Genomic DNA, 57,671 nt, shown 5'->3' with positions numbered 1-57,671 from the left:
GTAAAGCCAACTAGAGAAGATGAGATTAATGGCCAGCGAGTTACTCAACACCGTCGATCTGGACGCCGAACTGCAAAAAGCCTCACCCCAGAAGGTCATTGAATACGCCCTGGAACAGTTCGACAACATTGTCGTTTCCTTCAGCGGCGCCGAAGACGTGGTGCTGATTCATATGGCCCACCAGATCCGTCCGGACATCAAGGCGTTCGTACTCGACACCGGCCGCCTGCACGCCGAGACCTATCGCTTTATTGAACGGGTCCGCGAACACTATGGCATCGACATCGATGTACTCTCCCCCGACGCCGAGGCAATCCGGAAGCTGGTGCGGGAAAAGGGTCTGTTCAGTTTCTATCTCGACGGCCACCAGGAGTGCTGCGGCATCCGCAAGATTGGCCCGCTGCGCAAAAAGCTCAAGGAAGTGGACGCCTGGATTACCGGCCAGCGCAAAGACCAGAGCCCGGGCACGCGTCAGGGGATTCCGGTAATTCAGGATGACAAGCTCTTCGCCCGCCCGGGCGGTAACCTGGTGAAGTTCAACCCGCTTGCCAACTGGACTTCGCAGCAGGTGTGGGATTACATTCGGGCCATGGAGATCCCCTATAATGAGTTACATGATAAGGGATACGTCTCCATCGGCTGTGAGCCCTGCACCCGCCCCATCAGCCCCGGGCAGCATGAACGCGCGGGCCGCTGGTGGTGGGAAGAAGCCACCAAGAAGGAGTGCGGGCTGCACGCCGAGAATGTTAAGCCCTGAGTTCACTCTCTGAGTGCGGGCCCTGAATGGCGCTGAATCTGAATGGCGCTGAAAAGAGGTACGGTCGCTATGAAAATCACCCTGGTCAAAAAGATCCTGAAAGACGGTTCACCCTGCGCAAAATGTGGGGATGTGCTGAATAAGCTGGAAGAGTCCGGCCACATGGACCGCATTGATGAGGTTCTGGTCGCGGACGAGCGCGACCCGGACAGCCCGGGGATCGCCCTCGCCCGCCAGTACGATGTGCACCGGGCACCTTTCTTCGTGGTGGAGCGCGAGGGTCAGGAGCCGGAGATTTACACGGTGTATCTGAAGTTTGTGCGGGAGGTGCTGGAGCAGGAGACCGAGGAGTCCGATGAGTTGAAGGAGATGATGAAGGACAATCCGGATCTGGATTTTCTTTAGCCTCTACCTACGACGGCAGGTGGCGCTTCCGCTTACCTGCCCTACATGTTCGCTCGGTGTGCGGAGAACCGCTCAGGAGAGTTTTACACCCGTGCCGCCCAGGCCGCAGTAGCCGCCGGGGTTCTTTGCCAGGTATTGCTGGTGATAGGGCTCGGCGTAGTAGAAAGGGCCGGCCGGCTGTATTTCCGTGGTGATTTCGCCCTTCCCCGCCTCGTCCAGTGCCCGCTGATACTCTTCCCGACTGGCCTCGGCCAACGCCTTCTGCTTATCACTGAACGTATAAATACCGGAACGATACTGCGTGCCCCGATCGTTGCCCTGGGCCATGCCCTGGGTGGGATCGTGACTCTCCCAGAAATTCTTCAGGATTTTTTCAAACGGCACCTGAACCGGATCGAAGACCACCAGCACCACCTCATTGTGGCCGGTGTAACCGGAACAGACTTCCTCATAAGTCGGGTTGGGAGTGTAGCCGGCGGCGTAGCCCACGGCCGTGGTGAAGACACCGGGCTGCTGCCAGAAGCGCTGCTCGGCGCCCCAGAAGCACCCCATGCCCACCACCACCTGCTCGAGCCCCTCCGGGAACGGGGGTTTGATCGGCGTGCCCTTCACCTTGTGGACGAGATCCTGCCCTTCCAGGGGCATGGGCTCATCCCGACCCGGAAGCGCCTGCCCCCGGGTGGGCATTTCGAGCTTGCGCGTACCAAAAAACATGGGCTCTCCTGCAATTGCAGCCTTACGTTAAAACTGCTATTTAAGTCGGTATTCAGAACCAGCGCTGGTTCTGCGAGCGTTCCCACCAGCGCAGCAGCAGACGGTCGACGGCCCCTTCGGTGGCGAAGCCCAGCTTTTCCGGCAGGGATTTTTTCTGCTCGTAGTGGACCTCAAAAATGTCGGCCTTGTCACTCTGAGAGAGGAGATATTCGTCGCTGGTTTTCAGGTCATCCACCAGACTGACTTCGCGCGCCCGACGACCGAACCAGATCTCGCCGGTCGCGACCTTGTCCACATCGACCTGGGGCCGATGCTGGGCGACAAACTCCTTGAACAACAGGTGCGTGTCTTCCAGATCCTCGACAAACTTCTCCCGCCCTCTTTTGGTATTTTCACCAAACATGGTCACGGTACGCTTGTATTCACCGGCGGTAAACATCTCGTAGTCGATGCTGTTTTTCTTCAACAGCTTGTTGAAGTTGGGCAACTGGGCAATCACGCCGATGGAGCCCAGGATGGCAAAAGGCGCCGCCAGGATTTTATCGCCGACGCAGGCCATCATGTAACCGCCGCTGGCCGCCACCTTGTCCACGCAGACCGTGAGCGGGATGTGCCGATCGCGAATCCGGGCCAGCTGGCTGGAGGCCAGACCGTAGCTGTGCACAAAACCACCGCCGCTTTCAAGCTTGACGACCACCTCGTCTTTGGCACTGGCCAGACTGAGGACCGCGCTGATTTCTTCGCGCAGATTGTCGGTGGCCGAAGCCTTGACGTCGCCGTGAAAGTTGAGCACGAACAGGCGCTTTTTACGATCATCCTCTTCTGACTTGCCCTCTTTCTCGAGCTTCTTGTGCGCTTTTTTACGCTCCGCCTGCTCCCGCTTTTCGCGTTTTTTCTCGGCCTTGGCTTCCCGCTTCAGTTCGGCCGAATCCAGGGCCGCATGTTTCAGCGAGTCGGTCATCTGCTTGAAGCGGTCATTGAGCCTGGTCACTTCAATATGACCCTTCTCCTGCTTTTTGCGGGTTTTGTGACCGGCTGAGACAATCAGGCCGAGCACAAAGCCAATGGCGATGACAAAGGTCACCACTTTAGCCAGGAAGAGCCCGTAATCTGCTAGAAAATCCAAAATAGTACTCCGTTGTTTGGTTGAATATTATTCCCACACGGCCAACGCACGCCGCGCTGGCTCGTTCAGCGGCCGCGCGAGCAGGCCGGTACTGGACAGACGCACTTCAAACAGCGCATCCGCAGCCATGGGGACAAAGGTGGCGCTACCATAGCGCGCATCCACTACCGGAAACCAGCCCGGATTCTGCTTGATCCAGGCCCAGACATCCGGACCCCAGCCATCGTTGTCCAGACTGTAGACGGTGCGCTCCGATGAGCGCTCCTCAGCCAGCGAGTAGTAGCGCCCACTGATACGATCGAGGCGATAACCGGGGCTGACGCCCAGTCCACCCATCAGCCCCTGCCATTTGATCACACGGGCATCGAGTTGCCACTGATCACCGCGCAGCGTAAACGTCTCTTCCTCGCCGCTGCTGTGGACCAGGGTGGCTTCATAATGCTGTTCTCCCAACTGCTCAAAGCTCAGGGTCGCCACCGGCTCCTCTTTGACCATCTGCTTGTAACTGAATACATCGGCGGCAATAAGCGCGAGCACCAGCGCCGCCAGCAGCAGCACCACACCAAACAACCCGCGCAAAAACCCGCGAAGCCAGCGTCCCCGGGCCAGCAGCCGCAGAGCAATATAGACCAGCCCCAGGCAGAGCAGAATGATGAAGACGGATAAAAGGCTGTAGAACATGCAATTTCCTATTGTGAGGCCTTATTGTGCTGGGTTGCCACAAAATGCGCAATCAGCTGCCCGGCCAGCGTCTGAGGGGGTGGCACGGGCGGCAGCTGGTCGTAGCGCCACCAGTCGGCGGTGAGGATTTCGTCCCCGTCCACCTCGATGTCGCCGGATCGGTACTCGGCGTGAAAGCCCAGCATCAGCTGCCCGGGAAAAGGCCAGGGTTGACTGCCAAAGTAACGTGGCGCCTCGACCTTCAGACCGACCTCCTCCTGAATCTCCCGGTGAACCGTGTCTTCCACCGTCTCTCCGACTTCCACAAAACCGGCCAGTGCCGTGTGGAAGGCCTTGCGTGAGCGGGCATGACGGGCCAGCAGGCAGTGATCATCGCGGGTGATCAGGGTGATCATACAGGGCGAAAGCCGCGGATAGAATCGCAGTTCGCACCGGGCGCAGAAGCGCGCCGCCCCATTATCAAAGGGCTGAGTCTCCCGACCGCAGCCACCGCAAAAGCGGTGCTCACGTCGCCAGCGCTCGATCTGAAGCGCACGCCCGGCCAGGGTAAACAGGGTCTCATCCAGAACACCGAGCTGGCTGCGCAGGCTCAACCACTGGCCGCCGGCGACAGAGGGCTCCAGGGGCTGCGGGAGGCTGTACAGGGCGACTCCCTGCCACACGCCCAGATAGTCCGGCGTGCTGTCGACACGCCAGGCGGCGGCCTCTTCTGAGCTCAGCAGCCAGATTCGCTCCCGATGATCACACAACAGTGTCTCGTTGGTTACCAGCAGGTAGCGGGTCGTACGGCTGTCGCTCGCTCGGCTCATGGCTCAGTGGACCGGATAACCGAGCGCGTCCAGACTCTCTTCAGCCACCTGGAGCACGGTGTCGTCCGAGCGACGATTCTGCTTGAGGCTGTCGATATAGTATTCCAGGCTGATGACCGCATCGGCAAAGGTTTCCAGCATATGCCGAACCGCCGCCGGTTGTTCGCTCTTCAACAGCGACTGGTCGATAAACTGCACGCAACCTTCGAGCACCGCCGCCGCTCTGGGGCGATTGAGCAGCGTCATGCCGCCGCGCACGGTATTGAGCGTGGTGTTGACGTTCTTGATATGACCCACGTCATAGTTGGACTCGGCAAATGACGTGAGGGCACGCTTGACCATGGCGAGCCCCGACTCAGCCTCTTCCAGCACCAGCTCCTCGGCTTCGGCCAACTGGCTGTTGGCAATGATTTCCTGACGCGAGGTGGCATTGATCTGGGCCAGGCGCTCATCGGAGAGGTTGATTTTCCCCAGCCCCGACACCGAACTCTCGATGTACAGGAGGGTATCGGCGACTTCGAGCAGCTCCTCCGGATCCACCTCCTCGGTACTCTTTTCCCACCGCTGAATTCTCTGGATCTCTTCGCGCAGACTGTTGCTGGCAGAGACCAGCCCGACCACTGACAGGATATCGGCGACTTTCTTCAGCGTCTCCAGCAGCTCCGGACTCTCGCGCAGCAGCTCGGTGCCGCCCTGCGCGGCGCGTTCGAGAATATTTTTGGTGCTGCGCAGCTCATCCTTCAGCACTGTGCCCATCGAGTCGATCGTGGCGGCACTGGGGCCTTTGAGAAACTCCAGCTCCCGAGTCAGCTCGGCATCGGTATAGGGCAGCGGCTCCAGACCATAGGCCTCACTGACCGCGGCAATCCGATCGGTCTGCGCCCGCGACAGGGCGATGAGGTAAAGCAGCTCACGCAGCAGCTCCTCTTTCGGCGGTTGCTCCAGAGCCTCGGCACCGGACACCTGCAGCTGCCTGATTTCACGATCGAGCGCGCTGAACAGACGCTTGCGTGTACCCCCGATTTCCATGTTGTCCTTGCCCAGCGCTTCCAGAGTGGCCCCGGCCACCCACCAGAGCGCCGCCAGTGGGCGGGCGTTGCTGATGGACTCCAGGCGCTCCATCGCGCGGCCCATCATCCCCAGCGAGGCGCGCACCTGTTTGTTCTGCAGTACGTTCACCAGGCCCACCTGGTACATGTGCCGCAGACGCCGGACCAGCGCGGCGAGGTCTTCACCCAGCACCGCACTGCTCTGGTTCTTGCCGGCGTAAACGGGGCTGATCTCCAGCGTATAGAAGTGACTTTCGGGCAACGGTGGCGCCCGGCGCAGCTGGCGCAACTGATTGATGTGGGGAACCAGCAGCACCGCCATACTGCGCGAAGTCTGCAGGCAGTACTCGAGGTAGCGCGGCAGGATGAAAAAGGCCGAGGTGAGCAGATCCAGTTGCCGGTCGATATTCTGCTCTACCCCCAGAGGAATGTCGGTAATCTGCTCGACCAGCTCCTGCGCCAGTAGATCGACCCCGCGCAGCTGCAGCAAATTGAGGGTGCCGCTGATCTGCTTGATGCCATCGATGCAGTTCTGCAGCAGCTCGGCATTGTTGCGGTCGCCTGCGAACTCTTCCAGGCGCACGGCCGACTGTTCGATGGTGGCCACCAATTGATCCTGAACCAGCTTCAGGGAGTTGAGGTTGACGTTTTCCGTGCTGCTCACTGCCGCTACCTTTCGCTTTATTGATTGTGTCGTAAACGCCTCCCCGGGGCTGTGCCCGGGCACGGGGGTCAACGAGTCCTGGAGTAAGTTGATTCTGGCGCCACGGCGGGCGCCCAACCCTTCATAGCAATGTAACCCAACTGGCCCGAATTTTCACACCGATTTGAGCAATTCGCTGTAAGTCCTTATAACAATTGAGAAATAGCGCTCATTTGCTTCCGCTCCAGAGACACTGCCCCGCGCTTTTCTCAATCGCCGCCAGCTTCTCCCGGTGCGCCGCCAGCTCACTCTCACTGGCCGCGATCACCGGCAGGGGTGAGCGATCGGCGGGCAGAGGCCGGCGCTCCTGGCCACCGGTGCCCGAGCCCTCCCCTTTGGAGGACTCCCCGCCCAGAGACAGCGCTGTCTGACCACCGGTCATCAACAGGTAGACGTCGGCCAGGATCTCGGCATCGAGCAGAGCGCCGTGGAGCTCGCGCTGGGCATTGTCGACCCCGTAGCGCTTGCACAGGGCATCCAGGTTGTTCTTTTGACCCGGATGCTTGTTGCGCGCCAATACCAGGCTGTCGACGATACCACAGCGTTTCTTGATCGAGCCCAGCTTCGGGCTCAGCTGCCTGAACTCGTGATCAATAAAGCCGACATCGAAAGGCGCGTTGTGAATCACCAGTTCCGCCCCGTCAACAAAGGCGAGGAACTCGTCCACGATCTGCGCAAACACTGGCTTATCGGCCAACATCTCATTGGTGATGCCGTGTACCTCCATGGCGCCCGCATCCACCTCCCGCTCGGGATTGATGTACTGATGGTAGTGGCGTCCGGTGAGTTTGCGGTTCACCAGCTCGACGCAGCCGATCTCAATGACCTTGTGCCCCTGTGCGGGGTCCAGGCCGGTGGTTTCCGTATCCAGAACGATCTGTCGCACCTTGTCTAACTCCTCAATTCATCAATGCCGCGATTGGCCAGTTGGTCCGCCAATTCATTCTCCCGGTGCCCACTGTGGCCCTTGACCCAGTGCCATTTGACGCTGTGTCGCTGGGCGCTTTCATCCAGTGCCTGCCACAGGTCGACGTTTTTTACCGGTTTTTTGGCCGAGGTTTTCCAGCCGTTGCGTTTCCAGCCCGCGAGCCACTCACTGATCCCCTTGCGCACGTACTGGGAGTCGGTGGTCAGAATCACCTCACAAGGCTCTTTCAGTGCCTGCAGAGCCTCCAGGGCGGCCTGCAGCTCCATCCGGTTATTGGTGGTATTGGCCTCACCGCCGTACAGGCTTTTCTCCTTATCATTGAAGCGCAGCAGCGCGCCCCAGCCGCCGGGCCCGGGGTTGCCTCGACAGGCCCCGTCGGTAAAAACTTCAACTTTCTTCAAACTATCACCTGTAACTGATTGATTTTAATCATTACGATCTCGACGCAATGGATTGATTCCCAGCCCCGGGACCGGCTCGGGACGATCGTCCCAGGCGGGCTTCATGGGGATCGCCGCCGCCACCTCTTTGCAGGCCACAATGGTATAGAAGCCCCCGCCCGGACACTGCAGTTTTTTACCCCAGCGCTCGACCCAATGCAAACGCTCCAACACCCCCTGGTGACGGATGGGGGGTCGGTAAAACCCACGTTCGGCTGCAATCGGCTGTAAATCGACCAGCTGCAGCCAGTCGATCAGGCGCCCCCGGCGCAATGACTGATGACGCCAGAGCGGTCGACGGGTGAACAATCGGGCCACTTGCCGCATCACGCCAAAACCGCTCCAGGGATTGAAGCCCACGATCACCAGGTGCCCGCGGGGAATCAGCACCCGACTGACTTCTCGCAGCAGTTGGTGTGGGGCCTGACTGTAATCGAGCAAGTGGTGCAGAATCACCAGATCCACCGACTCTGACGGAAGCGGCAGGGACTGGTAAGAGCTGATCAGGGGCGAAAGTGCCACCCCGCCCTCCAGGTGCTTACCCTCCCGGTGAGGAGCGACATTGATTTTATGGGAAATGCGGCTCCCGGGGGTTAAATCAAGCTCGGGGGCGATGCTCATCTGAACCAGGTGGTAGCCGAACAGGTCCTGCAGGTGGCGCTCAAGGCACTCCCGCTGTTCCGCCAGGAACGCGGCTCCCAGAGGGGTCTGCAGCCAGTTGGCCACATCGGGTGCCGAGCGCTTGTAGGACAGGACGCCAAAGCGATGATGCAGCCCCACCCGTATTCGCCGCAGTAGTTTCGATGACTTCATGGCCCAGTGGTGCTATCCAGAGTACTACCCAAAGTACTGTTCAAAGTACTATCCAAAAATACGAGTAAGGCGCGCCAGAGGCACTACAAGAGGCACTACAAGGCGTTGATGCAACGGCGCCGGCTCACTGTGATAGTGTACTCCATAAGACTGGCGAAAACAGGAGCTTCCATGACTGACCCCATCGCGATTCCGGCTCTGGAGAGCAACTATTTCTGGCTCTTGCCCTGTGCTGAGGGCGCTCAACGCGCCTATCTGGTGGACCCCGGTGACGCTCAGCCGGTATTCGAGGCTCTGGAGCAGACACAGATGACTCTGGCCGGCATCCTGATCACTCACCATCACTGGGACCATACCGACGGTCTGGATGACCTGCTCGCCCGATATTCAGTCCCCGTATACGGCCCGGACTCGGTGCGCCAGGTCAACCACCCGTTGAGGGAGGGCGACCACCTGAGCCTGGAGGGCTGGCAGTTCGATATTCTGGCCGTTCCCGGCCATACCCTCGATCACATCGCCTACCTGGATCGACAGCAGACACCACCGCGCCTGTTCTGCGGTGACGCCCTGTTTGCCGGCGGTTGCGGGCGATTGTTCGAAGGCCGTCCCGAAATGGCACTGGAATCATTACACAAGCTGGCCAGTCTGCCCGACGAGACCCTCGTCTACTGCGCCCACGAATACACCCTCACCAACCTGCGTTTTGCCCGGACCGTAGACCCGGACAACCGGGCGCTCAGCGACCGGCTGCCGCTTGAAGAGCAAAAACGTGCCCAGGGCCAACCGACCCTGCCCACATCATTGGGGGTTGAGCGGCAGACCAACCCGTTTTTACGGGCCAACGATGCCGCCATCCGCGCCCAGCTGGCCTCAGCCAATGCCCCCCTGTCGTCCGAGCTTGAGGTGTTTACCCGGCTGCGACAGCTCAAAGATCAGTTCGGTTAGAGGAGCGATGCCGCTGGTCGGCTATTCCTTGACCCCCACCCCGTCTGACCCTAAAATCGCGAAAATCCACGCTTGGCGGTCAGCCGCCAGGCCATCTTCAGTCAACGACATACTGTTCACGGTACTCAATGAATCGATTCAAACGTCCCCTCGCGCTCGCCATTGGTCTGCTCAGCCTTGGCGGTTGCCAGAGTCTTGAGCAAGCCGACCCGAAAGACGAGGTTGCGCTTGATCTGGGGCAATCATCCGCGCTGCTGATCGATGAGGCGAAATGCCGGGTCGATAAAGAGGCGCAACAGGCGTTTGAAGTCACGGACAGGGGTAATCTCTGGCCCCGACTACGGGCCGGCTACGGTCTACCCGACGTCGATCACCCCCGTATCGACACCTACGTCAACTGGTATGCGAACAACCCGCACTACATGGAGCGGGTCGTCGCGCGCGGGCAGCGCTACCTCTACCACATCGCCTCTGAGCTGGAAAAAGAGGGGCTGCCGATGGAGCTGGCGCTTCTGCCCATTGTCGAGAGTGCCTTTGACCCTTTCGCCTACTCTCACGGGCGGGCCTCCGGCATCTGGCAGTTTGTGCCGGCCACCGGCCGGCACTTCGGCCTCAAGCAGAACTGGTGGTATGACGGACGTCGCGACGTGGTCGCAGCCACCGATGCGGCGCTCACCTACCTCGAACAGCTGCATGACATGTTTGATGGCGACTGGCTGTTGGCGCTCGCGTCCTACAACACCGGCCAGGGCAATGTCGGGCGATCGATCAGACGCAATGCCCGGCAGGGCAAGCCAACCGACTTCTGGTCGCTGGACCTGCCTCGGGAAACCCGCGCCTACGTGCCCCAGTTACTCGCTCTGGCAAAAGTCATCCGCGACCCCGAGGCCTACAACCTCTCTCTGGCGCCGATCCCCGATGAGCCCTACTTCGCCCAGGTGAACGTTGCCTCCCAGATCGATCTGGCACAGGCCGCCGAGCTGGCCGGCATTGAGCTCGACGAGCTGTATATGCTCAACGCCGGCTACAACCGCTGGGCAACCGATCCGGATGGCCCTCACCGCCTGTTGATTCCGGTGGAGTACGAGCAGCCCTTCAAGGAAAAGCTCGCGGAAATTCCTGAAGATGAGCGAGTCGGCTGGCAGCGCTATAGCGTCAAGCCGGGTGATTCACTCAACAAAATCGCCCGCGCCTACCGCACCAGCGTGGAAAACATCAAAAGCGCGAATGAGCTGAACGGCAATATTATCCGGGTGGGCCAGGCCCTGATGATCCCCACGGCCAAGCATTCACCCAGCCGCTACGCTTTCAGCGCTGACCAACGGCGCCAGCGGGTACAGAACCGCTCCAGTGGTGCGGAAGGCAGTAGCAAAGTTCAGTACAAGGTGCGCCCTGGCGACAGTTTCTGGAGTATCGCCAAGCGCCACGACATCACCGTGGGCGCGCTGACCAACTGGAACGCCATGGCACCGGGCGACACTCTGATGCCTGGCCAGAATCTGGTGATATGGACGGAGGCGGATGACGCCGGCCAGCAGCAGACCGCCAGCCGGGAGAGCCGCTCAATGGTGCGCAAGGTCAACTACCGGGTTCGCCAGGGTGACTCCCTGGCCCGTATTGCGACCCGTTTCAACCTCTCGGTGCAGGACATCACTCGCTGGAACACTGTGTCCGAAAACAACTACATTCACCCGGGACAATCGCTGACCCTGTTCGTGGATATCACCCGATAACATCCACCCGCGATGGGGCATAAAAAAACCCGCTGTATTTCAGCGGGTTTTTTTTTGGCTCTTTGATCAGTCTGTTACAGACTATCGCTCAATCTCGGCTTTGCTTCTCAGCTGCTCGGTAAACGCGCGGTAATCACGACTGCCGGTCATTTGCGACAGGTTTTGCCGCAGAGACTGGCGCTGCGACGCATCGATAGAATCCATTGAGCCATCGGTGACCTCCGTCAGACTGACAATGTTGTAGCCTGAACCGGTCTGGACGCTGCTGACCACCGGAGTGCCCGATTCCGGACGGGGCAGTGAGAACACGTGCCGCAGCAACTCTCTGCTGACCGATGAATCATTGCGCTCGACGTTTTCGGCTTCCTGTACGTCAAGATTGGCATCAGCGGCGACCTGTTCGATATCTCCCCCCTGCTCCAGCTCTGAACGCAATTGCTCTCCGCGTTCGGCCAGCCGGGCGCGGGTTTTGCGTTGGGTCAACAGCTCGACAATCTGATCTCTGACGTCTTCCAGAGGACGCACATAGGCTTCCCGCTGGTCGGTTTTCTTGATCACCACCACGCGATCGTTCGCCAGCTCAATCAGCTCGCTGCTGTTACCACGCTCCAGCACCTCTTCAGAGAAAGCGGCCTCTGCCACCGCCGCTTGGCCCGCGATGCCGCTGCCACCATTGCGGGAGAACAGTCCGGTATTTTCAAGCGGCAATCCGAGCTCTTGCGCTACCGGCTCCAGGCTCTCCGCGTTGTAGGACAACTCATCCAGACGCTCCATCAGGGTCACGAACTCATTTTCGGCCTCTACGCGCTTGAGCTGACGGGCGATGCGGTCACGGGCCTCTTCAAAGCTGGTTTCTTCCGATCCGGGCTCATCCAGCACCTTGATCAGATGCACACCGGCTTCCGTGGTGACCGGCTCTGACACCTCTCCGACAGCCAGCTCTTGCACCGATTCAGTAAAAGCCTCGGGTAACCCCTCGCCGGTAATATAACCGAGATCACCGCCCTGCCCACTCGAGCCCGGATCGTCTGAATAGGCTTCGGCGAGCTCGGCAAAGTCCTCGCCCTGCGCCAGCTTCGCCTGTACTTCATCAATCGCCTCGCTGTCGGCATCCTCAAACAGGATGTGCGCCACCCGGCGTTGCTGACGCTCTTCGCTTTGCGCCTGGTTCTCTTCGTACTGTTGGCGCAGAGTCTGTTCGTCAATCTCAATCTGTTCCATCAGGTTCTCGACACTCAGATCGATGTACTCGACTGCCACTTGCTCCGCCTGCCGGAACTGCTGCTGGTTTTCCTGATAGAAGTTCTCGATTTCTTCATCAGAAACATCCACTTCGTCGGCCACCCGTTCCTCGTTGAGTGTCAGGTACTGGAAGTCGCGGGTCTGGAAACTGAGCTCAACAAAACGCTCCAGCTCTTCATCGGTCACGAATCCGCTATTGCCAACCCCCATCGTCAGGTGGTTGAGCAAAACCTCTTCCGCCAGCACTTTTTTGTATTGCGCGGGCGTGTAGCCCATTGAGCGCAACACCTGCTGGTAGCGATTGGGATCGAAGCGACCGTTTTCTCCCTGGAACTGGGGGATGTCCACAATAATGCTGTCGAGCATCTCATCGCTGACCGACATGCCCTGATCACGCGCGCTCTGAACCATCACTTTTCGCTGAATCAGACTGTTGATGGCCGGCTCGCGCAACCGCTCGTCGCTGACAAACTCGGAGGGCACTGAATCGCCGTACTGATCCGTGATCTGCTGCCGTTGACGAAGGACCTCGCGGGCCACTTCATTTTCGGTGATCGACTCATCGCCAACACTAGCGACCTCTCCCGAACGCGAACTTCCGGAAAACAGGGCTTCGGCGCCAGACAGGGCAAAGATAATGACCAGAAAGCCTATCAGGAGAAAGGCCATCGTACCTTTGGAATTGTCGCGAATCGTCTGCAGCATTGTCTGCTCCTAATCATGGATCACCCGGCGCGATTATTTTCCGGGCGACTTTTCTTATCAGTTGGCCCGACCGACAGGGTCGAACAAAGGTGTACGCTTCAATAAAGAAAAGGCGCACCTATGGAGATGCGCCTCTTCACACGGCCAAGTCGTCACACTAACAGGCTAAACGGGTCGATAAGGCATTTCGCTTCAAACCGCTTAACTGTCCGTGCCCATCATGGCTGGTCACCGACCTATTTGCAGAGTGGTTCCCTGCCGCCTTTCAACGCTTAGTTGACGGCGTCTTTCAGCGCCTTGCCTGCTTTGAAGTTAGGCACTTTCGCAGCAGCGATCTGGATCTCTGCACCTGTCTGCGGATTGCGGCCCGTGCGTGCAGCGCGCTCCTTGACAGAAAAAGTACCAAAGCCGACCAGTACAACCTGGTCGCCTTTTTGCAAGGCGCCGGTCACATTGTCGACCATGGCATCGAGCGCACGGCCAGCGGCCGCTTTGGGAATATCCGCAGATGCGGCAATGGCTTCAATCAGCTCGGATTTGTTCACACTTAACCCCTTTTGATTATTTGCTTCAGAAATCGATAGCGCAGGTCTGATGTACATTTACCTGCTCGAGTGCCACCTGGCGTACCCGAACAGCGACATGGCCTGGACAGCGTTACGCCCCCGTGCCGCCTGCTTGGCGAATGAATTGCGATTTATACCAAGGGATCCCAGGCGGGTCAAGAAGACATTCGACGCATTGTGCGAATACTTCAGTATTTGCCTGTAATTTGATCAACTCTGGCTATAAAGCGCCCCATGGGCGCCTCTCTGTTACCAAAATCTCGCTGACGGATCGCCGATCATTGTTACTTTAGGAAACCCGAAACCGGCCAACTCCCTGGCCGAAAACTGGACCTATGACTCATCAGTGAGTGCTGATCCGCTTGCCTGACTCATCCTGCTGCGCCTTTTTTTCCAGTGCCTGGTACTCTTCGTCCGACAATGGTTTGGGCATGGATTGCAGCGCGAACTGCAACACATCATCGATCCACTGGACCGGCTTGATGGTGAGATTCTCTTTGATGTTGTCGGGAATCTCTTTCAGATCGCGTTCGTTCTCATGCGGAATGATCACGGTTTTGATCCCGCCCCGACGAGCCGCCAGGAGCTTTTCCTTGAGGCCACCAATACGCAGCACTTCCCCGCGCAGCGTGATCTCACCGGTCATGGCCACATCAGCACGCACGGGAATACCCGTCAACACCGATACCAGTGCGGTGCACATGGCAACACCGGCACTGGGCCCGTCTTTGGGCGTCGCGCCCTCCGGTACGTGGATGTGGACATCCATTTTCTCGTGATAATCAGGCGCGATACCCAACACCTGAGCGCGTGAGCGCACCACGGTCAACGCCGCCTGAATGGACTCCTGCATCACGTCGCCGAGCGAGCCGGTCTTGATCACGCGACCCTTGCCCTTCACCGCCGAGGACTCGATGGTCAGCAGCTCGCCGCCAACCTGAGTCCAGGCCAGGCCGGTCACCTGACCCACCTGGTTCTTGTCTTCGGCACGCCCGAAATCGAATTTGCGCACGCCAAGAAAGTCTTCCAGCACATCGGAGTCAATGACGTCCTTGCGCAGAGTTTTGTCCTTCACGTGGCGGGTCACGACCTTACGGCAGACCTTGGCGATCTCGCGTTCGAGACCGCGTACACCCGCTTCCCGGGTGTAGTAACGCACGATGTCCAGGATCGCCTGGTCTTCAATGGTGACTTCACCGTCTTTCAGACCATTGGCCTTCATCTGCTTGGGAATCAGATAGCGCAACGCGATGTTCAGTTTCTCATCTTCGGTGTAACCCGGGATGCGAATGACTTCCATCCGGTCCAGCAGCGGACCCGGAATGTTCATGGAGTTGGAGGTGCAGACAAACATCACATCCGACAGATCGTAATCCACCTCTAGGTAGTGATCGTTGAAGTGGTTGTTCTGCTCCGGGTCGAGCACTTCCAGCAGCGCCGACGCCGGATCACCCCGGTTGTCCATGCCCATCTTGTCCACTTCATCCAACAGGAAGAGCGGGTTTTTCACACCCACTTTCGCCATCTTCTGAATCAACTTACCGGGCAAAGACCCGATGTAGGTGCGCCGGTGCCCGCGAATTTCCGCTTCGTCACGAACACCACCCAGTGCCATGCGGATAAATTTCCGGTTGGTGGCACGGGCGATGGATTCACCCAGAGACGTCTTACCCACGCCCGGGGGACCGACCAGGCAGAGGATCGGGCCCTTGATTTTTTTCACCCGCTTTTGTACGGCGAGGTACTCGAGAATCCGCTCTTTGACCTCTTCCAGGCCAAAGTGGTCCTTTTCCAGAACATCTTCCGCCCGCTCGAGGTCGTGGCGCACCTTGCTGCGCTTTTTCCAGGGCACCTTGAGCATCCAGTCAATATACGCCCGCACCACCGAGGCCTCGGCCGACATGGGTGACATCATCCGCAGCTTCGCCAGCTCGGCGTGGGTCTTTTCTTCCGCTTCTTTGGGCATGCCGGATTCGGCGATTTTCTGCTCCAGCTCATCGGCTTCGTTGCCCTCTTCGCCCATGTCGCCCAGCTCTTTCTGAATCGCCTTCATCTGCTCATTCAGATAGTACTCGCGCTGGCTTTTCTCCATCTGTTGCTTGACCCGGCCGCGGATCTTTTTCTCAACCTGGAACAGGTCGATTTCCGCTTCCATCAGGCCCAGCAGATGCTCGATGCGCTCACGCACCGAAACCATTTCGAGAATGGCCTGCTTCTGTCCCAGCTCCATTGTCATGTGAGCGGCGACCGTGTCGGCCAGACGACCGGGATCGTCAATGCCACTGAGCGAGGTCATGACCTCCGAGGGGACCTTCTTGCTCAGGGTCACATATTGCTCAAACTGGTTGACGGTGGAATTGATCAGCGCGTCGGATTGATGCGGGTCGAGCGTCTCTTCCGGCAAAGTGGAGACGCGCGCCCGGAAGTGCTTCTCGATCACTTCGATATTCTCGACTTTGGCGCGCTCTCCGCCCTCGACCAGCACCTTCACCGTACCATCGGGGAGTTTCAACAGCTGCAAAATGGTGGCAATGGTGCCAACCTCGTACAGATCTTCCGGCTTGGGGTCGTCGTCCCCGGGGTTCTTCTGCGCCACCAACAAAACCTGCTTGTCGGTGGACATGGCACTCTCCAGCGCTTCTATGGACTTCTCCCGGCCGACAAACAGCGGGATGACCATATGGGGGTAAACGACCACATCCCGCAGCGGTAGCAGCGGGAGATCGTCGACATTGGCAGGAGACGTATCTTGATGATCCATCGAGTGAGTCCTCGTTTTAAGCCTCGCAACGCAAGGCTTCAGGGTGTAACTAATAAAAGAGTCTAGGTAAAGATTGGGGGCGAGGCGGGGCAATTACAAGTTTTACCGGGTAAAAATACGCAAAGAGCGCCCCTTGGGGCGCTCTTTGTACTTACACACATCAAACTGGCGCGAATCAGTCGCCTTTGGCCACCTTGGCCGGCGCTTCGCTCTGCTCGTATACCAGTAGCGGATCCGACTCGCCGCGGATGACCGAGTCATCAACGATGACTTTGACGACACCCTCCTCCGAGGGAATCTTGTACATGGTCTCCAGCAGCACGCCCTCCATGATCGAGCGCAGCCCCCGGGCACCGGACTTGCGGTCCATGGCCTTCTGGGCAACGGCCTCCAGCGCTTCCCGCCGAAAATCGATATCGACGCCTTCCATCTCGAATAACCGCTCATACTGCTTGGTGAGTGAGTTCTTGGGCGCTGTCAGGATCTCGATCAACGCCTCCTTGTCCAGCTCGTCAAGGGTGGCGATCACCGGCAGACGGCCGACGAATTCGGGAATCAGACCGTACTGGACCAGATCTTCGGGCTCCAGATGATGCAGAATTTCGCCAAAATTGCGTTTGTCGTCCTTACTTTTGACTTCGGCGCCAAAGCCGATACCGCCCTTCTCGGACCGCTCGCGAATCACTTTGTCCAGGCCGGCGAAAGCGCCGCCACAGATGAACAGAATGTTGCCTGTATCCACCTGCAGGAATTCCTGCTGGGGATGCTTGCGCCCTCCTTGGGGAGGAACCGAGGCCACGGTGCCCTCGATCAGCTTGAGCAGCGCCTGCTGGACCCCCTCGCCCGACACGTCACGGGTGATGGAGGGGTTGTCAGATTTGCGCGAGATCTTGTCAATCTCGTCGATATAGACGATGCCGTGCTGTGCCTTGTCCACGTCGTAGTCGCATTTCTGCAACAGCTTCTGGATGATGTTTTCCACATCCTCACCGACATAACCCGCTTCGGTGAGCGTGGTGGCGTCGGCAATGGTGAAGGGCACATCAAGCAGGCGTGCCAGGGTCTCAGCCAGCAGCGTCTTACCACTGCCCGTGGGACCGACCAGCAGGATGTTGCTTTTGCCCAGTTCGATCGGGTCCTTGCCCTTGTCCCCCACACGCAGACGCTTGTAGTGGTTGTAAACCGCGACGGCCAAGACTTTTTTGGCCCGCTTCTGACCAATGACGTACTCGTCCAGAATGGCCGAGATTTCACTGGGCTTGGGCAGGTGCTCCGAGGGGCCCTCGGTCGCGGCCTCCTGGATTTCCTCGCGGATGATGTCATTACACAGATCGACACACTCGTCGCAGATGAACACCGAGGGACCGGCAATCAACTTGCGCACTTCGTGCTGGCTCTTGCCGCAGAACGAGCAATACAGCAGTTTGCCGTTCTTGTCGCCGCTGTCGTTGGTGTGATCGGTCATTAAACCACTCCGTCAAAACGCTTTGGGGTAAAGATGCCGTCTTTTACCCGGAATTTCAAGCGGTGCCGCCTGGGCGGCACCCTGAGTTTACTGCTTCTTTACCAGTATATACGTAACCGGGGCTGTACGGATGCACCCGGCGCTTATTCTGTGGCACCACGATGGCTCACCACCTTGTCGACAATCCCGTATTCCACAGCACGCTCAGCGCTCATGAAGTTGTCGCGCTCGGTATCCAACCCGATTTGCTCGACCGACTGGCCGGTATGGTGCGCCAGGAGCTGGTTCAGACGCTCGCGAATGCTCAGGATCTCCTTGGCCTGAATATGGATATCGGAAGCCTGCCCCTGGGCGCCGCCGCTGGGCTGGTGGATCATTACCCGGGAGTTGGGCAGACAGAAGCGCTTATCTTTCGCGCCCGCCGCCAACAGAAACGAGCCCATGCTGCAGGCCTGCCCGATACACATGGTGCTGACATCGGGTTTGATGAACTGCATGGTGTCATAAATCGCCATACCGGCGGTCACGGAACCACCCGGCGAGTTGATGTACAGATGAATGTCCTTGTCGGGGTTCTCCGCCTCCAGGAACAGAAGCTGTGCCACCATCAGGTTCGCCATATGGTCTTCGACCTGGCCCACCAGAAAAACCACGCGCTCCTTCAGAAGACGCGAGTAGATGTCGTAGGAGCGTTCACCGCGGGCGGTCTGCTCAACCACCATGGGAATCAAGCCGGATGCCATAACGTCAGGTACCTGTGAAGTGTAATCGTTCGACATAGGGTCTTTATGTCCTTTACTAAGTGCAGCGGCCCGGCGAAAGGCCGGGCCACGCGAAAATGTAGTAGAAAGCTTAACCTGAGATGCGCTGAGATGCCAGTATCAGACTGATGTGGCGGAGAGATTGGCCACAAAACACTCATTTTGTGGCCTTTTTGACCGATTATAGCGCCAATTACCGCTGTTGCTTACTGGCGACAATCTCGTCGTAGTTGCTGGGCTGGTCGGTGACCTTGGCTTTTTCCAGAATATAATCGACCACTTGGTCTTCCATGGCCGCGGACTCAACGCTGGAGAGCAGTTCGCGATTCTGGTAGTAGTAGTTGACCACTTCTTCCGGCTGCTCGTAGGTCGAGGCCAGCTCTTCAACCATGGATTTGACCCGCTCTGGATCGACCTTGATATCGTTGGCCTTGATCACTTCTCCCACGATCAGACCCAGCGCGACACGACGCTCCGCCTCTTCCTGGAACATGGTGTCCGGCAGCAGGGATTTGACGTCAAAATCCTGCTGTTGGCCACCGAAGCGCTGCATCATCTGTTGGCGCAGGGACTCAATTTCGCTGTCGACCAGCGCCTTGGGCAGATCGGGCTTGTGGCTCTCGATCAGCGCGTTCATCACCTGGTTCTTGGTGTCGGCCTTGATGGCGTTGTTGAGCTCGCGCACCATATTGGCCTTCACTTCTTTGCGGAACTGCGGCTTGCCGCCCTTCTCGACACCGAACTTGGCGTAGAAGTCTTTATCCAGCTCGGGGAGCTCTTTTTCGGAGACGCTGTTGACTTTGACCTTGAACTCCACGGACGCACCACGCAGGTCTTCCGCCTGGTAGTCATCGGGGAATGTCAGTGACAGGGTCTTTTCATCACCCGCTTTCAGGCCCACCAGGCCGTCTTCAAAGCCGGGGATCATGGAGCCGGAGCCCAGCACCAGATCCTGCCCTTCGGCGCTGCCGCCCTCGAATTCTTCACCATCGCGAGTGCCGACGAAGTCGATGTTGACCTGATCGCCTTCCTGCGCGGCGCGGTCCACTTCTTTCCAGGTGGCCTGGTGCTCACGGAGCACCTCAATCATTTTGTCGACATCTTCAGTGGTCACTTCCGCTTTTTTGCGGGTGATCTCGTAGCCGGAGAAATCGCCAAGCTCAACCGAGGGGTAGACCTCAAAGGTGGCCACGTACTCCAGATCCTTGCCTTCACCGAACTGCTTGGGCTCTATCGAAGGCTGCCCGGCCGGCTTGACCTCTTCTTTGCGCACCGCTTCGTAGAAGCTGCGATTGATCACCTCGCCCAGCACTTCCTGGCGAACACTGTCGCCGTAGCGCTGCTTGACTACTTTCATGGGCACTTTGCCCTTGCGGAAGCCGTTGATACGAATGTTTTTGGCCGCCTGCTGCAGACGCTTTTGCACTTCGCTGTCTACTTCGGCAGCGGGGACTCCCACCGTCAGACGGCGCTCCAGACCAGACGTTGTCTCTATGGAAACCTGCATTCTCTTCCTCTATAAGCTATTCGCATCGGGGGGCCAATGCCATAAGGGCTAAAAATTTGGTGCGGTCGGAGAGACTCGAACTCTCACACCTTTCGGCACCAGAACCTAAATCTGGCGTGTCTACCAATTCCACCACGACCGCTAGAAAGTCGGCAAACTGCCAAGGCAGTGATGGCCTGACTTAACTCGCACTTCACGCCCGAGCACTAAAATCATACTAACCAACTGATTTTACTGGGGTTTTCTAAAAAACTCGGCCAGGTGCCGGCGCGAAGGCAGGAGATTGTGCCACAAGCCCCTCAAGGGTTCAATAAGCAGCACAACCCGCCTCCGGGAGGCCCGGGGCGGAATCGGCCTGCTCAAGCGCCCGGCACCCCGGAATCGACAGCAGGACTTCGGTGTCGTGGTGGCAACCCAGCACCAGGTTGCCTCGCTCAGAGGGCAGCAGATGCACCTCGTCGGGCGTCAGTACCGTCTGCGGCGAATGGCTGTAGTGGGGATCCCCGCGCAGGACCATGAGGAGGTTGTAATGGGGGCGATCGGCGGCCGGGACAAACCTCTGGAGCCGGCGCAAGGGAAAACTCTCCCCGGCCTTTAGGCGCAGCCGGAATACGCTGAACTGGGAGAAGTCGGCCAGCTGCTCCAGACTCTGGCCCGGGCTGAGAGTCCAGACTCTGGGAGGGTGTTGAGCGGGCGTATCGAGGGAGAGTTTCGGCAGGGCCTCAACCGTATCCCAATGATCCTGGGTCAAGACCTTCTGGTTGAAGGACAGGATTTTGCGCTCGTAGTGCGGGGTCTGAAACTCCACCACTTCGACCCCGTGCAGCAGCGCGTGCGGGGTGTAGGGAGGCACGCGCACCACATCCCCCCGGTGCACTGGACGCACGGCGGTGTAGGACTCCATTATCGAGCGCTGCTCCTGCTCCCGGCTTTTGAGCTCCGGATCAATCTGCTCCATGCCGGCTCGATACTGCTCCGGGCGAAGCGGCAGGTCCAGGCCCAGCCCCTGCTCTACTCGCCACCGATCGAGCCTGGCATCAAGTTCGCGCCGGACCGCCTGATAGGCCTGTACCGCTCGCAGATAGTCGGCCTTGAAAGCCTGGTCATCCGCATAGCGGGCGCGTTTCTGGGGGTTGAACCCCAGCCGGATTCCCCCCTGTCCCCCGGGCCAGAGGGATTCGTCCACCCGGGTGACCAGATACACTTCCTGTTTCTGCTCGTGCATCTCGAAATACAGATCTCCGAGCAGCGGATCGGGCCAGGGCTCCAGACGCTTTAGCAGGATCAGCCGGCGCTCCTGGGCGGCCACCAACCGTGTGGGCGCAAAAGCCAACAGCCAGTGCAGAGGCACCCGGCCGCCGGCCACGCGCACCGACGCCTGCCCGCGCGCTTCGATGCCGGTGTACCAGACCTCCCGGCCCCAGGGCTTGGGCACCACCATGGGCGTCAGCGCCAGAGGTTCTCCCAGCGTAAACCAGGGCACGCTCCAGCGCTGCGCCAGAGCTTCCAGATCGGAGGCACGGGCCAGCACGGCATTGACCTGGGTTTCAAAGTCGGGCGTGCGCGGGTGCAGGCTCAGACGAATACGCGGCACGTCCCGGCCGCGCTGAAGCGCCACCAGCGCCAGGAGCGAGACCCGAGGCTTGCCGGGCAGAAAGTACTGCTCACACTCGAACCCCAGGGCAAAACAGCGCTCCGCGGCTCCGCTGTCAAGCAGAGCCGTCAGCTGATCTTCCAGAAAGGCTTCGGGACTAGTACCAGCTTCAATGACGATCAAGGGCAGGAGATCCTCCGGGCAATGCGGCAAAACAGAAGCCGCCATTCTACCACTTAATTGAGACGCTCAATAACCGTGCTGATGCCCTGCCCCAGACCAATGCACATGGTGGCCACGCCCAGGCTCTGGTCCTGCTCGGCCATGACGGTCAGCAGCGAACCGGTGATGCGCGTGCCGGAACAACCGAAGGGGTGCCCCAGCGCAATGGCGCCACCATTGAGGTTGACCCGCTGATCGAGATCCTCCAACAGCCCCAGATCCTTGATGACGGGCAGCGACTGGGCCGCGAAGGCCTCATTGAGTTCGAGGCACTCGATGTCATCCATGGTCAGGTTGGCGCTATCCAGGGCTTTCTGGGTGGCGGGTACCGGACCGTACCCCATGATGGAGGGATCCACCCCCGCCAGGCCCAGCGACACCACCCGGGCGATGGGCGTCAGCCCCAGTGAGCGGGCCCGCTCGGCGGACATCACCAGCATACTCGAGGCGCCGTCGGATAATTGCGATGAAGTGCCCGCAGTCACCTTGCCGTTTTTGGGGTCGAACACCGGCTTGAGCTCGGCCAGGCCCTCAATCGTGGTTTCCGGGCGGATGGTTTCATCCTGTTCAACCATGATCGGAAAGCCCCGCTCGTCGTGCCCGGCCACGGGGATGATTTCCCGCCCAAAAGCGCCGCGCTCACGCGCAGCGGCGGCCCGGTGATGAGAGCGGGCACCAAACTCGTCCATCTGCCGGCGCTCGATCCCGTGCAGACGCGCCAGGTATTCGGCGGTAACGCCCATGTTGCCGGCCGCCCTGGCCACCGACAGGCCGAGTAAAGGGTTGGGGTTGATCGCTTCGTACATGGGCAGGTGCCCCAGATGTTCCACACCTCCGATCAGGTACACATCCCCCAACCCGGCACGGATATTGGCCGTGGCGGTATGCAGTGCCGACATGGAAGAGCCACACAGGCGATTGACGGTCTGGGCGGGAACGCTATGGGGTAAACCGGCGCGCAACAGGATGTTGCGCGCGATATTGAACGCCTGTTCTTCTCGCTGCAGGACGCAGCCCCAGATGAAGTCATCGATCTGCGCCGGATCGAGCGCGCTGTTACGGGCCAACAGTCCCTGAATCAGGGTGGCGGACATATCGTCGGCACGGCTGTGGCGGAAACAGCCGTTCTTCGATCGCCCCATCGCCGTGCGGGCATAGTCGACTATAACGGCATCTCTGGCGTGCAAAGTCATTCGGACGCTCCTTCGCGGCCTTCAGCCAGCGGGTAGAAAAGATCGTTGGTCTCGGCCCGGTCACTCAAGCTGGCGGGCAACTCATACAGGGCACTGAGCGATGACCAGGATTCGGCCATTCGACGGAATTCGTCCGCCCCCAGGTCATCGACCCAGCGCAGAGGGCCTCCCCTGAAGGGCGGGAAGCCCGTGCCATACACCATGGCCATGTCGGCCTCGGCCGGCGAGGCGACAATATCTTCGTCGAGGCAGCGCACCAGCTCGGTCACCATGGGCACCATCATGCGGGCCACGATATCATCGTCGGACAGCTCCGGCGCCTCGCCCTGTATCGGCAGCAACTGCTTCGCCACCTCGCTCGGCTGCTTTTGGGGTTTGCCCTTTCGGTCTTTTTCGTAATCGTAAAAACCACCGCCGTTTTTCTGTCCCAGACGCCCGGCGTCAAAGAGTATTTGAGTACAGGAGGTAAAGTCGCGGCTCAGCCGGTCGGGGTAGGCATCCGCCATGACCGCCTCGGCATGAATGGCCGTATCCAGCCCCACCACGTCCAGCAGGTACGCCGGGCCCATGGGCCAACCCCAGCGCTCCATAACCTGATCAATGCGCTGGTAATCCACGCCGTCGCGAACCAGCAGGGCAAAGCCGGCAAAATAGGGGAAGAGCACGCGATTGACCAGAAATCCCGGGCAGTCCCTGACCACCACCGGCTTTTTGCCCAGGGCGGTGGCGAAGTCCACGGTCCGGGCAAGGGCGCGATCCGAGGATTGTGTGCCCCGAATGACCTCGACCAGCGGCATGGCGTGGACGGGATTGAAAAAGTGCATACCACAGAAATTCTCCGGCCGCTGCAGCGCCTCGGCCAGGGAGGTGATGGAGATGGTTGACGTATTGGATGCCAGAATAGTGTTCTCGCCCACCTCCCGCTCGGTTTCGGCCAGGACGCTGCGCTTGACCTTGGCGTTTTCCACCACGGCCTCCACAACCATCTCCACCTGATCAAAGCCATCGTAACTGAGGGCGGGCTCGATGCGATTGAGGGCCTCGCCCATGGCGTGAGCCTCCATGCGTCCCTGATCCACCCGTTTGCTCAGGAGCCGATTGGCCTCATCCAGCCCCTGGTCCAGCCCTTCCTGGGCAATATCTTTCAACTTGATGGGGATACCCTTGAGGGCCGACTGGTAGGCGATGCCGCCTCCCATGATACCGGCACCGAGCACCGCCGCCCGCCTGACGGGCTGGTCGTTGCGCTTCTGCCAACGTTTGGCCTGTTTTGAAAGCGCCTGGTCGTTGAGAAAAATCCCGACCAGCGCCTTGGCCACGGACGTCGTTGCCAGCCGGGCAAAGGTTTTGGCCTCAATTTCCAGTGCCCGGTCGCGGCTCTCTCCGGCTGCGGCCTCCATGACGTCCAGCGCGGCCAGCGGCGCGGGGTAGTGACGCCCGGCCTGGGCCGCCACCACACTTTTGCCGGTTTCAAACGCCATGGTGGCTTCAATGCGGTTGTGCTGCAGCGGTCCGGTCTTCAGCGCCCGGCGCGCCCGGAAATCCATTTTACCCGCGCGACACTGCGCCAGAGTATGCAGGCCCCCCGCGCGCAGCTCGTCAGCCGGTACCACAGCGTCGGCCACTCCGGCGATCAGCGCGCTTTTGGCATCCCAGTTTTTACCACTGGCAATCCACTCGGCGGCGGTATCCACACCCACCAGTCGGGGCAGACGAACGGTGCCGCCCCAGCCGGGAATGATCCCCAGTCGGGTCTCGGGCAGCCCCACTTTGGCCTCGGGCGTCAGAATCCGGTAATCGCAGGCCAGACACAATTCCATGCCTCCACCCAGCGCGTAGCCGTCAACGGTCACGACCACCGGTACCGGCAGATCCTCCAGCCGACAGAAGTTGCGGTTGTTGCTGGCCAGATAATCGATCACCGCCTGCTCGCCGCTGGCAAAAAATTCCTGAAACTCGGTGATGTCGGCTCCCACCATCAGCGCGGGTTTGCCGCTGGTAATCAGTACACCAGTCAACCCCTCAGTACTCTCGAGTTTATCCAACGCTTCACTGAGTTCTTTGACCGTCTGTCGGCTGAACTTGTTTACCGACTCACCCTGGAGGTCAAAAATCAACTCCGCCACACCCTCATCGAGCATGGTCACTGTGAGTGTATGTCCCTGGTACATAGCGCTATCTCTTCTCAATCGATGGTTGGCGGTTATGGCTCACCATTGGTGATCATGACCACGGTTGATTGGGAGGTGGTATTGCGGGCCCTGAACAGCTGTCCTTTGGGCAGATGAAACCCGTCCCCCGCCTGCAAAGTGTAGCAGCGCACACCCAATGTCAACTCCAATTCTCCGGCTATCACCCACCCCGCTCGTGGCCGTGGCAGCCGCTGCGGCTCGGCTCCGGTATCCGCGCCGGCCCTGAACTCGCAGCGCTCCAGAAGCACCGGTCGGCCACCGGGAACCGGAAGGCTCTCGATGCTCAGACCCAGCTCAGGGCATTCGGTTCGCGCGGCGTGACCGGCGCGCACAATTCCGCCTTCCGGCGCTGACGGATCCAGGGCAAAAAATTGCGACAGGGACAGTGGGATGGCATCGAGCAGACGGGCCAGAGAGTGGATGGAGGGACTGACCTGCCCTTGCTCAATCAGTGAAATATTGCTGTTGGTGACGCCGGCCCGACGGGCGAGTTCGCGCTGTGAGAGACCATTGAGCTCGCGCACCGCTTTGAGCCGCGCGCCCAGCTCCGCCAGGCCGGGCTCACGTTCCGGTTTAGGTGGTGACTGGTTGGCCATACCGACCACCTTTCAGCTTAAAAAAGAGTTGTTGAAACCGGGGCCCGGCTCTCCTAGCTTGCCAGGAGCCGGTCGCGTTCCGGTGTGGGCAGGTTTTCCACAACGCGTTCATACGAATGGTCGACCAGCTCGCGCACCAGATCGTCCGGCACGCTGCCGTCGAGCACAATCGTGTTCCAGTGAACTTTGTTCATCCGATGCCCCGGCTGAATCGCCGGATAGGTATCACGCAGTTCCTGCGCCCGATTGGGTTCACACTTGAGATTGACGTAGGGAATGCCATCCTCGCCTTCGGCCAGGGTTGCAAACAATTTATGACACACTTTGAAAGACGTAACGTCGGGTCCTGCCGGGTGCAGCTCTACCGCTTCAGGTTTCGCCAGGATACAGGCTTTTGCACTCTCGTAATCCATTGAATCAGCCTCACACAATAAAATTGTCGGTTAAGTTTACAGACATAGTAACAGTTTAAAAGGAGGTTCGGCGATAGTCCCGATACTCCGGCTCCCAGAAGTTACTGGCAATTTTCTGGTCAATCAGTTCCTCAGGCACCGGCATGGCAACGCCATCTTCAATGGCCTGCCGGAACACGGCCCCGGCAATCAGCTGGCTCACCGAGCGGATTTCCTGCAAAGGAGGCAGTAGCGCCCCCTCACCCGTTTTTACCATGGGCGACGCTTCGGCCAGAGCGCGACTGGCGGCCACCATCATGTTGTCGGTAATACGACTGGCCTTGGAGGCGACCACTCCCAGGCCGACGCCCGGAAAAATATAGCTGTTGTTACACTGGGCAATCTCGTGACGCTGACCGGACATTTCCACCGGCTTGAACGGGCTGCCGGTCGCAACAATGGCTTTGCCGCTCGTCCAGCGCAGGATATCCACTGGCTGCGCTTCCACCTGGGAGGTCGGGTTCGACAGCGGCAGAACGATGGGCCGCTCGCAAGCCACCTGCATCGCCTCGATCACGGCTTTGGTAAACATGCCGGGTTGACCCGAGACACCCACAAGCACCGTTGGCTTGGCGTTTATGACAACATCAAGCAGACCGATATTGTCCGGCTGTTTGCTGTTACCGAGAGTCCAGCCGGCCACATCCTCGTCCGGTACACACAACTGTTTCTGAAACTCCCGCACATTGGCCGAGCCGCGGCGCAACAACCCTGAGCGGTTGAGCATATAGATCCGGCTTCGCGCCTGGGCCTCGGTGAGCCCTTCCTGTTGCATCAGAACAATAATCTGCTCGGCGATACCACAGCCGGCCGAGCCGGCCCCGGCAAACACGATGCGCTGATCGGCCAACGCCTCGCCCTTCGCCCTGCAGGCGGCCAGCAGGGTACCCACCGTTACCGAAGCGGTGCCCTGAATGTCATCATTGAAACAGCAGATCCGGTCGCGGTACCGCTCCAGCAGCGGGGTGGCATTGCCCTGGGCAAAATCCTCAAACTGTACCAGCGCATCGGGCCAACGGACCTGGACCGCCTGAATGAACTGTTCAACGAATTCGTGGTATTCGTCGCCGGTAATCCGCTCATGCCGCCACCCCATATACATGGGGTCATTGATCAGGCTTTTGTTGTTGCTGCCCACATCCAGCACCACGGGTAAAGTGTAGGCCGGACTGATGCCACCGCAAGCGGTGTAAAGCGCCAACTTGCCAATGGGGATTCCCATGCCCCCGATGCCCTGGTCACCCAGGCCAAGAATACGCTCGCCGTCGGTCACGACGATCACCTTCACATTGTGTTTGGTCGCATTCTGGAGCATGTCATCGATGCGCTCGCGATCCGGGTAGGTGATGAACAGCCCGCGCTTACGCCGGTAGATTTTGGAAAACTGCTGACAGGCCTGCCCTACCGTTGGCGTGTATATCAACGGCATTACTTCCTCGAGATGATCGGTCACCAGGCGGAAGTACAGGGTTTCGTTGGTGTCCTGGATGTTGCGTAGATAAATATGCTTGTCAATATCCGTATGAAACGAGCACAATTGCTCGTACGCACGCGCCTCCTGTTCTTCAATGGTCTCAATGCTGTAGGGCAGAAGACCTTCGAGATTGAACTGCTGGCGCTCCTGCGGACTGAACGCGCTGCCCTTGTTCAACAGGGGAGCTTCCAGCAGCGCCGGACCGGCAAAAGGAATATAAATTGGGCGTTTCTTGACCATGACTTCCACGACTATGATTAAAACGACGAATCTTAACACAGACCCGAACCGGAGGCAGTTGCCTTTTCGGGGCCCGACAGGCTCAGCACCACAGGCCCGCGCCGGCTCCCACCTTACTCTTGTTATAGCAGGTTTGTTGGCGCTGTGGTCTATTTCGGGGTGTGACGCCGGGCCACCGGAGCCCACTGACTCAACGAACCTGGCGGAATCGACCGAGTCACAGGGCGCGGCCATGCCGGAAGGGTTCGTCCCCTGCCCCGATCAGCGCCCGGACGTCTGCACACAACAATACGATCCGGCCTGCGGATATTTTGAGCAAAGTGATAACGATGAGTCAGAGACGCCGGGTACTGCAGAGGAAGATGCGCGGGAGAAGACATTCGGGAACGCTTGCACGGCCTGCACTGACTCAGGCGTGATCGGTTATACCCCCGGCGCCTGCGAGGAGTAACCGAGCCGTTGGGGGAGGCATTACTCGCTGATGTGTTTTTCGGCCACCCGGACCATATTGGCGTTGGCACCTTTCTGGGCCCGGGCGCAGGCGGTTTTCAGGGTGGAGACTTTCCAGCGGGCAAAAAATCCTTCAACACCGAATACCTGCATTTGCGCCCTCACCCGCGTGCCCTGATCGCATTCATCCAACGTCAGAATCACCCGGGCGCGGTTCCAGGGCATGGGTCCCTCTTTGGCCGACAACGCCTGCAGGTCTTTGGTTTTTCTGTCGCCTTCGCGCGGATAATAACTGTATTCGTAGACAAAGCGCTCCGGCGGCTCGACTTCCAGCACTTCCAGACGGGTCTGAAATTGGTAGGATCGGTCTTCAGTCCTGATCCAGTAGACCTTGCCTTCCACCACGGGTGACTGATCGGTCTTCAGTCGGCTGCCATTGAACTCCGGAAGCTCTTTCCAGTACTGCTCAAAGTCCGACAGAAAATCGAACACGCGCTCGCGCGGCCGACGAATCACGTAGTGCGTATCGAAAAACGGGATCACAGTGGAACGTCCTTACCGTCCAGACGGTCGGCCCGAAGGAATGTTTTGCCACTTGAGTCGAGCAGTCGCAGCTGGCCATCGACCCACTCGGCCCGGGTCGCCTCCGGCAACCATTGAAACAGTTGTTGCTCTTGCGCCATCACCGTTGCTTCGCATGCCATTTTGGTACTGCCGACCTCGGGCTCGATGGCCAGTGTGCTATCAACGTATCGATACATGCCAAAAAACCGATTGCAACCTCCGTTACCGGTCAGACGCGGCGGTTCGGAAAACTCAATAAAAGCCCGGCTTTGAGGCGCTACCGAACGTCCGTCGATAGAAACCACCTGCCAGCGCCCCTGCAGCGCCTCACTGGACAACGCGGGGCCGCCACCGGGGCTCTGACAGGCTGACAGGCCCAATGCCACAATGGGCAAAAGAAAGCGCAGAGAGGCGCGGGAAGGCAAAATCAACGCCGAAAACCGGGTGGCAACTTCTGGCCACCACCGGGCATTCCACCTCCAGGCATACCGCCACCGGCACCGCCCGACATCATACCGCCCATGCCGCGCATCATTTTGTTCATCCCGCCGCCTTTCATTTTCTTCATCATTTTGGACATCTGTTTGTGCTGCTTGAGCAGGCGGTTGAGGTCCTGGATCTGGGTGCCGGAACCCTGGGTAATGCGCCGCTTGCGCGAACCGTTGAGCACATCCGGGTTGCGTCGCTCGTGAGGCGTCATGGAGTTGATGATGGTCTCCATCACCTGGAACTGACTGCCCATGTTGTTCTGCTGCGCCATCTGCGCCATGTTGCCCATTCCCGGCAGTTTTTCCATCATTGAGCCCAGTCCGCCCATGCTCTGCATCTGTTGCAACTGGTCTCGCAAATCCTCCAGATCAAAACGCTGGCCTTTGCTGACTTTCTTGACCAGCTTTTCGGCCTTGTCTTTATCCACCGTCTGCTCGGCCTGCTCGATCAGCGACATCAGGTCGCCCATGCCGAGAATCCGCGAGGCGATACGGTCGGGATGGAAGGGCTCCAGCGCATCCACTTTCTCGCCGGTACCCAGGAATTTGATCGGTTTGCCGGTCACTTCGCGCACCGAGAGCGCCGCACCACCGCGGGCGTCGCCGTCGGCCTTGGTCAACACCACACCGGTCAAAGGCAGAGCATCGTTGAACGCCTTGGCGGTATTCACCGCGTCCTGACCGATCATGGCATCAATCACGAACAGGGTCTCGGCCGGATTGACCGCCCCGTGCAGCGCCTGAATTTCTTCCATCAGGGCTTCGTCGACGTGCAGTCGGCCAGCGGTGTCGACAATCACCACATCGGCGAACTGTTTGCGAGCCTGGGCGATCGCCGCTTCGGCAATAGCCACCGGCTTCTGGTCGGCGCTGGAGGGAAAGAAGTCCACACCCACTTCCTGGGCGAGCGTCTCCAGCTGCTGGATGGCGGCCGGACGATAGACGTCGGCACTGACCACCATGACTTTTTTCTTTTCCCGCTCCTTCAGGTAGCGCGCCAGCTTGGCGACCGAGGTGGTTTTACCCGCGCCCTGCAGGCCCGCCATCAACACCACCGCCGGAGGCTTCACCGCCAGGTTCAGGCCCTCGTTGGCGGCACCCATCACTTCCACCAGCTCGGCTTCCACCAGTTTCAGAAACTGCTGGCCCGGGTTGAGCGCTTTGCTGATCTGCTGTCCCAGCGCTTTGCTGCGCACCTGGGCCACGAAGGTCTTGACCACCGGCAGTGCCACATCGGCCTCCAGCAGGGCCTTACGTACCTCCCGCAGGGTATCCTTGATGTTATCATCGGTCAGTCGCGCCTTGCCGGTAACACGGCGAAGGGAGTCGGATAGACGGTCACTCAGGGTATTAAACATGATGGCTCTCAAAAGTCGTCGATTCAGGCCGCGATTATACCCTCAAAACAGGGGCCCGGGTCCAGCCGTGAGACGTTGCGCCGCGGGAGAATGAGAAGCCTTCCGCTTCTCTTTGGCCGCCCCTTATGACACACTGCGACTCCTGAACGAGATGGATACCCGAGGACAATACCGAGACTATGGCCACCCTGATGCTCAATAGCCTGGCGATCGCCATTTATCTGGCCGCCACTGCCTATTTGGCCCTGCGCCTGTACCAGGGACGCACGGTCGGGCGAGAGTGGCTCCTGGGCGCTGTATCGCTGGCACTGCTGGCGCACGGGGCCGGCCTCTACCACCTGTTGGTACTGCCTGATGTGCTGGAGCTCGGGTTCTTCCGGGTTTCCTCGCTACTGTTCTGGGTCATCAATCTGGTGGTGTTGCTCAGCTGTGCGCGCAAGCCCCTGCACAATCTGTTTGTGCTGCTGCTTCCCCTGTCGACTCTGGGTATTGTCGCCTCCCTGCTGGGATCCGGCACCAACCCCATTGTCCTGAGCTACTCGTTGGCCACCCATGTGCTGCTGTCCATACTCGCCTACAGCCTGCTGACCATTGCCACCCTCCAGGCACTGCTGCTCGCCTGGCAGAACCACCAGCTCAAGCATCATCAACCCAGTGGCCGGGTGCGCCTGCTCCCGCCCCTGCAGACCATGGAATCGCTGCTGTTCGAGATGCTCTGGGCCGGCCACATTCTGCTGACACTCTCCATTCTGTCCGGGTTCATCTTCCTGGATGACCTCTTCGCGCAGCATCTGGCCCACAAAACGATCTTTTCCATTGCCGCCTGGATCATCTACTCCGTACTCTTGTGGGGCCGACATCAGCTGGGCTGGCGGGGTTATACCGCCATTCGCTGGACGCTCGGAGGCTTCGCGCTGCTGATGCTGGCCTACTTCGGCAGCAAACTGGTGCTGGAACTGATTCTGGCCTAGGAGCCGATTCTGGTGCAGTGCCCGGTCCGGGGCTCCGTCACTATTGATTCGCCCGGCATTCTGCTTCAAGATAGCCGGCCTCGCAGCAATATGGGCTTGAATTGCCTTGAATGAAGCACCGTTAGAATTACTGTTTGCCGCCCTGGTCGGGCTGTTGGTGTTATCCGCGTTTTTCTCCAGTTCGGAGACCGGGATGATGTCAATCAACCGCTATCGGTTGAAGCACCTGACCAAAAAGGGAGACAGGAGCGCCATCCGTGTCACCGCCCTGCTCAAGCGCCCTGAACATCTGATCGGCCTGATTCTGATTGGCAATAATCTGGTCAACATCTTTGCCACCGCGATCGCCACCATCATAGCCATGCGGCTCTACGGCGATGCCGGCGTTGCCGTGGGCAGCCTGATTCTGACCTTGGTGGTTCTCATCTTCGCGGAGGTGACCCCCAAGACGCTGGCGGCACTCTACCCCGAACGGGTCGCCTTTCTCTCCAGCTGGGCACTCAAACCCCTCTCCGTGGTGCTGCACCCGGCTGTGGTGCTGGTCAATGGTATTTCCAGCAGCATTTCCAAGCTCTTCGGAATTCACAAGGCCCACAGCGGCATGGAGCACCTCAACCCAGAGGAGCTGCGCACCGTGGTGGATGAGGCCGGGGACCTGATTCCCGACCAGCACCAGGGCATGCTCCTCAATATCCTCGATCTGGAGAAATCCACGGTCGAAGACATCATGATCCCCCGCAATGAAGTGGAGGGGCTGGATCTCACCCAGCCGGTCGACAAGCTGTTACAGCAGATTCGAACGACCGAGTACACCCGGCTGCCGGTATTTGAAAGCGACATCAACAATGTGGTCGGTATTCTGCACCTGCGCAATGCGGCCCGCTTCATTCAGGGCACCGACAGCACCGTGACCCTGGCCGATATCCGCCGCTTTACCAATGAACCCTACTTTGTGCCCGAGGCCACCCCGCTGAATACTCAACTGCTGAATTTTCAGCAACAGAAATGCCGCATGGCACTGGTTGTGGATGAGTATGGAGAGGTTCAGGGGCTGGTCACACTGGAAGATCTGCTGGAAGAGATTGTCGGGGATTTCACGACCAACTCGGCCGAAGAGGACATGGAAGACATCATTCCCCAGGACGACGGCTCCTATCTGATTGATGGCGGTACTTTCATTCGCGATATCAATCGCAATCTGGACTGGGATCTTCCCCAGGATGGTCCCAAAACACTCAATGGCCTGGCCATGGAATATCTGGAGAGCATTCCCGATGCACATATCGGTTTTGCCCTGGACGGCTACCGCTTCGAGACTACCGACCTGACCGAAAAGATGATCGCCTGGCTGCGCGTCTATCGCACCAAAACCAGGGAAGAAGAGTGAAGGCCAAATACCCCGCCGCTCTTTTCGACTAACGATCCCCTTCCCGGTCGGACGGCCGCAGCACATCGGGGCGCCCACGCTCCCGAAAGCGACGCCATTTGAACAGTACAAAGCCGAGAATGGCGGCCGCTGTCATCAGTCCCAGCAACAGCACGGCGGCCAGCAGGAACCCCTGCGCCACATCCTCCCACTCGACTTCCCAGCCGTAGATGGCCAGCGCCAGAAAGCTGGCGCAGGCCATCAGACTGACAAAGAGGGTGCGATTGCGGCGATACCATCGGCGAAACGTCATTAGCGTTTAATACCTCAATAAATCGGGGCGGCGGAATCTGGGACCGGAGAAAACCGACGCGGTTCCTGAATCATTCGCGCCGCCAGAGCGTTCCCTTGGGGGAATCCTCAAGCACCACCCCCTGGGCCTGCAGTTGGTCGCGGATCTCGTCGGCCCGGGCAAAATTCTTCTCCCGTTTGGCGGTGAGCCGCTCTTCGATCAGCGCTTCAACCTCGTCCGCACTGATGGTGTCACTGCCTCCCGCCTGCAGGAACGCCTCCGGGTTTTCCTGGAGAATGCCCAGAATCCCGCCCATGGTTTTGAGCTCACCGGCCAGGCGCGCCTGCTGCGACTCGTCCTGTGTGCTGTTCAGTTCCCGCACCAGATCGTAGAGTGCCGCCAACGCCAGACGGGTATTGAAATCGTCGTTCATGGACTCGACAAACACCCGATAGTAATCACTGTCCACCAGCTCATCGATATCCAGGGGCGGAACCTCGACGTAAGGACGCAACGCACTGTAAAAACGCTCCAGTCCTGAACGGGCTTCGATCAGACTCTCTTCCGAATAGTTGATCGGGCTCCGGTAGTGGCTGCTGATCAACAGATAGCGCACCACTTCCGGGTGGTACTTTTCCAGCACGTCCCGGATAGTGAAAAAGTTGCCCAGGGACTTGGACATTTTTTCCCCGTCGACACGCAGAGCGCCAGCGTGCACCCAGTAATTGACATACTGGCAGCCGTTGGCCGCTTCACTCTGGGCAATCTCGTTTTCGTGATGCGGGAACGGCAGGTCCGGACCACCACCATGGATATCAAAGTTCGCGCCCAGGCAATTCTTACTCATTGCCGAGCACTCAATATGCCACCCCGGACGCCCACGGCCCCAGGGGGAATCCCAGCCGACTTCGTTGGCCTCGGCGTGCTTCCAGAGCGCAAAATCGCGTGGATCCTCTTTGGCCTCATCAATACCGATGCGGGCACCCGCCAACAACTCATCGGGGTTTTTGTTGCTCAACCGACCGTAATGCTCAAACCGGCTCACACGATAGTAGACATCACCGTTACTGGCCGCATAGGCGAAGCCCTTATCGACCAGAGTCTGGACCATGGCGATGATGTCATCGATATGCGTCGTGGCCCGCGGCTCGACGTCCGGCGGCAACACGCCCAGGCGCGCCTCATCTTCGTGTGAGGCCTGAATGAAACGCTCGGTCAGACTGTCGAACGTCTCACCGTTTTCTTCCGCGCGCCGAAGTATTTTGTCATCGATATCAGTCAGGTTGCGCACATAGGTCAAGTCCCACCCCTGGCTGCGCAAAAACCGGGCAATCACATCAAACGCCACAAGTACCCGCGCGTGACCCAGGTGACAATAGTCATACACCGTCACCCCACAGACGTACATCTTGATTTTGCCGGGCTCGATCGGTTTGAAAACGTCTTTCTGGCGCGTCAGGGTGTTGTAAATTTGCAGTGCCATAGGCTCCATCTATTGCTGTTGTTGAATTTTGGCCCAGGTATCGCGCAACTCAATGGTGCGATTGAACACGGGCTTGTCCAGGCTGGTGTACTTACTGTCGAGACAGAAATAACCCGTGCGTTCAAATTGGAAATGCTTGTTGACTTTGGCTCCGGCCAGACTGATTTCGGCTTTGCAATCGGATAGCACCTGCAGACTGTCTGGGTTGATGGCATCGAGAAAATTCTTGTCACCGGAACCGGGCGCCGGGTCGGTAAACAGCCGGTCGTAAAGGCGGACTTCACAGTTGAGGTTGTGCGTGGCCGACACCCAGTGAATCACGCCCTTGGGCTTGACGCCATCCTCGGGGTCTTTTCCGAGCGTGTCGTCAATCACTTTGGCAAGCACTTCGATGATCTCGCCCTGTTCGTTTTTCACCACATCTTCGGCTTCGATGACATAGGCGTTGCGCAGCCGTACCCGTTTCCCGAGCACCAGGCGCTTGTATTTTTTGTTGGCCTCTTCGCGGAAGTCTTCCTGCTCGATAAACAACGTATGCGTAAACGGCAGAACCCGCTCACTGAAATCGTCCCGGTTCGGATGCCCCGGTGCGTGCATCTGCTCCAGAAGATCGACCGGATAATTGGTCAGTGTGACTTTCAGCGGGCGCAAGACGCACATGGCCCTGGGAGCATTTTTATCCAGATAGTCCCGCACCTCGTACTCGAGCATCCCCACATCCACGACACTGTCTGAGCGGGTCACACCGATGCTGGTGCAGAAGTTGCGCAACGCCTGGGGCGGATAGCCGCGCCGGCGCATGCCGGAGATGGTGGGCATGCGCGGATCGTCCCAGCCATCCACATGCTGTTCGTCCACCAGCTGTTTCAGCTTGCGTTTGCTGGTGATGGTGTAGTTGATGTTCAGCCGCGCAAATTCGTACTGACGCGGCCGTGCAGGGACCGGCAGATTTTCCAGGAACCAGTCGTAAAGCGGCCGGTGATCTTCAAACTCCAGGGTGCAGATCGAGTGGCTGACGCCCTCGATCGCATCGCTTTGACCATGGGCAAAATCATACGACGGGTAGACGTTCCAGGTGTCACCGGTATGGTGATGATAGGCTTTTTTGATCCGGTAGATGATGGGGTCGCGCAGGTTGATATTGGGCGAGGCCATATCGATTTTGGCACGCAGCACCCGACTGCCCTCTTCGTGATCGCCACGGCGCATCTGCTCGAACAGCTCGAGATTTTCCTCGACGCTGCGATCCCGGTAGGGGCTGTTGGTGCCGGGTTCGGTCAAGGTTCCCCGGTATTCGCGCGCCTGGTCCGGGCTCAAATCACAGACATAGGCCTTGCCTGCTTTGATCAGATGCAGCGCCCAGTCGTACAACACCTGGAAGTAATCCGAGGTATAGCGTACCGGGCCACTCCACTGAAAACCCAGCCATTTGACGTCGGCCTTGATTGACTGCACGTATTCCTCTTCTTCCCTGGCCGGATTGGTATCGTCAAACCGCAGATGGCAGGCGCCGCCAAACTCTTCGGCCATACCGAAGTTCAGGACAATGGACTTCGCGTGGCCGATATGGAGATAGCCATTCGGCTCGGGCGGAAAGCGGGTAATGACCTGCTCCGCCACGCCACTGTCCAGATCCTTGCGAATAATCTGCTGAATGAAGTGGGCCGGCTTATTGGCTGCTGCTTTACCCTCAGAGGGCGACTTGTCGCTCATACGGCTGGCTTTCCCGTTCGCTCAATGACGTTATTGGCAGGCTTACCGGCCTGCCACCAAGCCGGCTATTGTAAACACTCGCCCGGTGTTTTCCTAGCCGCCCTCAGGGCGCCGGGGGCGGAGTCGAGCGATAATCTTCACGCCGTCGCAACTGATATTCGCGTACGGCGCGATTGTGCTCCTCCAGAGTGTCGGAAAACACATGGGTCCCGTCACCCTTGGCGACAAAGTAAAGCGCTGTGCCATCCGCCGGGTTCAGTGCCGCCGCCAGAGCTTCGCGCCCCGGCAAGGCAATGGGTGTGGGTGGCAGAGCGGGAATGGTATAGGTGTTGTAGGGTGTGGCCTGACGGAGGTCGCTGCGGGTAATCCGCCCCTGATAACGCTCGCCCATGCCGTAGATCACCGTGGGGTCGGTCTGCAGACGCATGCCCTGCTCCAGCCGACGGACAAACACCCCGGCAATACGATCGCGCTCCCAGGACGCGCCCGTCTCACGTTCAATAAGCGAGGCCATGATCAAGGCTTCATAGGGGGTATCGTAGGGAAGCCCCTGGGCCCGTTCCGGCCAGAGGCGCTCCAGCTCCGCGCGCATCAGCGCATGCGCCCGGCGCAGAATCTCGACATCGGAGGTCCCTTTCACATAGCGGTAGGTATCGGGAAAGAACCAGCCCTCCGGGTGCTCGACCTCGATCTCAAGTTGAGCCAGCTGTTGCGCCTGCGACAGGCCTTCAAGCCGCGGTTCAATGTTCTCCTGGGCATGCAACACTTCCAGCGCCTGGGCGTAAGTCCAACCTTCAACCAGCGTCACCCGGTGCATCACCACGTCACCCGCCGTCAGCTTATCCAGAAGCCCTTTGGGTGAAAGGCCCGGCGCCAACCGGTATTCACCCGCGTGCACCCGGCTCTGGCCGGTGATTCGGGCGTAGAGACGCAGTAGCCGGGGGTGCTCAAGCACTCCTTCCCGCGCCAGGCCATTGGTAATGTGCCCGAGAGATTTTCCGCGCTTCAGCTCGTAGAACATACCGCCTTCAGGCAGTTCGAGCGGCTCGTGCAGCCACTGGTAGCTGTACACGAGCCCCCCCCCTGCGGTGGCAAGCACCAGTACAAACAGGCCGACCATAAGACGTTTCACTCAACGCCCCCCTGTATCAGTCGAGCATTCAGCCACTGCGTCCACTCTTTCTGCAGTCGCCGCGTGACCGGCCCGGGTGAATAAGCCACACCCTCCGGCGCCAACTGGACAATGGGCCAGATTCCAAACACGCTGTTACACACAAACACTTCCTCAGCTTTTTTCAATTCCGGCAAAGACATCGCCCGCTCGTGCACAGTCAGCCCGGAGGCGGGTGCCAGTTTCTCCAGAAGCAGGCGACGCATCACTCCCACCACACCGTTGCAGCCCAATGCAGGCGTGACCAGCTGCCCCTCGAGCACCCCGAACACATTGCTGATCGTTCCCTCGACAAGATGATCCCGGGCGTCGAGCAGCAGCCCCTCCTGATACTCGTCGTCCCACTCGGCCCGCGCCAGAACATAGTCCAGGCGGTTGAGATGTTTCAGTCCGGCCAGGTTGGGATTGTCCGCCAGACGGTGCTCGCACACCCGGGCCGAAATTCCTTCGCGAGCGCCGGACTCCCAGAGGGGATTCTTTCCCGGGTAAAACAACCAACACAGGGTCGGTTCGGCGGATTCCGGGCGTTCGAGCCCGCGACCGCCCGCCCCCCGGGTCACAATCACTTTGAGAACACCCTGCGCTTTTTCTTGTGCTGGGCTCTGACCGCTTTCCTGCTCCCCCGCGACCCGAAGCATCAGATCGCGCTGAGCGAGCAGTTCGGCCTCATTGACGGCAATTCCCAGCCGCCGACAGCCATGCAGCAGACGTTCGTGGTGCCAGCGCCACAGGGGGACTTGCCCATCGAGGACACGGCAGGTTTCAAACAGGCCATCGCCGTAGGCCAGGCCCCGGTCGAGGGGCGACAGTGTCGCATGCAGAACGCCATTGATGGCGGTGATAGGGGAAACTTTTGACATGTGCGGGAGTTTACCAGATTAGTGTACCCCACCACTCATATTGTGACATTCAGCGGGCCGGAAAGGGGTTAGCCGCCAGGCATGCCTCGCCGGGAAGGGTGGGCCCCCTTTCCAAGAGGCATAACACAGCGGATGGCCCCTTTCCGGCCCGCCCGAAGGGAGCGTGCCTAAACCGCCAGGGCGTCGTTGCGTCCCTTGTAAAGGACGCTGCCATTCACGGCGGAACGCGCCTAACCCTGGCGGTTTAGGCATGCTCTGAATGCCACAATATGAGTGGTGGGGTACACATACAAAAACGCCGGGATGAATCACACCCCGGCGTTTTCAGACTGGCGATGCACCATTGGATCAGTCGACTTTGCGAAACACCAGAGACCCGTTGGTACCACCAAAGCCGAAGGAGTTCGACAGGACGGCGTCGATTTTGCGCTCCTGAGCCGTATGTGGAACGAGATTGATACCAGCACACGCCTCGTCCGGATTGTCCAGATTGATGGTCGGTGGTGCCACCTGATCGCGGATCGCCAGCGCACTGAAAATCGCTTCCACCGCACCGGCGGCGCCAAGTAGATGGCCGATCATGGATTTGGTGGAACTCACCGCGACCTGGTCCGCCGCCGACCCCAGCACGGTTTTGACCGCCTGGCACTCGGCCCGGTCGCCGGCCTGGGTAGAGGTGCCATGGGCATTGATGTAACCAATACTATCAGCCGGAATCCCGGCATCGGCGATGGCATTCTGCATGGACAGAGCCGCACCGGAGCCGTCGGCCGGCGGTGAAGTCATGTGATAGGCGTCGCCGCTCATACCAAAGCCCACCAACTCGGCGTATATTTTTGCGCCACGGGCACGGGCGTGCTCATATTCCTCAAGGACCATGACGCCGGCACCGTCGCCCAGCACGAAACCGTCGCGGTCCCGGTCCCAGGGACGGCTGGCCGCCTCCGGATCATCATTGCGGGTGGAAAGCGCGCGTGCGGCGGCAAACCCGCCCAGACCGACGGGCGTGGTCGCCATCTCAGCGCCCCCGGCCAGCATCATGTCAGTCTCACCGTACATGATGCTGCGTGCGGCATAGCCGATGCTGTGGGTACCGGTCGTGCAGGCGGTGGTGATCGCGATGTTCGGACCGCGCAAGCCGTACATGATCGACAGGTTGCCGGAGATCATGTTGATGATCGCGCCGGGGACAAAAAACGGAGAGATACGCCGCGGCCCCTTGTGCTCAATGGTCATGGTGCCCTCTTCAATCGCACCAATTCCACCAATGCCGGAGCCGATGGAGACACCCATGCGGTGACTGTTGGCTTCGGTCACTTCAATACCGGAATCGCGCATGGCCTGGATACCGGCCACCATCCCGAACTGAATGAAGGGGTCCATTTTGCGCGCGTCTTTTGCCGGGTAGTAGCCCTCGACCGAAAAGTCTTTGACCGAGGCACTGAACCGCGTACTGAACGCCGAGGTATCAAAATGACTGATGGGGGCAGCACCGCTGACCCCATTGACGATCCCCCGCCAACTGTCTTCGACGGTGTTCCCCAGCGGGCTCACCATCCCCAGCCCGGTAATCACTACTCTTTTGCGCGACACCTTGAATGATCTCCGACTAAAATAATCAGCGCGGCCGCTGCCTCACTCCAAAACTGCATCGAGCTCCGGACCGAGACAGCGGCCAACAAAAACACTGAGCGGCGTCCGCCCCAGTTTGAGCGACACCGCTCTAAAGAAAAAGCCGTACTATTTCGCAATAATACGGCTTTTCAGAAGACGATAATCAGCCTGTTTGAAGATTACGCCAGGTTGGCATTGATGTAATCAATGGCCAGCTGAACCGTGGTGATCTTCTCGGCTTCTTCGTCAGGAATTTCGGTTTCAAATTCCTCTTCCAGAGCCATCACCAGCTCAACGGTGTCGAGTGAATCGGCGCCCAGATCTTCGACGAAAGAAGCTTCGTTTTTAACTTCTTCTTCTTTCACGCCCAGTTGCTCGGCAACAATTTTTTTAACCCGTTCTTCAATGCTGCTCATGATGTTATATAACTCCTAATAGGTAGTATCGATGAAACCGTGTTCCCGGACTGTACACCGAGCCGGCTCCTTTGATTTAGCTGCGGACAAAATCGATGGGCATTTTACATCGAATTGCCCCGGGTTGTAACGAATACGGGCGATTTTCTTCAATCTTTCAAAAAAATTGTTGAAAATCAACACCCTGCACAACCCGTTACGTCATATACATGCCGCCATTGACATGTATTGTCTCCCCGCTGACGTAGCCACCGGCATCACTCGCCAGAAAAGCTACCACAGCAGCGATTTCCTCGGGTTGGCCCAGCCGCCCCAGTGGAATCTTGCCCAGCAATTGCTCGCGCTGCTCATCGGGCAATGCCCGGGTCATATCGGTATCGATAAAGCCCGGTGCCACGGTATTGACCGTGATACCCCGTGAGCCTACCTCAGCAGCCAGTGACCGTGCAAATCCCGCCACGCCCGCCTTGCTGGCGGCGTAGTTCGATTGCCCCGGATTCCCCATGGCTCCGACCACAGAGCTGATATTGATAATACGGCCCCAGCGCGCCTTCATCATGCCGCGCAGCACCGCCTTGCTCAACCGGAAAACCGAGTTGAGGTTGGTGTCGATCACATCCTGCCACTCATCGTCGTTCATCCGCATCAGGAGGTTGTCTTTGGTGATGCCGGCGTTGTTGACCAGGATTGACGGCAATCCGAATTGCTCTTTGACCGCGCTCAACAGCGCACTGATGGAGTCGGCACTGGTGACATTGAGCACCATGCCGGCGCCCTCGACACCGCGTTCGGTCAGCTGCTCGGAGATCCTGTCGGCGCCGGACTGACTGGTTGCCGTGCCGATGACCACGGCACCGGCGGCGCCCAGTTGTTCGGCGATGGCGGCACCAATGCCACGACTGGCACCGGTCACCAGTGCCACTTTACCTTCGAGTTTAATCATGGGAGTTACTCACCTCGGCTCTGTTGCAAAACCGCCTGAACCTCATCAGGCGACTCCATGGACATTGTAGAGAGTGTTTTATCGATACGCTTGTTCAGGCCCGACAACACCTTGCCCGGACCGCATTCGACGGTTGTGCTCGCGCCCCGGGCAACCAGTGCCTGAACGCACTCGACCCAACGCACAGGGCTGTAAATCTGCTCGATCATCAACTGCCTGATCGCCGCGGGGTCCGACTCGGTACGCGCGTGCACGTTATGCACCACGGGAATGCTCGGCGCCCGGAATTCGGTGTCGGCTATGTGCGGGGCCAGGCCCTCGGCGGCCGGCTTCATCAGGCTGGTATGAAAAGGGGCGCTCACCGGCAGTGCGAGCGCCCGCTTGGCGCCGGCGGTTTTGCACAGGGCGGTCGCGCGCTCCACGGCGGCCGACGCGCCGGCAATCACCACCTGGCCGGGAGAGTTGAAGTTCACCGGGGAGACCACTTCGCCCTCGGCCGCCCGTTCACAGGCATCAATGATCTGCTGATCGTCCAGACCGATAATGGCCGCCATACCGCCCTGCCCGGCCGGTACCGCCTCCTGCATGAGCTTGCCGCGCCGCTGCACCAGAGCCACCGCATCGGCAAAGTTCACGACATCCGCTGCCACCAGCGCCGACCATTCACCCAGGCTGTGTCCGGCCAGTACGCCGGGCACGGGACCGGATTCGGCCTGCCAGACGCGCCAGACGGCCACACTGGCCGCCAGTAACAACGGCTGGGTCCGCTCGGTCAGGTTCAACTGCTCCTGGGGGCCTTTTTGTACCAACTCCCACAGATCGTACCCCAGCACCTGGGACGCCTCGGCAAAGGTTTCCTGCACCTGACCGTACTGGTTCGCCAGGTCGGACAACATACCGACCTTCTGGGATCCCTGCCCCGGGAAGACGAATGCCAATGCTTCTTTATCCATAGATTGTTCAGCCATAATCTCCACCTAAAATGCTACTTTCGATTGCCTTGAACCGACCCGTGAAGGTCCTCTATTCATGCCCGCCCAGTCGAAGCTGGGCCGCGATTCTGTCTATGACTTCGCACCGAACCTGGTCGATGGCCACCTGTAGCGCCTGGCGAAACGCCGCGGCATCCGCCCCGCCATGGCTTTTGATCACCGGCTGACGCAGCCCCAACAGGGTCGCCCCGTTGTAAGCCCCCGGACTGAGCTCAGAGCGCCAGTGGCGGATCAGCGGCGTCAGCGGCAGCAGGAACAACCGGTACCACCAGCGCGCCCGCATTCCCGATTCGATTTTCCGGCCGATCAGGCGGGCGACGCCTTCGCTCGCTTTGAGCGCGACATTACCGGTGAAACCATCAGTGACCACCACATCGGCCCGTCCCGTGTAGATCTCATCACCTTCAACATAGCCCAGATAATCCAGCCGCGTATCCTGCAGCAACAGATCGTTGGCGGCCCGCACCCAGTCGGGCCCCTTGCCCGCCTCGACTCCAACATTGAGCAGACCGACCCGCGCCGGTCGATCCAGAACCGAGGAGGCCAGCGCCGAGCCCATCAGGGCAAACTGGTGCAGCTGCCGGGGACTGGCCTGCACATTCGCCCCCAGATCCAGCATGTAGGTACACCCGGTGGCGACCGGCATGGACTTGCAGATGGCCGGCCGCTGGATGCCCGGCAGAGCCTTTAACAGATAGCGCCCCATCGCCATCAGGGCGCCGGTATTGCCAGCGCTGACACAGGCCTGGGCCCGGCCGGTGCGAACCAGGTCCAGCGCCTGCCACATGGAGGACTCACGCCCGCGACGCAACGCGGCACGCGGGTCATCCGTCATGGCGACTCGGGCGGGAGCATGGTGCAGGGTGACTGTAGCCGGGAGAGAATCAGATGACAGCAGCGGCTCGAGTGAATCGCGCGCTCCCACCAGAATAAAACTGACGTCGGGAGTCTCGGCGGCCAGCTGGAGCACCGCCGAGATAGCAGTGCGGGGACCTAAGTCCCCGCTCATAGCGTCTACCGCTATACGAATCATCTGCGAGCCACTAAGGTGCGCTCAAAGGAAGACGAATCTTACTCTTCGCCGACCTTGTCGACCACTTTCTTGCCGCGGTAAAAACCGTCGGCCGTCACGTGGTGACGGAAGTGCTTCTCACCGGTGGTCGGATCCACGGACAGAGCCGCGCTGGTCAACGCATCGTGTGAACGACGCATACCGCGCTTGGAACGGGTTTTACGGGTCTTTTGTACGGCCATGATAATCTCCTATTGAGAATAGCGTCTGGAGCCGGGGCGCCTCACTTTTTCGGCGAGCCCTTGAGTTGCTCCAGAACCTGAAACGGGTTTTTCTCCGGTTTGACTTCTTCCACCGGCTCTCCACTGCTGAGCAGACGCTCATCAATGCAGGGCTCGGGATGCAGAGCCACCGCCGGCAAACTCAGCAACATTTCCTCCTCTACAATCGTGTAGAGGTCGGTGTTCCCATCCTCCGGCAGAATCCAGGGATCGAGCCGCCGCGGCAGGCGTTTGGCATCCTCTTCCGAGCGCACAATCGCCAGCTCGACCACGGCTTCTATGGGCAGCGTCACGGCCCCCAGGCAACGTTGACAGGTAAAATCCACGTCGGCACTGGCGCGCCCTTCCACTACCAGCTTCCCTTCCTCGCTGATATCAAACGCCAGGTCTACCTTCGCCTGAGCGCCGGACTCCAACACCAAACCCTGTATCCGCCGCATCTGATCGACCGGCAAATAGCCGCTCAATCGGACGCCCTGTTGCGCAAATTTGCGCGGGTCGCCCAGACGCGGCAAGGGCTTGTCATAGGGGGCTGAAAACATAAGCGCGCAATAATAGGGATAAGCGGAGGCACTGTCAAAGAAAAAAGCGCCTTCTGCCACGAATCAGGGGCCTTTCGTCTACAATACCGCCTCAAAGCCCTCCTTCCAACCCACTTTCTCAAGGGACAGGCCATGCTCCGACTCCTTCTAGCCTCCAGCTCACCCTACCGCCGACAGCTATTGGAGCGACTGGGGCTGCCCTTTGACTGCCAATCACCGGACATCGACGAGACCCCGGCCCCGGGCGAACCGCCGGAAGCCCTGGCGCGCCGCCTGGCACAAGGCAAGGCACAGGCGCTGGCCACCCCACCCCCCACCGATCAGTTGATTATCGGCTCCGACCAGGTCGCCTGCCTCAACGGCAAGACGCTGGGCAAACCCGGGAACCACACCAACGCCAAGGCGCAGTTGGCCGCCGCCAGCGGCCAGACTGTCACCTTTTATACCGGACTGTGCCTGCACGACAACCGGACCGGCCGGAGTGAAACCCGGTGCGACACCTACCGGGTCCACTTCAGGACGCTGAGCGAAGCCCAGATTGAAAGCTATCTTGCAAAAGAAACACCCTACGATTGCGCCGGCTCATTCAAAGCCGAGGGCCTGGGCATCCGGCTGTTCGAGCGGATGGAGGGTACCGACCCGAACAGCCTGATCGGGCTGCCACTGATTGCCCTGACGGACCTGCTGCTCAGCGCCGGAGTCGACCCGCTACAACCGCTCCCAGGTCATTAGCTCGGAAAAGTTGTCCAGACACAGCGCCGGATCAAAGGCGTGCAACCGATGAATTTCGTGGGCCCCGTAGCTGACCGCGATGCGATCCATCTGCGCGCGCCGCCCCATATCCATGTCGTACTCAGTATCGCCGATCATCACCGCCTCTTCCGGCTCGCCTTTCAGCTCGTCCAGCAACTGGTGCAGCATGAGCGGGTGTGGCTTGGAGGCCGTCTCGTCGGCGCAGCGGGTTGCATGGAAAAACCCCTGCAGGCCCATGGCCTTGAAGATCCGGTCCAGCCCCTGGCGGCTTTTGCCTGTCGCGACCGCCAGATGGTGCCCGTCGTTCTGCAGACGCGTGAGCGTCTCCATCACGCCGGGGAACAGTCTGGAGGGCTCGGCCTGATCCACTTCCAGGAAGTTGACCCGATAGCGGTCACGCACCCGGGCATGGTCTGCTTCGGTGGCTTCGGGAAACAATTGTGACAGCGCCTCGGGCAGCCCCAGGCCAATGATGTTGTGCACCGTTTTTGCTTCGGGCACCGACCAGCCCAGATCGCGCGCCGAGGCTTGCATGGCCGTGGTGATGGTCGCCGTGGAATCACTCAGGGTGCCGTCCCAATCAAAAATCAACAACAATGATGGTTACCTCGTCTCTGTGTTCATTCGTATTCATACGGAAAACCGGGGAATCCAGCTTACCGGGAGTGCCGGGCAACGCATCAGTCCCGGATAACCGCCAATATCAACGGTCGCCGGGCAGTGTCGCCAAAACCTGGGCCAGGTCATCCGCCAGGGGTGCCGAAACGCGGGTCTCGGTGGTTTCACCCGGCAGATAAAACCCCAGCTCCGCCGCGTGCAGAAACAGCCGCTTGACCCCCAGGGCCCGCCAACGCTGATTGGCCCGATCGTCACCGTACTTCTCATCACCCACCAGACGGTGCCCCACCGACTGGGCGTGCACCCGAATCTGATGGGTCCGGCCCGTCACAAGGCGAGCCTCCACCAGGGTCGCATCCGCGTAGCGCTCCAGCACCCTGAAATAGGTGAGGCTCGGCTTGCCCTCCGGGTGCACCTTGACGATGCGATCGCCTTTGATATCAAAGCGCATCAGGGGCGCATCGACTTTTCGGCGCTGCTCCGGCCAGCGGCCCAGCACCAGAGCCTGATAGACCTTGGTGAAACCGCCGTGGCTTTTGTCCCGCAAAGCCGCCTGCAGATGGCGGAGCATACTGCGCTTCTTCGCCACCATGATGCACCCCGAGGTATCCCGATCCAGACGGTGCACCAGCTCCAGAAAACGGGCCTCCGGGCGCAGCTGGCGTAAAACCTCAATCAACCCCAGGCTGATACCGCTGCCCCCGTGCACGGCCAGACCCGGCGGCTTGTTGATGACCAGGAGCCCCTCGTTTTCAAACAGAATGGCATCGCTGAGCCGGTGCATCAGCTGATCGCTGGGTTTGGGAGGCGCGGCTTTGGCGGTCGTGCGCACCGGCGGGACGCGCACCAGATCGCCATCGCGGAGGCGATAGTCCGGCTTTACGCGTCCTTTATTGACCCGCACTTCGCCTTTGCGCAGGATATTGTAGACCCGCGACTTGGGCACCCCTTTGAGGCGGGCCATCAGAAAGTTGTCCACCCGCTGTCCGGCCTGATCGGCATCGATCGTCAGCCACTGCACCTGGGTGGGCGCAGACTGGGTGGGCGTCGACGGTGAGGGACGGCGGTCGGGCTGGGGCGTATTGGATTTGGTCATAGCCCGCCATGATAGCGCAAACGCCCCGGCCCGGCGATGACCAAGCGACACCAGCGGCGGGCCCACCGGCCTGCCAGCACCCCCTGATTGAAGCCTATTGCAATTACTGTTATATTCAGCCCTGCTGGGACAGGCAGGTTTCCGGACAGGTAATTACAGGTAGCCGTTATGGATGCCGAGCGTAGAGGCCTGTCGCTAGGAAATACCGCTGACAGCAACCGGCCGCGCCCAACCGGAGAGACGTATTCCCTCCCGGAGGTGGCGGCCAGAGAACTGACAAACTGGTGTTACCGCACAAGAGCCCCAGGGCCTGCGTGAGCACCCCATGACCATCGCGCCAACAGCGTGATAGCCATTGTTGATACTGTAAGTGTTTTTAGAGCTCTGATTTCCGCGCATTGCCGTCACAGTGACGACGCGCTCCCCGACGGGTACAAAGCCCAGGTCGCAGAGGTCTGGATGAGGCCGAACATCAGGCCACACCTCTCGATTGGGATCGCGGCCGTGCTGACACACCAAGGTGACGACCATGCCTGAGACAAACCGGAGACTTCCGTTGAACCTGGCCACCGCCAGACTGGACAACGCAAGCCCCGAACCGAGATAAGAGTTTCATGGAGCAGGATTGCATGACAATCAAGGCACCACCGAGCCCCCGCGTCCCACCGGCCATGAGCCAACGGTGGGTCGTTGCCCGGTGCCAGCCTCTGCCCCCAACCGCCGGTGCGAGCTGAACTCTGGCGCACCCGTTCACATGGTTGTATAAACACCACAGCGTTAACCCTGGTTATTCCGTTTGCCTGGCGCCCGGACTAACAATATTAGGTAACGCATGAAAAGAATGCTCATCAATGCAACTCAGCCCGAAGAGTTGCGCGTCGCCCTGGTCGATGGCCAGTGGCTGTACGATCTGGACATCGAAAACCGCAATCGAGAGCAGAAGAAAGCCAACATCTACAAGGGCAAGATCACCCGGGTTGAACCCAGCCTGGAGGCCGCCTTTGTTGACTACGGCGCCGATCGCCACGGCTTTCTGCCCCTCAAAGAAATCTCCCGCGAGTACTTCACCAAATCTCCCAACGACGGGGACGGCCGCGTCAAAATCAAGGAAGTGGTCAAAGAAGGCACCGAAGTCATCGTGCAGGTGGACAAAGAGGAGCGCGGCAACAAGGGCGCTGCCCTGACTACCTTTGTCAGCCTCGCCGGCCGTTACCTGGTCCTCATGCCCAACAACCCGCGCGCCGGCGGCATCTCCCGGCGTATCGAAGGCGACGACCGCTCTCAGCTCAAAGAAGCGCTGGGCAGCGTCGAAATCCCCTCCGGCATGGGCATCATCATCCGCACCGCCGGCGTGGGTCGCACCGGCGAAGAGCTCCAGTGGGACCTGAACTACCTGCTGCAGCTGTGGGAGTCGATCGACAAGGCCGCCAAAAGCGCCCCCGCGCCCAACTTCCTGTTCCAGGAAAGCAACGTCATCATTCGGGCCATTCGCGACTACCTGCGCCAGGATATCGGCGAAGTCATCGTCGACAACCAGGAAGCCTATGATCTGGCCAAGGGTTTCATCCAGCAGGTGATGCCCAACTTTGGCAGCCGGGTCAAGCTGTACACCGACGACATCCCCCTGTTCAATCGCTACCAGATTGAGAGCCAGATCGAGACCGCCTTTCAGCGGGAGGTCAAACTCCCCTCCGGCGGCTCGATTGTGATTGATGTGACCGAGGCCCTGGTCTCCATCGACATCAACTCCTCGCGCGCCACCAAGGGCAGCGACATTGAAGAAACCGCGCTGCAGACCAACGTGGAAGCGGCCGACGAGATTGCCCGCCAGTTGCGCCTGCGCGACATGGGCGGCCTGATCGTCATCGACTTTATCGACATGCAGCCCGCGCGCAACCAGCGCGAGGTGGAAACCCGCATGCGCGACGCCCTCACGATGGATCGGGCCCGGGTACAGGTGGGCCGGATCTCCCGTTTTGGCCTGCTGGAAATGTCCCGCCAGCGCCTGCGCCCCTCTCTGGGAGAAGTGCACTCCAAGGTATGCCCGCGTTGTAATGGCCAGGGCACCATCCGCGGCACCCGCTCGCTGGCGCTGTCCATCCTCCGCCTGGTGGAGGAAGAGGCCCAGAAAGAGCGCAGCGCCGAGATTCGGGCGATTGCCCCCCTATCGGTCGCGACTTATCTGCTCAACGAAAAACGCAAAACCATTTCCGACATTGAACGGCGCAACACCACCCGTGTGGTGGTGGTTCCCAATGCCGAAATGATGACGCCGCATTTTGAAGTCCAGCGCTTGCGCGATGACGACGAGGGCACACTGGAGACAAGCTACAAGATTGTCGCCTCGGTGGATGAACACGCCGAAGAGGAGGCCGAAGCCCAGGCCAAGGCGCCACCACCCCCTCAGCCCGCTGTTCAGCCTGCTGCCCCCTCTCAACCGGCACCGGCGCCGGCCCAGGAAAAACCCGTAGCCGTCAAACAACCGGGACTGTGGGAGCGGTTTGTAACCGGACTGAAAAATCTGTTCGAAGACGACGATGACAGCGACACGTCCAAAGAGCCCGGACGTGGCCACCAGCGCAGCCGTCAGGGTCACAAAGACAGTGGCCAGAGTCGCAGTCGCCGTGATGGTGGCAATCGCCGCAACAATCGTCGCGATGGCAGCAATGCCAAGCGCGATGGCGACAGCAGTGACAACACCGGTAACCAGGGCAACCGCAACCGCTCGGCCCGCGGTGGTCGCAACCGTCGCGGCCCCAAGCCGGACGGTCGTCAGGGGCAGGACAACAAGCCCGAGAACAAGCCCGAGAACAAGGCGGAAAACAAACCGGATCAGCAGGATCAGCGCGAGCGCGACGCCCAGAACAAGGGCAGTGACAACAAGCGCCCCGAGCCCAAAAAGTCCGACGCACCGAAGCCCGAAACCAAAGCCGCCGAAGCCAAGGAAAGCGACCTGAACAAAGGTCAGGACGACAGCGCGTCGGAATCCGGACAACCGGACAATCGTCCGCCCAAGCGTCCATCGAATCGCCGTCCGCGCTCCGGCCCGCGTCGGCGCAATCGTCGCGAGCTGCCGGATACCGTTCTGGAGCATGCTGAGCAGGCCCAGGGCGACAACCAGCCGGCCAAGCAGAGCGAGGATAAAAGCACCGACACCAAAACGGAGCGTAAACCTCAGGCTCGCGACAAGGCGGACCCGCGCCAGGAGGACACCAAGTCTCCTGAGTCACAGCCCCCGAAAAGCGACCCCAAAAGCGTGAGCTCTGACAAAGACAGTCAGACGGATGACGGCCAGGCGCCCAAAAAGCCGAAGGCACCGGCAAAAGACAGTGAGTCGGCAGGCGAAGCGGATGCCGCACCGCAGGCGCAACCCAAGGCAAAAACCGAGGAAGAGCCCCAGAGTAAAGGCGAAGCCAAAGAAACCAACACGGCCGCACGCTCAGACAGCGAGCGCCCTCGCACTCACCAGGTCAGTCAACGCCAGGTGGGCGAGCCCCCGCGGTCACAGCCAGCCGAGAGCAAACCGACGAAGCCGGCTCAAGATTCTGAGGAGCCGGCATCGGCTGACACGGCGACACCAGAACCGAAACGCCCTGCAGCGGAAAAACCCGCACAGGCCAAGCTGGATCTGGAGCAGCAGGAAAAGGAATCGTTGCCGACCGCCGATGCCACTTCAGGCAAAACGACCGAAGCACCGACCGCCGATAAAACGCCGGCCAGTCATCAAGAAGAGACAGAGGGTTCGGTCACTTCGGCTCCGGTTGACAGCCCGGCGCAACCCGCTGAAGAAAAAACGACAGAAGAGCCCGAGGCGGTGAACACTGCTGAGGAGACAACAGCGGACGCTGAAGCGGAGCAGCCATCAGAGACAGCTTCAGAGTCACCGGTCAGCGAGCCGATCCAGAGCCGGGAGACAGCCCCTGCTGCGGAAAAAGCTCAGCCGGCAACACTCGACAACCAGGGCTCACCCAAGCGTGCCTCCAATGATCCACGCCTGGCACCCAAGGCGAAGGCTTCTGCGGAAATCATCACCGAGACGCTGCAGCGTGCGCCCGGCCAGGCACTTGATACCAGTCAGCCACCGGCTGTGCAGCATCAGCCGCGGCCACTGACCCGCCCGGCCAATGACCCTCGCGCCAAGGCGGCGGGAGCGGCTTCGGCGGCCACGAGCGAACCCAGCCAGGGCGAATAAAAAAACAACCGGGTACGACCGCTGAAAAACGGTCGTACCCGGTCAGTTTTTTTGGCCTAACCCCTTGTTCCCAAAGAAAAGCCCTGTATAATTTGCCCCTCTTCGGAAGGGTGGCAGAGCGGTTGAATGCAGCGGTCTTGAAAACCGCCGTAGGTTAATAGCCTACCCAGGGTTCGAATCCCTGCCCTTCCGCCATATTAAGAAGGCCACCCCAATCGGGGTGGCTTTTTTTATGCGCGGAACCCTGACAAAAGGGCAAGTGCCTGAGCCCGCAGGAAGCGACTTTTGTCGAGAAATGTTAATGAACCTAACGCCCCACCGGCAGTCTATAATGAGTGCTTGGCAAGTCAGCCCAAGGTTTGTATGATCGGCAGTAAGCTAATTACGGCCATTAATGGAGAAATGCAATGCAACAGCTCTATACCCGAAATGCTCGTGCCGAAGTCGGCAACAGTGTTGAGGTTAACAAAGTCCTGCGCAACACCTACATGCTGCTGGCTTTGACACTGGCGTTCAGCGCCGTCACTGCGGGCATTGCCATGGCGGCGAACATGTCTCACGGCATGGGCCTGATCATGAGCCTTGTCGCCATTGGTCTGGTGTGGTTTGTCCTGCCCAAGACCGCCAACTCTTCCAAAGGTCTTCTGGTGGTGTTTGCCTTTACCGGTCTGATCGGTGCCAGCCTGGGGCCCATCGTCAACTATTATATGTCCATGTCCGGAGGCACCTCCATTGTCATGCAAGCACTGGGCGGCACGGCGGTCATCTTTTTCGCTCTGTCGGGTTACACCCTCACAACCCGCAAGGACTTCAGCTTCCTGCGCGGCTTCGTGATGACCGGCCTGATTGTCATGATCGTCTGTATGCTGGTCCTGATGGGTGCGTCCATGTTCGGCTTTGATGTCTCGGCTCTGCACCTGGCCTTCTCGGCCGGTATTGTGCTGCTGATGTCAGCACTGATCCTCTACCAGACCAGTGCCATCATTCATGGTGGCGAGACCAACTACATCATGGCCACCACATCGCTGTACCTGTCCATCATCAACCTGTTCACCAGCCTGCTGCATCTGCTGGGCGCAGGTAACGAGTAACAGGCGCCTGAAAGTCAGGCCCTGGTGGTCTACTGGAAGCCCCGCCCTGCGGGGCTTTTTTGTAGCAGAACGTTTCCAAACGCCACAAGCGATCGCAAGCCGGTATTATTGACATGAAATTCGCCCTGGCCATCCACGCGGCCCCTTTCAGTTCCAGTGCCAGTCAAACCGCACTGAAGTTCGCCCAGGCACTGCTCGCCGAGGGCCACGACATTTACCGTGTGTTCTTCTATCAGGACGGAGTACACACAGCCAATGAATTGGTCTGCCCGCCCCAGGACGAGCAGAACCTCTGCCGTGAGTGGCAGAGTCTGGCCCGAGCTCATTCCCTGGATCTGGTCGTGTGCATCGCGGCCGCATTGAGGCGCGGCGTCCTCAACGCCGAGGAAGCCGAACGCTACGACAAAGCCGCGCAGAACCTGGCGCCGACGTTCAGCATCAGCGGACTGGGACAGTTGCTGGATGCCGCCGTGAAATCGGATCGACTCGTCACTTTCGGGGCCTGATATGAGCCAGCAACTGCTATTCGTCTGTCGCCACTCCCCCTATGGTGGGAGCAACGCCCGCGAAGGGTTGGATGCCATACTGGCGTCGGCCGCTTACGGGCAGGATATCGGGGTATTGTTCATCGACGATGGGGTTTTCCAGCTGTTACCGGACCAGGCCCCGGCGAGTCTGCCCCAGAAGAATTTAAGCGCCAATCTGTCGGCTCTGCCCCTATACGAAGTAGAACGAATTTATGTACACTCTGAGTCCTTACGCGAACGTGGCGTGCCTTTCGACTCGTTAACCCTGGAGGGACTGCAAGCGGTCAACTCCCACGAAGTGGGCGTGCTTTTATCCGGGCACGAACAATTGTTGAGCTTCTAGCCTCATGAGCACTCTGCACACTGTCAACAAATCTCCCTTCGAGCACCAGACGCTGGCGAGCTGTGCCCGTGTGTGTCTCGATGGCGACTGCGTGCTACTGCTGGAAGACGGTGTCTACGGAGCGCTGGCCGCCAGGGCGCCGACCTGTGCCGACCTGAACGGACTGCTGCAGCGCGGTATCGCCATATTTGCGCTTGAAGATGATGTGGTGGCCCGGGGCCTGACCGGACAGCTCCTCGATACCGTTACCCTTACCGATTACCAGGGGTTTGTGAAGCTGTCTCTGGAGCACCAGACCATCCAGAGCTGGTACTAGAGCGTGGGTTTGATGTCAGAGGGCCGCGAGGTGGCGACCGACAAGGAAGGCTACCTGACCCGCCTGGAAGACTGGAGCCCGTCCGTAGCGGAGGCACTCGCAGCCGAAGCGGAGATTGACCTGGGCCCGGAACACTGGGAAATCATCGAGTTACTCCGGGAGTTCTACCGGGAGTTCGAGCTGGCCCCCTCCATGCGCCCACTGGTCAAACGGGTCGCGCAGAAGCTGGGCGAAGACAAAGGGCGCAGCATTTATCTGATGCGCCTGTTCCCCCCCAGCCCGGCCAAAGTGGCCTGCAAGATCGCCGGCCTGCCCCGCCCCAATAATTGTTTCTGACCTCTTCTGATCTTCGGGCCACCGGCGTTCGCTCAGAGCCCCAGCGGTTCGGTTTTACGATTGGCAAAATACTCCCGGGTCAGACTGACCACCACGCCGGAAAGCGCCAGCAGTGCAATCAGGTTGGGGATGGCCATGAGCCCATTGAGAATGTCGGCGACAATCCATACCAACCCCAGGCTCATATTGGCCCCCAGAGGAATGGCCAACACCCAGAGAATCCGGAAGGGCGTGACGACCCGCTCACCGAACAGGTATTGAGCGCAGCGTTCGCCGTAGTAACTCCAGGCCAACAGGGTGGTAAAGGCAAACAGCGACAGACAGATGGCGATCAGCTGACCACCGAAGGGAATGGTGCCGGAAAATGCGGCCTGGGACATCCCCGCCCCCTCCGCGCTGCCCTGCCAGGCGCCGGTGACGATAATCACCAGACCCGTCAGGGTACACACCACCAGGGTGTCGATAAAAGTACCCAACATTGCGATCAGACCCTGACGCACCGGGCTGTTGGTTTTGGCGGCGGCATGGGCGATAGGGGCACTGCCCAGCCCGGCCTCATTGGAAAACACCCCGCGGGCGACACCGAACTGAATGGCCATCATGATACTGGCACCGGCGAAGCCTCCCGTGGCGGCGGTGCCGGTAAAGGCCGAGTCCACCACCAGGGCGAGCGCGGCGGGAACCGCCGGCAGATGCAGTGCCAGAATCGAAAAACCGGTCAGCAGATACAGCAACGCCATCAGCGGCACCAGTTTACCGGCCACATCAGCCAGGCGCTTGATGCCGCCGATCAATACGCCTCCGACCAACACCATCAAGACCGCACTGGTCACCAGGGGATGCACCCCGAAACTCCCGGATAATGCATCGGCGACGGAATTGGCCTGCACGGTATTGCCGATGCCGAATCCGGCCAGCCCACCAAAAACCGCAAACAGGCCACCGAGCCAGACCCAGCGTTGGCCCAGGCCGTTTTTGATGTAATACATAGGCCCGCCCACATGGCGGCCATTGTGGTCGGTCTCGCGGTAGTGCACGGCGCAGACCGCCTCGGCGTATTTGGTGGCCATACCCACCAGCGCGCTGCACCACATCCAGAAGAGCGCACCCGGTCCACCCAGACCGATGGCTGTCGCCACGCCGACAATGTTGCCAGTCCCGATCGTGGCCGAAAGCGCGGTCATCAGGGCATTGAAGGAGCTGATATCCCCCTCTCCCCGGGAGTGGCGCCCTCGGGCCAACTGGCCAAACGCCATTCCGATGCGTCTCAGAGGCATGGCCCGCAGGCGTACCATCAGAAACAACCCGGTCCCCAGGATCATGACCAACATGAACTCACCCCAGACCAGGCCGCTGACCGCACCGAGCCAGGCCTCCAGACGATCGATCACTGTGGTTTCCATGCGCACTGCCCTCGTTAGCGTAGAAATTGCCCCATCAACATTCGTTTAACAGTTGTTCCCCATAGGGAAAGAGTCCGAAGATACCGCCCGTGTGAACAAACACCAGATCCCGGCAGCCATCAAACCGGCCTTTCTCGATTTCCCGGATCAGGCCGTGAAAGGCCTTGCCGGTATAGACCGGGTCCAGCACCAGCCCTTCAAGCCGGGCCAGTCTGACAATGGTCGCGAATACCTCGCGCCCGGCGCGAGCGTAACCCGGGCCGATGTACTCATCCAGTATCAGTGGCTCGGCAAAGGGCTCGGGAAGGCTGATCCCGCAATCGCTGACCATAGCCTGGCGGTCGGCCCGCACCTTGAGACGAAAGGTTTCGGCATCGTCGCAGACCGCCATTCCCATCACCCCGGTCCGGGGAGCATAACTTTGATGCCCGACAGCCAGGCCGCCCAGAGTGCCGCCGGAACCCGTGGCGCTGACGACCCATTCGGGGCTGATACCCTCGCGGCGATAGTCATCGGCCAGTTCGCGGCTGGCATCGATGTAACCCCAGATACCCAGACCATCGCTCGCGCCGGTGGGGATGATCCAGGGCTTATGGCCCGCCTGGCGAAACTCCTCGGCCCACTGCTCCAACAAATCCTCGAGCTCGGCCCGGTATTGCGCGGGCGGGAACCGTCGGATTTGAGCCCCGGCAAGTGAATCCAGCAGACTGTTGCCATCGGTCATCGGTCCGGTATCGCCGCGCAATACCAGCGCGGTTTTGAAACCCAGCTGCGCGCCCAGCAAGGCCGTCGCCCGACAGTGATTGGACTGCAGACCGCCACAGGTGATCAGGGTATCGTAATTTTCGGATCGGGCCCGGGCGAGCACAAATTCCAGCTTGCGCAGCTTGTTGCCCGTGAGTGCACAGTGGGTGAGATCATCGCGCTTGACCCAGAGGCGCGGGCCACCCAGCTCGGCCGACAGTCGGTCAAGGGGTTGCAGAGGTGTGGGAGTGAGCGCCAGAGACAGTTTGGAAGGGAAAGGCAGTGTCATCTCGGGCTCCGCAATGGGTGACGGCGAGAACAGCCGGGGCGGACATCGGCCCGCTCCGGCCAGAGGATCCTTAGATCGACTTGATGGTGCCCTTGGGCAGCACAGCGTGAACAGCGACCTTCTGGAACTTCTGTTCAATGTTCTCGCCGGTTTCCAGCACCACGTAGTTGTCGTCCACTTTGGTGATTTTACCCAGCAGACCACTGGTCATGACCACTTCGTCACCCTTGCTCAGCGACGCCACCAGGTTCTGGTGCTCTTTCTGACGCTTGCGCTGCGGGCGGATGATGAACAGGTACATAAAAGCGAACAGCCCGACAAACATCAGTATCGTGACAATCGGGTTACCCTGGGGAGCAGCGGCATCTTGAGCCATAGCGGCGGGAATAAAGAAATCCATGTAACAAGCCTCTTTCGTCTGAGTCTGAAAAAGGGCTAACTCTACCTTGTTTGGCCGGGGCAGGCAATTACCGGGAGGGGCTTACAGTAAAAACCCCGGTCGGCTGGCGCTCGACCGGGGACAGGGGGAACCGTCAGCTAGACGTAATCGCGGAACAGCTTGCGGAAAACGCTGGGGGACAGTCCCGTCCAACGCTTGAAAGCGTTGGTGAAACTGGTTCGATCAGAAAAATCCAGTGATTTGGATACCGCATCGACACTCATATGTTGATCTATCAGAAACCTGATAGCGTAATTGAACCGAAGACTGTCACGCAGTTGGGCAAAGTTCTCGCCCTGCTGCTGCAATCGACGCTGCAAAGTGCGCTTGGACAGGTCCAGGTCTTCGGCGATGTAATCTATCGCCAGCGGATCCTGCCCGACGCGCCGATGAAGAACATCCAGTACCTTGGCGGCCACCCCCTCTGCAGGAGGAATTTTCGCCAATTCCAGATATTCATGGTAAGACCGAACTCCGGGGGTTGCAAAGGACCGGACGGGTCCTTCACTGACTCGATCATCTATACGCTGTAGCTGAATCATACAGGCCTCTCCTTCTGCCAAAAACTCTGGGCATTAATTGATTTAGTTAGGTCTCGATTCCCGCGATGACCGAACCGCCAGAAACCGAACTTGCTCCCCCCGATAGCCAGAACGCCAGGAAAATCACCGCTGCGCGCAGACTGACTGAACTGATCCGACTAACCACTGGCCGGACCACTCTGGAGGCTCCTACTGAACACACCACCGGCTACCAATGAGAACACCCGTAGTATAGGACAAACAACGGAAAAATGTCGCCAACGGGATCAAAAAACCGACATGCAACCCGGACTAAGATCACATTTCTATTAAAAACCCGATCTTATATCCAAAACCGACATTTTACCGGCGCTTTTTGCCAAACGACGGTCTGTTTGTCTCCGCGGTCACTGA

54 protein-coding genes and 2 tRNA genes are annotated in these 57,671 nt (G+C 59.5%); 14 read left to right on the top strand and 42 right to left on the bottom strand.

The window, feature by feature from the left end:
* Positions 1 to 28 precede the first annotated feature (28 nt).
* Positions 29 to 757, top strand: a complete 729-nt coding sequence (locus AAE484_RS04590; RefSeq protein WP_341937157.1) for a phosphoadenylyl-sulfate reductase — start codon at positions 29 to 31, stop codon at positions 755 to 757.
* A gap of 69 nt (positions 758 to 826) precedes the next feature.
* Positions 827 to 1,162, top strand: coding sequence for a hypothetical protein (locus tag AAE484_RS04585; protein WP_341937156.1), 336 nt, complete (start codon positions 827 to 829; stop codon positions 1,160 to 1,162).
* Positions 1,163 to 1,234: 72 nt separating this feature from the next.
* On the opposite strand, the gene msrA is transcribed toward AAE484_RS04585, so the two are convergent.
* The 8 genes from msrA to AAE484_RS04545 all read right to left on the bottom strand — a co-directional run bounded on the left by msrA (position 1,235) and on the right by AAE484_RS04545 (position 8,425).
* Positions 1,235 to 1,876: a peptide-methionine (S)-S-oxide reductase MsrA gene (msrA, locus tag AAE484_RS04580; RefSeq protein WP_341937155.1), complete on the bottom strand. Its 642-nt coding sequence runs from the start codon at positions 1,874 to 1,876 to the stop codon at positions 1,235 to 1,237.
* 52 nt (positions 1,877 to 1,928) lie between these two features.
* Positions 1,929 to 3,002, bottom strand: coding sequence for a protease SohB (sohB, locus tag AAE484_RS04575; protein WP_341937154.1), 1,074 nt, complete (start codon positions 3,000 to 3,002; stop codon positions 1,929 to 1,931).
* 27 nt (positions 3,003 to 3,029) lie between these two features.
* Positions 3,030 to 3,683, bottom strand: a complete 654-nt coding sequence (locus AAE484_RS04570) for a cation/multidrug efflux pump (RefSeq protein ID WP_341937153.1) — start codon at positions 3,681 to 3,683, stop codon at positions 3,030 to 3,032.
* Positions 3,684 to 3,691: 8 nt separating this feature from the next.
* Positions 3,692 to 4,492: an NAD(+) diphosphatase gene (gene nudC, locus AAE484_RS04565; protein ID WP_341937152.1), complete on the bottom strand. Its 801-nt coding sequence runs from the start codon at positions 4,490 to 4,492 to the stop codon at positions 3,692 to 3,694.
* Between the two features lie 3 nt (positions 4,493 to 4,495).
* Positions 4,496 to 6,205 (bottom strand): pilus assembly protein, encoded by a 1,710-nt coding sequence (locus tag AAE484_RS04560; RefSeq protein ID WP_341937151.1) that lies wholly within the window; start codon positions 6,203 to 6,205, stop codon positions 4,496 to 4,498.
* A 208-nt stretch (positions 6,206 to 6,413) separates the two neighbouring features.
* On the bottom strand, positions 6,414 to 7,130 hold the full coding sequence (gene dnaQ / locus AAE484_RS04555) for a DNA polymerase III subunit epsilon (RefSeq protein WP_341937150.1): 717 nt from the start codon (positions 7,128 to 7,130) through the stop codon (positions 6,414 to 6,416).
* Between the two features lie 5 nt (positions 7,131 to 7,135).
* Positions 7,136 to 7,573: a ribonuclease HI gene (rnhA, locus tag AAE484_RS04550; protein WP_341937149.1), complete on the bottom strand. Its 438-nt coding sequence runs from the start codon at positions 7,571 to 7,573 to the stop codon at positions 7,136 to 7,138.
* Between the two features lie 24 nt (positions 7,574 to 7,597).
* The gene (locus AAE484_RS04545) at positions 7,598 to 8,425 is read right to left on the bottom strand and encodes a class I SAM-dependent methyltransferase (protein ID WP_341937148.1); all 828 of its coding nucleotides are present in this window, start codon (positions 8,423 to 8,425) and stop codon (positions 7,598 to 7,600) included.
* A 171-nt stretch (positions 8,426 to 8,596) separates the two neighbouring features.
* Between AAE484_RS04545 and gloB the strand changes: the two genes are divergently transcribed.
* Together gloB and AAE484_RS04535 are read left to right on the top strand one after the other, a co-directional pair.
* Positions 8,597 to 9,370 (top strand): hydroxyacylglutathione hydrolase, encoded by a 774-nt coding sequence (gene gloB, locus AAE484_RS04540; RefSeq protein WP_341937147.1) that lies wholly within the window; start codon positions 8,597 to 8,599, stop codon positions 9,368 to 9,370.
* A 128-nt stretch (positions 9,371 to 9,498) separates the two neighbouring features.
* Entirely contained in the window at positions 9,499 to 11,103 is a 1,605-nt protein-coding gene (locus tag AAE484_RS04535) for a lytic transglycosylase (protein WP_341937146.1), read from the top strand.
* A gap of 81 nt (positions 11,104 to 11,184) precedes the next feature.
* Here the strand turns inward: AAE484_RS04535 and AAE484_RS04530 are convergent, their stop codons facing one another.
* The 16 genes from AAE484_RS04530 to ffh form a co-directional block, all read right to left on the bottom strand.
* Positions 11,185 to 13,050, bottom strand: coding sequence for a SurA N-terminal domain-containing protein (locus AAE484_RS04530; protein WP_341937145.1), 1,866 nt, complete (start codon positions 13,048 to 13,050; stop codon positions 11,185 to 11,187).
* 272 nt (positions 13,051 to 13,322) lie between these two features.
* Entirely contained in the window at positions 13,323 to 13,595 is a 273-nt protein-coding gene (locus AAE484_RS04525; protein WP_341937144.1) for an HU family DNA-binding protein, read from the bottom strand.
* A 364-nt stretch (positions 13,596 to 13,959) separates the two neighbouring features.
* Complete coding sequence (lon, locus tag AAE484_RS04520; protein WP_341937143.1) at positions 13,960 to 16,377, bottom strand: endopeptidase La; 2,418 nt, start codon at positions 16,375 to 16,377, stop codon at positions 13,960 to 13,962.
* Between the two features lie 175 nt (positions 16,378 to 16,552).
* Positions 16,553 to 17,842, bottom strand: coding sequence for an ATP-dependent Clp protease ATP-binding subunit ClpX (gene clpX, locus AAE484_RS04515; RefSeq protein WP_341937142.1), 1,290 nt, complete (start codon positions 17,840 to 17,842; stop codon positions 16,553 to 16,555).
* A gap of 143 nt (positions 17,843 to 17,985) precedes the next feature.
* Positions 17,986 to 18,621 (bottom strand): ATP-dependent Clp endopeptidase proteolytic subunit ClpP, encoded by a 636-nt coding sequence (gene clpP, locus AAE484_RS04510; RefSeq protein ID WP_341937141.1) that lies wholly within the window; start codon positions 18,619 to 18,621, stop codon positions 17,986 to 17,988.
* 175 nt (positions 18,622 to 18,796) lie between these two features.
* Positions 18,797 to 20,110, bottom strand: a complete 1,314-nt coding sequence (gene tig / locus AAE484_RS04505) for a trigger factor (protein WP_341937140.1) — start codon at positions 20,108 to 20,110, stop codon at positions 18,797 to 18,799.
* A 57-nt stretch (positions 20,111 to 20,167) separates the two neighbouring features.
* Positions 20,168 to 20,252: transfer RNA gene (locus AAE484_RS04500), tRNA-Leu, on the bottom strand.
* Positions 20,253 to 20,417: 165 nt separating this feature from the next.
* Complete coding sequence (locus AAE484_RS04495; protein ID WP_341937139.1) at positions 20,418 to 21,932, bottom strand: hypothetical protein; 1,515 nt, start codon at positions 21,930 to 21,932, stop codon at positions 20,418 to 20,420.
* Positions 21,933 to 21,940: 8 nt separating this feature from the next.
* Positions 21,941 to 23,119 (bottom strand): acetyl-CoA C-acyltransferase FadA, encoded by a 1,179-nt coding sequence (gene fadA / locus AAE484_RS04490; protein ID WP_341937138.1) that lies wholly within the window; start codon positions 23,117 to 23,119, stop codon positions 21,941 to 21,943.
* Complete coding sequence (gene fadB, locus AAE484_RS04485; protein WP_341937137.1) at positions 23,116 to 25,290, bottom strand: fatty acid oxidation complex subunit alpha FadB; 2,175 nt, start codon at positions 25,288 to 25,290, stop codon at positions 23,116 to 23,118. The genes fadA and fadB overlap by 4 nt, the downstream gene beginning before the upstream one ends.
* 32 nt (positions 25,291 to 25,322) lie before the next feature.
* Positions 25,323 to 25,907 (bottom strand): helix-turn-helix domain-containing protein, encoded by a 585-nt coding sequence (locus tag AAE484_RS04480; RefSeq protein WP_341937136.1) that lies wholly within the window; start codon positions 25,905 to 25,907, stop codon positions 25,323 to 25,325.
* A 53-nt stretch (positions 25,908 to 25,960) separates the two neighbouring features.
* The gene (locus AAE484_RS04475; protein WP_341937135.1) at positions 25,961 to 26,320 is read right to left on the bottom strand and encodes an MmcQ/YjbR family DNA-binding protein; all 360 of its coding nucleotides are present in this window, start codon (positions 26,318 to 26,320) and stop codon (positions 25,961 to 25,963) included.
* Between the two features lie 55 nt (positions 26,321 to 26,375).
* Positions 26,376 to 28,073 carry an NAD-dependent malic enzyme gene (locus AAE484_RS04470; protein ID WP_341937134.1) on the bottom strand — a complete coding sequence of 566 codons (1,698 nt, stop codon included), beginning with the start codon at positions 28,071 to 28,073 and terminating at the stop codon, positions 26,376 to 26,378.
* Positions 28,074 to 28,544: 471 nt separating this feature from the next.
* A complete protein-coding gene (locus AAE484_RS04465) occupies positions 28,545 to 29,066 on the bottom strand; it encodes an SRPBCC family protein (protein WP_341937133.1) in 522 nt (173 codons plus the stop codon).
* Positions 29,063 to 29,518: an META domain-containing protein gene (locus tag AAE484_RS04460; RefSeq protein WP_341937132.1), complete on the bottom strand. Its 456-nt coding sequence runs from the start codon at positions 29,516 to 29,518 to the stop codon at positions 29,063 to 29,065. The genes AAE484_RS04465 and AAE484_RS04460 overlap by 4 nt, the downstream gene beginning before the upstream one ends.
* Positions 29,515 to 30,933: a signal recognition particle protein gene (gene ffh / locus AAE484_RS04455; RefSeq protein WP_341937131.1), complete on the bottom strand. Its 1,419-nt coding sequence runs from the start codon at positions 30,931 to 30,933 to the stop codon at positions 29,515 to 29,517. Before ffh ends, AAE484_RS04460 begins: the two co-directional genes overlap by 4 nt.
* Before the next feature lie 179 nt (positions 30,934 to 31,112).
* On the opposite strand from ffh, the gene AAE484_RS04450 reads away from it, so the two are divergent.
* Positions 31,113 to 31,904, top strand: a complete 792-nt coding sequence (locus AAE484_RS04450) for a cytochrome C assembly family protein (RefSeq protein WP_341937130.1) — start codon at positions 31,113 to 31,115, stop codon at positions 31,902 to 31,904.
* 106 nt (positions 31,905 to 32,010) lie between these two features.
* Positions 32,011 to 33,291 (top strand): HlyC/CorC family transporter, encoded by a 1,281-nt coding sequence (locus AAE484_RS04445; RefSeq protein ID WP_341937129.1) that lies wholly within the window; start codon positions 32,011 to 32,013, stop codon positions 33,289 to 33,291.
* Positions 33,292 to 33,319: 28 nt separating this feature from the next.
* Here the strand turns inward: AAE484_RS04445 and AAE484_RS04440 are convergent, their stop codons facing one another.
* From AAE484_RS04440 to AAE484_RS04385, 12 genes are all read right to left on the bottom strand, one after another.
* Complete coding sequence (locus AAE484_RS04440; RefSeq protein WP_341937128.1) at positions 33,320 to 33,583, bottom strand: hypothetical protein; 264 nt, start codon at positions 33,581 to 33,583, stop codon at positions 33,320 to 33,322.
* 70 nt (positions 33,584 to 33,653) lie between these two features.
* Positions 33,654 to 35,045: a cysteine--tRNA ligase gene (gene cysS, locus AAE484_RS04435; RefSeq protein ID WP_341937127.1), complete on the bottom strand. Its 1,392-nt coding sequence runs from the start codon at positions 35,043 to 35,045 to the stop codon at positions 33,654 to 33,656.
* A 9-nt stretch (positions 35,046 to 35,054) separates the two neighbouring features.
* Positions 35,055 to 36,758 (bottom strand): glutamine--tRNA ligase/YqeY domain fusion protein, encoded by a 1,704-nt coding sequence (locus tag AAE484_RS04430; protein ID WP_341937126.1) that lies wholly within the window; start codon positions 36,756 to 36,758, stop codon positions 35,055 to 35,057.
* Positions 36,759 to 36,861: 103 nt separating this feature from the next.
* Positions 36,862 to 37,890 carry an endolytic transglycosylase MltG gene (mltG, locus tag AAE484_RS04425; RefSeq protein ID WP_341937125.1) on the bottom strand — a complete coding sequence of 343 codons (1,029 nt, stop codon included), beginning with the start codon at positions 37,888 to 37,890 and terminating at the stop codon, positions 36,862 to 36,864.
* Positions 37,887 to 38,789, bottom strand: a complete 903-nt coding sequence (gene pabC, locus AAE484_RS04420; RefSeq protein ID WP_341937124.1) for an aminodeoxychorismate lyase — start codon at positions 38,787 to 38,789, stop codon at positions 37,887 to 37,889. Before pabC ends, mltG begins: the two co-directional genes overlap by 4 nt.
* A 348-nt stretch (positions 38,790 to 39,137) precedes the next feature.
* The gene (gene fabF, locus AAE484_RS04415) at positions 39,138 to 40,382 is read right to left on the bottom strand and encodes a beta-ketoacyl-ACP synthase II (protein WP_341937123.1); all 1,245 of its coding nucleotides are present in this window, start codon (positions 40,380 to 40,382) and stop codon (positions 39,138 to 39,140) included.
* Between the two features lie 200 nt (positions 40,383 to 40,582).
* Positions 40,583 to 40,819, bottom strand: a complete 237-nt coding sequence (gene acpP, locus AAE484_RS04410; RefSeq protein WP_012487300.1) for an acyl carrier protein — start codon at positions 40,817 to 40,819, stop codon at positions 40,583 to 40,585.
* Between the two features lie 196 nt (positions 40,820 to 41,015).
* A complete protein-coding gene (gene fabG / locus AAE484_RS04405) occupies positions 41,016 to 41,762 on the bottom strand; it encodes a 3-oxoacyl-ACP reductase FabG (RefSeq protein ID WP_445928828.1) in 747 nt (248 codons plus the stop codon).
* A gap of 5 nt (positions 41,763 to 41,767) precedes the next feature.
* A complete protein-coding gene (gene fabD / locus AAE484_RS04400; protein ID WP_341937220.1) occupies positions 41,768 to 42,715 on the bottom strand; it encodes an ACP S-malonyltransferase in 948 nt (315 codons plus the stop codon).
* A gap of 70 nt (positions 42,716 to 42,785) precedes the next feature.
* Entirely contained in the window at positions 42,786 to 43,787 is a 1,002-nt protein-coding gene (plsX, locus tag AAE484_RS04395; RefSeq protein ID WP_341937122.1) for a phosphate acyltransferase PlsX, read from the bottom strand.
* A 38-nt stretch (positions 43,788 to 43,825) separates the two neighbouring features.
* A complete protein-coding gene (gene rpmF / locus AAE484_RS04390) occupies positions 43,826 to 44,008 on the bottom strand; it encodes a 50S ribosomal protein L32 (RefSeq protein WP_341937121.1) in 183 nt (60 codons plus the stop codon).
* A 41-nt stretch (positions 44,009 to 44,049) separates the two neighbouring features.
* Entirely contained in the window at positions 44,050 to 44,589 is a 540-nt protein-coding gene (locus AAE484_RS04385; protein ID WP_341937120.1) for a YceD family protein, read from the bottom strand.
* A gap of 132 nt (positions 44,590 to 44,721) precedes the next feature.
* Between AAE484_RS04385 and AAE484_RS04380 the strand changes: the two genes are divergently transcribed.
* Positions 44,722 to 45,321, top strand: coding sequence for a Maf family protein (locus AAE484_RS04380; RefSeq protein ID WP_341937119.1), 600 nt, complete (start codon positions 44,722 to 44,724; stop codon positions 45,319 to 45,321).
* Here AAE484_RS04380 and AAE484_RS04375 read toward each other — a convergent pair.
* Both AAE484_RS04375 and rluC read right to left on the bottom strand, forming a co-directional pair.
* Complete coding sequence (locus AAE484_RS04375) at positions 45,298 to 45,939, bottom strand: HAD-IA family hydrolase (protein WP_341937118.1); 642 nt, start codon at positions 45,937 to 45,939, stop codon at positions 45,298 to 45,300. The genes AAE484_RS04380 and AAE484_RS04375 overlap by 24 nt on opposite strands.
* 106 nt (positions 45,940 to 46,045) lie before the next feature.
* On the bottom strand, positions 46,046 to 47,056 hold the full coding sequence (gene rluC, locus AAE484_RS04370) for a 23S rRNA pseudouridine(955/2504/2580) synthase RluC (protein ID WP_341937117.1): 1,011 nt from the start codon (positions 47,054 to 47,056) through the stop codon (positions 46,046 to 46,048).
* A gap of 832 nt (positions 47,057 to 47,888) precedes the next feature.
* On the opposite strand from rluC, the gene rne reads away from it, so the two are divergent.
* The 7 genes from rne to AAE484_RS04335 all read left to right on the top strand — a co-directional run bounded on the left by rne (position 47,889) and on the right by AAE484_RS04335 (position 53,861).
* Entirely contained in the window at positions 47,889 to 51,248 is a 3,360-nt protein-coding gene (rne, locus tag AAE484_RS04365; RefSeq protein WP_341937116.1) for a ribonuclease E, read from the top strand.
* Between the two features lie 104 nt (positions 51,249 to 51,352).
* Positions 51,353 to 51,443, top strand: a tRNA-Ser gene (locus AAE484_RS04360).
* 212 nt (positions 51,444 to 51,655) lie between these two features.
* Complete coding sequence (locus AAE484_RS04355; RefSeq protein ID WP_341937115.1) at positions 51,656 to 52,339, top strand: Bax inhibitor-1/YccA family protein; 684 nt, start codon at positions 51,656 to 51,658, stop codon at positions 52,337 to 52,339.
* Between the two features lie 113 nt (positions 52,340 to 52,452).
* Positions 52,453 to 52,845 carry a sulfurtransferase complex subunit TusD gene (gene tusD, locus AAE484_RS04350; protein WP_341937114.1) on the top strand — a complete coding sequence of 131 codons (393 nt, stop codon included), beginning with the start codon at positions 52,453 to 52,455 and terminating at the stop codon, positions 52,843 to 52,845.
* A 1-nt stretch (position 52,846) separates the two neighbouring features.
* The gene (gene tusC / locus AAE484_RS04345) at positions 52,847 to 53,209 is read left to right on the top strand and encodes a sulfurtransferase complex subunit TusC (protein ID WP_341937113.1); all 363 of its coding nucleotides are present in this window, start codon (positions 52,847 to 52,849) and stop codon (positions 53,207 to 53,209) included.
* A 4-nt stretch (positions 53,210 to 53,213) separates the two neighbouring features.
* Entirely contained in the window at positions 53,214 to 53,525 is a 312-nt protein-coding gene (gene tusB / locus AAE484_RS04340) for a sulfurtransferase complex subunit TusB (RefSeq protein ID WP_341937112.1), read from the top strand.
* Positions 53,526 to 53,537: 12 nt separating this feature from the next.
* Entirely contained in the window at positions 53,538 to 53,861 is a 324-nt protein-coding gene (locus AAE484_RS04335) for a TusE/DsrC/DsvC family sulfur relay protein (protein WP_341937111.1), read from the top strand.
* 32 nt (positions 53,862 to 53,893) lie between these two features.
* Here AAE484_RS04335 and AAE484_RS04330 read toward each other — a convergent pair whose 3' ends face one another.
* The 4 genes from AAE484_RS04330 to AAE484_RS04315 all read right to left on the bottom strand — a co-directional run bounded on the left by AAE484_RS04330 (position 53,894) and on the right by AAE484_RS04315 (position 57,278).
* Complete coding sequence (locus AAE484_RS04330; RefSeq protein WP_341937110.1) at positions 53,894 to 55,264, bottom strand: alanine/glycine:cation symporter family protein; 1,371 nt, start codon at positions 55,262 to 55,264, stop codon at positions 53,894 to 53,896.
* 34 nt (positions 55,265 to 55,298) lie between these two features.
* Positions 55,299 to 56,297: a D-cysteine desulfhydrase family protein gene (locus tag AAE484_RS04325; RefSeq protein ID WP_341937109.1), complete on the bottom strand. Its 999-nt coding sequence runs from the start codon at positions 56,295 to 56,297 to the stop codon at positions 55,299 to 55,301.
* Positions 56,298 to 56,367: 70 nt separating this feature from the next.
* On the bottom strand, positions 56,368 to 56,697 hold the full coding sequence (yajC, locus tag AAE484_RS04320) for a preprotein translocase subunit YajC (protein ID WP_341937108.1): 330 nt from the start codon (positions 56,695 to 56,697) through the stop codon (positions 56,368 to 56,370).
* A gap of 137 nt (positions 56,698 to 56,834) precedes the next feature.
* Positions 56,835 to 57,278 (bottom strand): helix-turn-helix domain-containing protein, encoded by a 444-nt coding sequence (locus tag AAE484_RS04315; protein ID WP_341937107.1) that lies wholly within the window; start codon positions 57,276 to 57,278, stop codon positions 56,835 to 56,837.
* Positions 57,279 to 57,671 lie beyond the last annotated feature (393 nt).

Origin of the sequence: Marinimicrobium sp. C2-29 (assembly GCF_038419845.1) — a bacterium.
In the GTDB taxonomy this organism is placed as follows: Bacteria; Pseudomonadota; Gammaproteobacteria; order Pseudomonadales; family Cellvibrionaceae; genus Marinimicrobium.
This window is presented reverse-complemented; position numbering and strand designations above follow the sequence as displayed.

Bases quoted from the DNA above. Each gene is read 5' to 3' on its own strand.
- ffh (WP_341937131.1), bottom strand. From the start codon at position 30,933: ATGTTTAATACCCTGAGTGACCGTCTATCCGACTCCCTTCGCCGTGTT.
- AAE484_RS04450 (WP_341937130.1), top strand. From the start codon at position 31,113: ATGGCCACCCTGATGCTCAATAGCCTGGCGATCGCCATTTATCTGGCC.
- cysS (WP_341937127.1), bottom strand. From the start codon at position 35,045: ATGGCACTGCAAATTTACAACACCCTGACGCGCCAGAAAGACGTTTTC.
- AAE484_RS04590 (WP_341937157.1), top strand. From the start codon at position 29: ATGGCCAGCGAGTTACTCAACACCGTCGATCTGGACGCCGAACTGCAA.
- tusD (WP_341937114.1), top strand. From the start codon at position 52,453: ATGAAATTCGCCCTGGCCATCCACGCGGCCCCTTTCAGTTCCAGTGCC.
- AAE484_RS04335 (WP_341937111.1), top strand. From the start codon at position 53,538: ATGTCAGAGGGCCGCGAGGTGGCGACCGACAAGGAAGGCTACCTGACC.
- AAE484_RS04535 (WP_341937146.1), top strand. From the start codon at position 9,499: ATGAATCGATTCAAACGTCCCCTCGCGCTCGCCATTGGTCTGCTCAGC.
- lon (WP_341937143.1), bottom strand. From the start codon at position 16,377: ATGGATCATCAAGATACGTCTCCTGCCAATGTCGACGATCTCCCGCTG.
- rluC (WP_341937117.1), bottom strand. From the start codon at position 47,056: ATGACCAAATCCAATACGCCCCAGCCCGACCGCCGTCCCTCACCGTCG.
- AAE484_RS04545 (WP_341937148.1), bottom strand. From the start codon at position 8,425: ATGAAGTCATCGAAACTACTGCGGCGAATACGGGTGGGGCTGCATCAT.
- AAE484_RS04480 (WP_341937136.1), bottom strand. From the start codon at position 25,907: ATGGCCAACCAGTCACCACCTAAACCGGAACGTGAGCCCGGCCTGGCG.
- rpmF (WP_341937121.1), bottom strand. From the start codon at position 44,008: ATGGCCGTACAAAAGACCCGTAAAACCCGTTCCAAGCGCGGTATGCGT.
- AAE484_RS04330 (WP_341937110.1), bottom strand. From the start codon at position 55,264: ATGGAAACCACAGTGATCGATCGTCTGGAGGCCTGGCTCGGTGCGGTC.
- pabC (WP_341937124.1), bottom strand. From the start codon at position 38,789: ATGTCAAAAGTTTCCCCTATCACCGCCATCAATGGCGTTCTGCATGCG.
- AAE484_RS04470 (WP_341937134.1), bottom strand. From the start codon at position 28,073: ATGGTCAAGAAACGCCCAATTTATATTCCTTTTGCCGGTCCGGCGCTG.
- tusC (WP_341937113.1), top strand. From the start codon at position 52,847: ATGAGCCAGCAACTGCTATTCGTCTGTCGCCACTCCCCCTATGGTGGG.
- fabG (WP_445928828.1), bottom strand. From the start codon at position 41,762: ATGATTAAACTCGAAGGTAAAGTGGCACTGGTGACCGGTGCCAGTCGT.
- fadB (WP_341937137.1), bottom strand. From the start codon at position 25,290: ATGTACCAGGGACATACACTCACAGTGACCATGCTCGATGAGGGTGTG.
- msrA (WP_341937155.1), bottom strand. From the start codon at position 1,876: ATGTTTTTTGGTACGCGCAAGCTCGAAATGCCCACCCGGGGGCAGGCG.
- AAE484_RS04495 (WP_341937139.1), bottom strand. From the start codon at position 21,932: ATGGCGGCTTCTGTTTTGCCGCATTGCCCGGAGGATCTCCTGCCCTTG.
- AAE484_RS04430 (WP_341937126.1), bottom strand. From the start codon at position 36,758: ATGAGCGACAAGTCGCCCTCTGAGGGTAAAGCAGCAGCCAATAAGCCG.
- tig (WP_341937140.1), bottom strand. From the start codon at position 20,110: ATGCAGGTTTCCATAGAGACAACGTCTGGTCTGGAGCGCCGTCTGACG.
- AAE484_RS04475 (WP_341937135.1), bottom strand. From the start codon at position 26,320: ATGGATTACGAGAGTGCAAAAGCCTGTATCCTGGCGAAACCTGAAGCG.
- AAE484_RS04380 (WP_341937119.1), top strand. From the start codon at position 44,722: ATGCTCCGACTCCTTCTAGCCTCCAGCTCACCCTACCGCCGACAGCTA.
- AAE484_RS04530 (WP_341937145.1), bottom strand. From the start codon at position 13,050: ATGCTGCAGACGATTCGCGACAATTCCAAAGGTACGATGGCCTTTCTC.
- clpX (WP_341937142.1), bottom strand. From the start codon at position 17,842: ATGACCGATCACACCAACGACAGCGGCGACAAGAACGGCAAACTGCTG.
- AAE484_RS04325 (WP_341937109.1), bottom strand. From the start codon at position 56,297: ATGACACTGCCTTTCCCTTCCAAACTGTCTCTGGCGCTCACTCCCACA.
- AAE484_RS04315 (WP_341937107.1), bottom strand. From the start codon at position 57,278: ATGATTCAGCTACAGCGTATAGATGATCGAGTCAGTGAAGGACCCGTC.
- tusB (WP_341937112.1), top strand. From the start codon at position 53,214: ATGAGCACTCTGCACACTGTCAACAAATCTCCCTTCGAGCACCAGACG.
- fabD (WP_341937220.1), bottom strand. From the start codon at position 42,715: ATGGATAAAGAAGCATTGGCATTCGTCTTCCCGGGGCAGGGATCCCAG.
- AAE484_RS04440 (WP_341937128.1), bottom strand. From the start codon at position 33,583: ATGACGTTTCGCCGATGGTATCGCCGCAATCGCACCCTCTTTGTCAGT.
- acpP (WP_012487300.1), bottom strand. From the start codon at position 40,819: ATGAGCAGCATTGAAGAACGGGTTAAAAAAATTGTTGCCGAGCAACTG.
- rne (WP_341937116.1), top strand. From the start codon at position 47,889: ATGAAAAGAATGCTCATCAATGCAACTCAGCCCGAAGAGTTGCGCGTC.
- AAE484_RS04570 (WP_341937153.1), bottom strand. From the start codon at position 3,683: ATGTTCTACAGCCTTTTATCCGTCTTCATCATTCTGCTCTGCCTGGGG.
- plsX (WP_341937122.1), bottom strand. From the start codon at position 43,787: ATGATTCGTATAGCGGTAGACGCTATGAGCGGGGACTTAGGTCCCCGC.
- AAE484_RS04385 (WP_341937120.1), bottom strand. From the start codon at position 44,589: ATGTTTTCAGCCCCCTATGACAAGCCCTTGCCGCGTCTGGGCGACCCG.
- AAE484_RS04585 (WP_341937156.1), top strand. From the start codon at position 827: ATGAAAATCACCCTGGTCAAAAAGATCCTGAAAGACGGTTCACCCTGC.
- nudC (WP_341937152.1), bottom strand. From the start codon at position 4,492: ATGAGCCGAGCGAGCGACAGCCGTACGACCCGCTACCTGCTGGTAACC.
- clpP (WP_341937141.1), bottom strand. From the start codon at position 18,621: ATGTCGAACGATTACACTTCACAGGTACCTGACGTTATGGCATCCGGC.
- AAE484_RS04355 (WP_341937115.1), top strand. From the start codon at position 51,656: ATGCAACAGCTCTATACCCGAAATGCTCGTGCCGAAGTCGGCAACAGT.
- gloB (WP_341937147.1), top strand. From the start codon at position 8,597: ATGACTGACCCCATCGCGATTCCGGCTCTGGAGAGCAACTATTTCTGG.
- fadA (WP_341937138.1), bottom strand. From the start codon at position 23,119: ATGACTTTGCACGCCAGAGATGCCGTTATAGTCGACTATGCCCGCACG.
- yajC (WP_341937108.1), bottom strand. From the start codon at position 56,697: ATGGATTTCTTTATTCCCGCCGCTATGGCTCAAGATGCCGCTGCTCCC.